The organism is Glaciihabitans arcticus (assembly GCF_004310685.1).
GTDB classification, from domain to species: Bacteria; Actinomycetota; Actinomycetes; order Actinomycetales; family Microbacteriaceae; genus Conyzicola; species Conyzicola arctica.
The window spans coordinates 398,369-455,409 of the sequence record NZ_SISG01000001.1 but is presented as its reverse complement, the minus strand read 5'-3'; the positions used below and the strand labels follow the sequence as shown (position 1 = coordinate 455,409).

The 57,041-nt window shown below is 67.0% G+C and carries 50 protein-coding genes, 1 other RNA gene and 1 pseudogene (2 of these 52 running past the window's edge); 28 read left to right on the top strand and 24 right to left on the bottom strand.

Translation table 11 applies throughout. The features are described 5' to 3' along the window. Nucleotides 1–1,391, bottom strand: partial view of an amidase gene (locus EYE40_RS02060; RefSeq protein ID WP_130980387.1) — the 5' portion only. It extends 25 nt beyond the left edge of the window; 1,391 of the gene's 1,416 nt are visible here — the first part of the coding sequence; its start codon is at nt 1,389–1,391; its stop codon lies off the left edge, out of view. A gap of 144 nt (nt 1,392–1,535) precedes the next feature. Here EYE40_RS02060 and EYE40_RS02055 point away from each other — a divergent pair, with 144 nt between their 5' ends. The 5 genes from EYE40_RS02055 (at nt 1,536) to EYE40_RS15585 (ending at nt 9,271) form a co-directional block, all read left to right on the top strand. Then, on the top strand, nt 1,536–6,332 hold the full coding sequence (locus tag EYE40_RS02055) for a carboxypeptidase regulatory-like domain-containing protein (protein ID WP_130980386.1): 4,797 nt from the start codon (nt 1,536–1,538) through the stop codon (nt 6,330–6,332). Between the two features lie 133 nt (nt 6,333–6,465). After that, on the top strand, nt 6,466–6,822 hold the full coding sequence (locus tag EYE40_RS02050) for a GntR family transcriptional regulator (protein WP_130980385.1): 357 nt from the start codon (nt 6,466–6,468) through the stop codon (nt 6,820–6,822). Next, on the top strand, nt 6,819–7,709 hold the full coding sequence (locus EYE40_RS02045; protein WP_130980384.1) for an ABC transporter ATP-binding protein: 891 nt from the start codon (nt 6,819–6,821) through the stop codon (nt 7,707–7,709). Before EYE40_RS02050 ends, EYE40_RS02045 begins: the two co-directional genes overlap by 4 nt. Beyond that, the gene (locus tag EYE40_RS02040) at nt 7,706–8,467 is read left to right on the top strand and encodes an ABC transporter permease (RefSeq protein WP_130980383.1); all 762 of its coding nucleotides are present in this window, start codon (nt 7,706–7,708) and stop codon (nt 8,465–8,467) included. Before EYE40_RS02045 ends, EYE40_RS02040 begins: the two co-directional genes overlap by 4 nt. Before the next feature lie 186 nt (nt 8,468–8,653). After that, the gene (locus EYE40_RS15585; RefSeq protein ID WP_240034676.1) at nt 8,654–9,271 is read left to right on the top strand and encodes a hypothetical protein; all 618 of its coding nucleotides are present in this window, start codon (nt 8,654–8,656) and stop codon (nt 9,269–9,271) included. Nucleotides 9,272–9,653: 382 nt separating this feature from the next. On the opposite strand, the pseudogene EYE40_RS15785 reads toward EYE40_RS15585, so the two are convergent. Further along, nucleotides 9,654–10,736: pseudogene (locus tag EYE40_RS15785) on the bottom strand (HNH endonuclease signature motif containing protein); the annotation flags it as partial. Nucleotides 10,737–11,079: 343 nt separating this feature from the next. Here EYE40_RS15785 and EYE40_RS02030 point away from each other — a divergent pair. Together EYE40_RS02030 and EYE40_RS15825 are read left to right on the top strand one after the other, a co-directional pair. Then, nucleotides 11,080–11,406: a DMT family transporter gene (locus EYE40_RS02030; protein ID WP_130980381.1), complete on the top strand. Its 327-nt coding sequence runs from the start codon at nt 11,080–11,082 to the stop codon at nt 11,404–11,406. Next, nucleotides 11,406–11,930: a TetR/AcrR family transcriptional regulator gene (locus EYE40_RS15825; protein ID WP_130980380.1), complete on the top strand. Its 525-nt coding sequence runs from the start codon at nt 11,406–11,408 to the stop codon at nt 11,928–11,930. The genes EYE40_RS02030 and EYE40_RS15825 overlap by 1 nt, the downstream gene beginning before the upstream one ends. On the opposite strand, the gene EYE40_RS02020 is transcribed toward EYE40_RS15825, so the two are convergent. Genes EYE40_RS02020 through EYE40_RS02005 form a run of 4 tightly spaced genes read right to left on the bottom strand, consistent with a single transcriptional unit; the run spans nt 11,923 to nt 14,379 of the window. Continuing rightward, nucleotides 11,923–12,501, bottom strand: coding sequence for a GNAT family N-acetyltransferase (locus tag EYE40_RS02020; protein ID WP_130980379.1), 579 nt, complete (start codon nt 12,499–12,501; stop codon nt 11,923–11,925). The two genes, EYE40_RS15825 and EYE40_RS02020, sit on opposite strands and share 8 nt — an antisense overlap. Before the next feature lie 12 nt (nt 12,502–12,513). After that, entirely contained in the window at nt 12,514–13,188 is a 675-nt protein-coding gene (locus EYE40_RS02015; protein WP_130980378.1) for a uracil-DNA glycosylase, read from the bottom strand. Continuing rightward, nucleotides 13,181–13,903 (bottom strand): Type 1 glutamine amidotransferase-like domain-containing protein, encoded by a 723-nt coding sequence (locus EYE40_RS02010; RefSeq protein ID WP_130980377.1) that lies wholly within the window; start codon nt 13,901–13,903, stop codon nt 13,181–13,183. Before EYE40_RS02010 ends, EYE40_RS02015 begins: the two co-directional genes overlap by 8 nt. Nucleotides 13,904–13,905: 2 nt before the next feature. Continuing rightward, a complete protein-coding gene (locus EYE40_RS02005) occupies nt 13,906–14,379 on the bottom strand; it encodes a phosphoribosyltransferase (protein WP_130980376.1) in 474 nt (157 codons plus the stop codon). Nucleotides 14,380–14,446: 67 nt separating this feature from the next. Here EYE40_RS02005 and EYE40_RS02000 point away from each other — a divergent pair, with 67 nt between their 5' ends. After that, entirely contained in the window at nt 14,447–15,931 is a 1,485-nt protein-coding gene (locus EYE40_RS02000; protein ID WP_130980375.1) for an MFS transporter, read from the top strand. A 40-nt stretch (nt 15,932–15,971) separates the two neighbouring features. Further along, nucleotides 15,972–16,433: a hypothetical protein gene (locus EYE40_RS01995; RefSeq protein WP_130980374.1), complete on the top strand. Its 462-nt coding sequence runs from the start codon at nt 15,972–15,974 to the stop codon at nt 16,431–16,433. An 8-nt stretch (nt 16,434–16,441) separates the two neighbouring features. On the opposite strand, the gene EYE40_RS01990 is transcribed toward EYE40_RS01995, so the two are convergent. Next, nucleotides 16,442–17,221 (bottom strand): SDR family NAD(P)-dependent oxidoreductase, encoded by a 780-nt coding sequence (locus EYE40_RS01990; protein ID WP_130980373.1) that lies wholly within the window; start codon nt 17,219–17,221, stop codon nt 16,442–16,444. 32 nt (nt 17,222–17,253) lie between these two features. On the opposite strand from EYE40_RS01990, the gene EYE40_RS01985 reads away from it, so the two are divergent. Then, on the top strand, nt 17,254–18,369 hold the full coding sequence (locus EYE40_RS01985; RefSeq protein WP_130980372.1) for an acyltransferase family protein: 1,116 nt from the start codon (nt 17,254–17,256) through the stop codon (nt 18,367–18,369). Here EYE40_RS01985 and EYE40_RS01980 read toward each other — a convergent pair. After that, nucleotides 18,366–18,773 (bottom strand): DoxX family protein, encoded by a 408-nt coding sequence (locus EYE40_RS01980; protein ID WP_130980371.1) that lies wholly within the window; start codon nt 18,771–18,773, stop codon nt 18,366–18,368. The genes EYE40_RS01985 and EYE40_RS01980 overlap by 4 nt on opposite strands. A 125-nt stretch (nt 18,774–18,898) precedes the next feature. Between EYE40_RS01980 and EYE40_RS01975 the strand changes: the two genes are divergently transcribed. From EYE40_RS01975 to EYE40_RS01945, 7 genes are all read left to right on the top strand, one after another. Beyond that, nucleotides 18,899–20,215 (top strand): bifunctional o-acetylhomoserine/o-acetylserine sulfhydrylase, encoded by a 1,317-nt coding sequence (locus tag EYE40_RS01975; protein ID WP_130980370.1) that lies wholly within the window; start codon nt 18,899–18,901, stop codon nt 20,213–20,215. 118 nt (nt 20,216–20,333) lie between these two features. Beyond that, on the top strand, nt 20,334–21,539 hold the full coding sequence (metX, locus tag EYE40_RS01970) for a homoserine O-acetyltransferase MetX (protein WP_130980369.1): 1,206 nt from the start codon (nt 20,334–20,336) through the stop codon (nt 21,537–21,539). Nucleotides 21,540–21,616: 77 nt separating this feature from the next. Then, nucleotides 21,617–22,291, top strand: coding sequence for a response regulator transcription factor (locus EYE40_RS01965; RefSeq protein WP_130980368.1), 675 nt, complete (start codon nt 21,617–21,619; stop codon nt 22,289–22,291). A gap of 30 nt (nt 22,292–22,321) precedes the next feature. After that, complete coding sequence (locus EYE40_RS01960) at nt 22,322–23,149, top strand: hypothetical protein (RefSeq protein WP_130980367.1); 828 nt, start codon at nt 22,322–22,324, stop codon at nt 23,147–23,149. Nucleotides 23,150–23,487: 338 nt separating this feature from the next. After that, nucleotides 23,488–24,648 (top strand): sensor histidine kinase, encoded by a 1,161-nt coding sequence (locus tag EYE40_RS01955; RefSeq protein WP_130980366.1) that lies wholly within the window; start codon nt 23,488–23,490, stop codon nt 24,646–24,648. Next, nucleotides 24,645–25,901 (top strand): hypothetical protein, encoded by a 1,257-nt coding sequence (locus EYE40_RS01950; protein WP_130980365.1) that lies wholly within the window; start codon nt 24,645–24,647, stop codon nt 25,899–25,901. The genes EYE40_RS01955 and EYE40_RS01950 overlap by 4 nt, the downstream gene beginning before the upstream one ends. A 13-nt stretch (nt 25,902–25,914) precedes the next feature. Beyond that, nucleotides 25,915–26,607, top strand: a complete 693-nt coding sequence (locus EYE40_RS01945; RefSeq protein WP_193554468.1) for a response regulator transcription factor — start codon at nt 25,915–25,917, stop codon at nt 26,605–26,607. Between the two features lie 2 nt (nt 26,608–26,609). Here EYE40_RS01945 and EYE40_RS01940 read toward each other — a convergent pair whose 3' ends face one another. From EYE40_RS01940 to EYE40_RS01930, 3 genes are read right to left on the bottom strand one after another with little or no spacing between them, the layout of a single operon-like run. Beyond that, nucleotides 26,610–27,854, bottom strand: coding sequence for an MFS transporter (locus tag EYE40_RS01940; protein WP_204742258.1), 1,245 nt, complete (start codon nt 27,852–27,854; stop codon nt 26,610–26,612). Between the two features lie 60 nt (nt 27,855–27,914). Continuing rightward, entirely contained in the window at nt 27,915–29,249 is a 1,335-nt protein-coding gene (locus tag EYE40_RS01935) for a glycosyltransferase 87 family protein (RefSeq protein WP_240034674.1), read from the bottom strand. Nucleotides 29,250–29,270: 21 nt separating this feature from the next. Next, nucleotides 29,271–30,077, bottom strand: coding sequence for an ADP-dependent NAD(P)H-hydrate dehydratase (locus tag EYE40_RS01930; RefSeq protein ID WP_130980363.1), 807 nt, complete (start codon nt 30,075–30,077; stop codon nt 29,271–29,273). Between the two features lie 52 nt (nt 30,078–30,129). On the opposite strand from EYE40_RS01930, the gene EYE40_RS01925 reads away from it, so the two are divergent. Then, nucleotides 30,130–31,221 carry an NADH:flavin oxidoreductase/NADH oxidase gene (locus tag EYE40_RS01925; RefSeq protein ID WP_130980362.1) on the top strand — a complete coding sequence of 364 codons (1,092 nt, stop codon included), beginning with the start codon at nt 30,130–30,132 and terminating at the stop codon, nt 31,219–31,221. 6 nt (nt 31,222–31,227) lie between these two features. On the opposite strand, the gene EYE40_RS01920 is transcribed toward EYE40_RS01925, so the two are convergent. The 3 genes from EYE40_RS01920 to guaB1 all read right to left on the bottom strand — a co-directional run bounded on the left by EYE40_RS01920 (nt 31,228) and on the right by guaB1 (nt 35,124). Then, nucleotides 31,228–32,268: a hemolysin family protein gene (locus EYE40_RS01920; protein ID WP_130980361.1), complete on the bottom strand. Its 1,041-nt coding sequence runs from the start codon at nt 32,266–32,268 to the stop codon at nt 31,228–31,230. Beyond that, a complete protein-coding gene (locus EYE40_RS01915; protein WP_130980360.1) occupies nt 32,268–33,590 on the bottom strand; it encodes a hemolysin family protein in 1,323 nt (440 codons plus the stop codon). The genes EYE40_RS01920 and EYE40_RS01915 overlap by 1 nt, the downstream gene beginning before the upstream one ends. Nucleotides 33,591–33,684: 94 nt before the next feature. Continuing rightward, nucleotides 33,685–35,124: a GMP reductase gene (guaB1, locus tag EYE40_RS01910; RefSeq protein WP_130980359.1), complete on the bottom strand. Its 1,440-nt coding sequence runs from the start codon at nt 35,122–35,124 to the stop codon at nt 33,685–33,687. A 133-nt stretch (nt 35,125–35,257) separates the two neighbouring features. Between guaB1 and EYE40_RS01905 the strand changes: the two genes are divergently transcribed. Next, nucleotides 35,258–39,076, top strand: coding sequence for a multifunctional oxoglutarate decarboxylase/oxoglutarate dehydrogenase thiamine pyrophosphate-binding subunit/dihydrolipoyllysine-residue succinyltransferase subunit (locus tag EYE40_RS01905; RefSeq protein ID WP_130980358.1), 3,819 nt, complete (start codon nt 35,258–35,260; stop codon nt 39,074–39,076). A 181-nt stretch (nt 39,077–39,257) separates the two neighbouring features. Here the strand turns inward: EYE40_RS01905 and EYE40_RS01900 are convergent, their stop codons facing one another. Together EYE40_RS01900 and EYE40_RS01895 are read right to left on the bottom strand one after the other, a co-directional pair. After that, on the bottom strand, nt 39,258–39,494 hold the full coding sequence (locus tag EYE40_RS01900; protein WP_130980357.1) for a zf-HC2 domain-containing protein: 237 nt from the start codon (nt 39,492–39,494) through the stop codon (nt 39,258–39,260). Next, on the bottom strand, nt 39,491–40,120 hold the full coding sequence (locus EYE40_RS01895; protein WP_193554467.1) for a sigma-70 family RNA polymerase sigma factor: 630 nt from the start codon (nt 40,118–40,120) through the stop codon (nt 39,491–39,493). The genes EYE40_RS01900 and EYE40_RS01895 overlap by 4 nt, the downstream gene beginning before the upstream one ends. 107 nt (nt 40,121–40,227) lie before the next feature. Here EYE40_RS01895 and aroA point away from each other — a divergent pair, with 107 nt between their 5' ends. Genes aroA through EYE40_RS01865 form a run of 6 tightly spaced genes read left to right on the top strand, consistent with a single transcriptional unit; the run spans nt 40,228 to nt 45,523 of the window. Beyond that, complete coding sequence (gene aroA, locus EYE40_RS01890; RefSeq protein ID WP_130980355.1) at nt 40,228–41,637, top strand: 3-phosphoshikimate 1-carboxyvinyltransferase; 1,410 nt, start codon at nt 40,228–40,230, stop codon at nt 41,635–41,637. Between the two features lies 1 nt (nt 41,638). Beyond that, nucleotides 41,639–42,679: a ribosome small subunit-dependent GTPase A gene (gene rsgA / locus EYE40_RS01885; RefSeq protein WP_130980354.1), complete on the top strand. Its 1,041-nt coding sequence runs from the start codon at nt 41,639–41,641 to the stop codon at nt 42,677–42,679. A gap of 16 nt (nt 42,680–42,695) precedes the next feature. Next, complete coding sequence (locus EYE40_RS01880) at nt 42,696–43,496, top strand: inositol monophosphatase family protein (RefSeq protein WP_130980353.1); 801 nt, start codon at nt 42,696–42,698, stop codon at nt 43,494–43,496. Continuing rightward, on the top strand, nt 43,493–43,987 hold the full coding sequence (locus EYE40_RS01875; RefSeq protein WP_130980352.1) for a septum formation family protein: 495 nt from the start codon (nt 43,493–43,495) through the stop codon (nt 43,985–43,987). Before EYE40_RS01880 ends, EYE40_RS01875 begins: the two co-directional genes overlap by 4 nt. 3 nt (nt 43,988–43,990) lie before the next feature. Further along, on the top strand, nt 43,991–44,887 hold the full coding sequence (locus tag EYE40_RS01870) for a DMT family transporter (RefSeq protein WP_130980351.1): 897 nt from the start codon (nt 43,991–43,993) through the stop codon (nt 44,885–44,887). 60 nt (nt 44,888–44,947) lie between these two features. After that, on the top strand, nt 44,948–45,523 hold the full coding sequence (locus EYE40_RS01865; protein ID WP_130980350.1) for a septum formation family protein: 576 nt from the start codon (nt 44,948–44,950) through the stop codon (nt 45,521–45,523). 28 nt (nt 45,524–45,551) lie between these two features. On the opposite strand, the gene ssrA is transcribed toward EYE40_RS01865, so the two are convergent. Then, nucleotides 45,552–45,926: a transfer-messenger RNA gene (gene ssrA, locus EYE40_RS01860) on the bottom strand. A 142-nt stretch (nt 45,927–46,068) separates the two neighbouring features. Here ssrA and EYE40_RS01855 point away from each other — a divergent pair. Then, nucleotides 46,069–46,743 carry an SIMPL domain-containing protein gene (locus tag EYE40_RS01855; RefSeq protein ID WP_161972333.1) on the top strand — a complete coding sequence of 225 codons (675 nt, stop codon included), beginning with the start codon at nt 46,069–46,071 and terminating at the stop codon, nt 46,741–46,743. Between the two features lie 5 nt (nt 46,744–46,748). Here the strand turns inward: EYE40_RS01855 and EYE40_RS01850 are convergent, their stop codons facing one another. The 5 genes from EYE40_RS01850 to ftsE form a co-directional block, all read right to left on the bottom strand. Continuing rightward, the gene (locus tag EYE40_RS01850; protein WP_240034673.1) at nt 46,749–47,399 is read right to left on the bottom strand and encodes an ABC transporter ATP-binding protein; all 651 of its coding nucleotides are present in this window, start codon (nt 47,397–47,399) and stop codon (nt 46,749–46,751) included. Beyond that, complete coding sequence (locus EYE40_RS01845; protein WP_130980347.1) at nt 47,396–50,248, bottom strand: ABC transporter permease family protein; 2,853 nt, start codon at nt 50,246–50,248, stop codon at nt 47,396–47,398. Before EYE40_RS01845 ends, EYE40_RS01850 begins: the two co-directional genes overlap by 4 nt. An 81-nt stretch (nt 50,249–50,329) precedes the next feature. Continuing rightward, entirely contained in the window at nt 50,330–50,806 is a 477-nt protein-coding gene (gene smpB / locus EYE40_RS01840; RefSeq protein ID WP_130980346.1) for an SsrA-binding protein SmpB, read from the bottom strand. 48 nt (nt 50,807–50,854) lie between these two features. After that, entirely contained in the window at nt 50,855–51,772 is a 918-nt protein-coding gene (gene ftsX, locus EYE40_RS01835) for a permease-like cell division protein FtsX (protein WP_130980345.1), read from the bottom strand. Continuing rightward, the gene (gene ftsE / locus EYE40_RS01830; RefSeq protein WP_130980344.1) at nt 51,769–52,521 is read right to left on the bottom strand and encodes a cell division ATP-binding protein FtsE; all 753 of its coding nucleotides are present in this window, start codon (nt 52,519–52,521) and stop codon (nt 51,769–51,771) included. The genes ftsX and ftsE overlap by 4 nt, the downstream gene beginning before the upstream one ends. 105 nt (nt 52,522–52,626) lie before the next feature. On the opposite strand from ftsE, the gene EYE40_RS01825 reads away from it, so the two are divergent. Both EYE40_RS01825 and EYE40_RS01820 read left to right on the top strand, forming a co-directional pair. Then, on the top strand, nt 52,627–53,517 hold the full coding sequence (locus EYE40_RS01825) for an ABC transporter ATP-binding protein (RefSeq protein ID WP_193554466.1): 891 nt from the start codon (nt 52,627–52,629) through the stop codon (nt 53,515–53,517). Further along, nucleotides 53,514–55,127 carry an ABC transporter permease gene (locus EYE40_RS01820; protein ID WP_130980343.1) on the top strand — a complete coding sequence of 538 codons (1,614 nt, stop codon included), beginning with the start codon at nt 53,514–53,516 and terminating at the stop codon, nt 55,125–55,127. Before EYE40_RS01825 ends, EYE40_RS01820 begins: the two co-directional genes overlap by 4 nt. A gap of 32 nt (nt 55,128–55,159) precedes the next feature. Here the strand turns inward: EYE40_RS01820 and prfB are convergent, their stop codons facing one another. Together prfB and ligA are read right to left on the bottom strand one after the other, a co-directional pair. Then, nucleotides 55,160–56,269, bottom strand: a complete 1,110-nt coding sequence (prfB, locus tag EYE40_RS01815; RefSeq protein WP_130980342.1) for a peptide chain release factor 2 — start codon at nt 56,267–56,269, stop codon at nt 55,160–55,162. Between the two features lie 12 nt (nt 56,270–56,281). Then, nucleotides 56,282–57,041: the 3' end of an NAD-dependent DNA ligase LigA gene (ligA, locus tag EYE40_RS01810; RefSeq protein WP_193554465.1), read on the bottom strand. 1,634 nt of this gene lie beyond the right edge of the window; the window shows 760 of its 2,394 coding nt (coding positions 1,635–2,394); the start codon falls outside the window, past its right edge — the gene reads right to left on this strand; its stop codon occupies nt 56,282–56,284.

The following is a 57,041-nucleotide window of genomic DNA, read 5'->3' as shown; positions in this document are numbered from 1 at the left end:
TGCCATCTCAGGCGGCGTTCGAGCTGCGCACCGATCGCGAGCAGCACGTGCTCACCGCCCGGACGTCCCACGAGCTGCACCCCCATCGGCAGCCCCTCGGGCGTCTCGTACACGGGCAGCGTGATCGCCGGCAGCCCCGCGACGTTTGCGAACGAGGTGAACGGCGTGTACTGCACCTGCTGCTCGAAGTTGCGTTCTACGTCCTCCGCGTCGTACCAGCCGACCGGCCGAGGCGTGAGGGCGAGTGACGGGGTCAGCACCGCATCAAACGATGCGAATTGCCGGATGACGCTGCGCTCGAACACGGTCAGCGCCTGCAGCGCCTCCCCGAGCTGCCGCGCGCTCAGCTCGCGTCCGCGCTCGACGAGCCAGCGCGTGAGCGGCTGCAGCAGCTCGAGCTGTTCGCCCTCGGCAGGAATCCCCGCCGCCCCCGCCTGCCAGATGGTGCGGAAGTTGGGCGCATAGCTCGGGTCGGGTTCGAGGGTGTATTCCTCGATGCCGTGGCCGAGGGCGTCGAGCTCGGTGATGGCGAGGTCCAGGGCCGCACGCGCCTCGGGCGAGACGGTGACCTCGTAGGCGTCATCCCACGGCGAGGTGGTCATCACCCCGAGCTGGAACCGCCCCTCGCCGCGGGTCGCCGCGTTGAGCAGCTCGCCGCCATCCCACCGGGGGGCGCGCAGCGTGTACGGGTAGGGGCCCGCGTCGATCATCGCATCGAGCAGCATCGCGGCGTCGGCAACGGTGCGGGCGATCGGGCCGGGCACGGGCAGGCCGGCGAGCGCCAGCAACCCCGATCCGGACGGCACCAGGCCGCGACTCGGCTTGAGTCCCACCAGTCCACACGCCGCTGCCGGGATGCGCACCGAGCCCCCGCCGTCCGAGCCGGGCGCGACGGGCAGGAGTCCGGCGGCCACGGCCACTGCCGCTCCCCCGCTGCTTCCGCCGGCACCCAGAGTGGTGTCGTAGGGCGTGACCGCGGGCCGCGCGACGGCCGACTCCGTGTAGCTGGGCAGCCCGAACTCGGGGGTGTTGGTCTTGCCGAGGCTCACCCCGCCCGCCGCGTCGAGAGCCTGCACGAGCTCGTCGGACTCCTCCGGCACGAAGTCGGCGAACAGCCGGGATCCGAAGGTGCTGCGAACCCCCTCGCGACGGGCGAGGTCCTTATCACCGAGCGGGAGGCCCCAGAGCGCGGCCGGCGTACGGCCGCTCTTCTCCAATTCCCTGGCTCGGTCGAGTGCCCGATCGGCAGTGACCGTCACAAACGCGCCCAGCTCGCCATCGAAACGCTCGATCCGCTCGAGGTAGTGGGTAGCGAGCTCGGTCGGGGTGATCTCGCCGCGCTGCAGCCAGTCCCATTGCTCCTGCGCGCTCAGGTGGTGGAGTTCGAACATCCTCCGAGCCTAGGCGGGTGGGCGTACACAAAGTGAGTAACCGTTGCTCAGGCCGACCGAGCCGGGTTCCACGATTCTGATCATGCGCCGAAAACCGTGCGCCTGCCGCGAGTCGCGGTACCCAGGATTCGACAAGGAACCCGCATGAAACTCCCCACCCCTCGCGCCGGCCTCCGTGCCCTCGCCGCGAGCCTTCTCGTTGCCGCCCTTGCCGCGGGCGCGCTGCTGAGCGCCCCGCTGAGCGCGAGCGCCGCACCCGTGACGCTGTCCGGAGTTGTCACAGGCCCTACCGGTGCGCCGCTGCCCGGCGTGAGCGTGGAGGCACTCGTTGTCGGCGCGGGTGGCGAGCTTGCGACATCCGGAAGCGTGACGAGCACGGCCGCCGGCCTGTTCGCGTTGCCTCCGCTGCCCGCCGCGACCTACACGCTGCGATTCGGCGCAACGGCAAGTACCTACGCGCAGTACCTGGGCAAAACGAGCGTCGCGTCCGAGTCGCAGAAGATCAACCTCGTCGACGCCGCGGGTGGTACTCCGTACATCTCGGCGAATCTCGCCGCGGGCGGAACCGTCCGGGGCACCGTCAAGACGACAGCGGGCAAACCGGTGCCGAAATACACGGTCACCGCCTACACAGCCCAGGGCGATGTCCTCGCCACAGCGAAGACCGCAACTTCCGGCGCCTACGCGTTCGCCTCGCTGGTTCCCGGCGCCTATCGCATCGGTGTCGCGGATGCCACGAGCGCAACCCCCGCATACGCTCCCATGTTCTCCGGCCCTGCCGCCAGCCTCGGGCAGGCGAGCGAGATCTCTGTCGCCCAGTCCGGTATCGCTACACAGAACTTCGCCCTCGGAGCCGCCGGTCGCATCTCCGGTGTTATCCGCGGCGATTGCCCCGACGCGACCTGCCTCGCCGGCGCCACCACTGAAGTACTCGCGGGCGTCACTGTCACGCCGTACCGCGTCTCGACGATCAACGGCAGCTTCGTCGCCGAGCGCGTGGCCACCCGCGCCCGGGTCAGCACGGCGAGCGGAGCCTACGCACTCACCGGGCTCGCCCCGGGACGCTACGTCCTGCGCCTCTCGCCCAGCGGCGCTGTCGCCGCGTCGGGCACCATCTACGGCGAGCGCTACCTCGGCGGCTCCGACACGGCCAGCTCTGCCTCCACCTTCACAATCGCGTCCGGCACGGCGCTCTCCGCGGTGAACGACACCCTCACGCCCACGTCGACGCTGTCGGCCACATTCACCGATCCGGCGAACACCGGAACCTCGGTGGAGAACATCCGGGTGAGCCTCATCCTGCTCTCGGATCTCGACCGTCGGGTCATTTCCTACGGGTTCACCGACGCCAGCGGCACCGTGTCGCTCACGGGCGCGGCGACCGGCGCCTACCTGCTCCGCTACGGAAGCCACTTCGACGAGAACCCGGCCGACACCGTCGCGGAGAACACCGCGTGGCAGGCCGGGGACAAGATCGTCTACAGCTACGCCGGCGACAGTGTCGACACGGGCACCGCCCCCATTGAGCTCAAGGACCCTCAGGGCCTGCACCCGAACGGCACGCTCTCCGTCAACACGAATGACCCGTCCGTCGGCGGTTTCGCGTCGATCGTCGGTGGACTCTACTCCTGGAGCTCCACGAACGTCACGGTCAGCGTCCAGTGGCTGCGCAACGGTGTGGTCGTTCCCGGAGCGGTCTCCCCGTACTACACCTTCCGAGCGGGGGATGCCGGAGCAGTCATCAGCGCACGCATCACCGGTCGCAACCTCGCCTACGGCAGCGGCACTGTTGTGACCGACGCCATCCCGTTCATCACCCTCGGCACGATGTCCCAGTCGCAGAGTGCGACCATCTCCGGGTCGTCCGCGGTGGGAGGCACCGTGACGGTGAAACCTGCTACATACTTCGTCGCCGGTGCCGTCTCTACCGTGGTCTGGAAGCGCAGCAGCCCGATCATGGCAGCGGAGGTGATTGCCGGAGAGACGGGGGTCAGCCATGTCATCACTGCAGCAGACCTCGGCTTCGACCCCAACGGAGATTCGCGGGTCTCCGCCCTCATCACCGTCACGCGACAGGGCTACCAGCCGGTAACTTACTCGGTGGCCAGCGACATTCTCGCCGAAGGCACGTTCACCCAGTCGAAGGCCGCAACCGTCACGGCGACGGTGAGCACCTTCACCGTCAAGGCACCCGTGGTGGCACCCCTCGCCTTGGCCACGGAGGTCACCTGGGTGGTCTACGACGCCGCTGGCGCACCCGCCACCACCACGAGCGGAACGACCCTCGCACGCGCCGGCAAGGCCGGCAAGAAGATCACCGTGACCGTGCGCACCCAGCGACCGGGGTACACGCCTCGCGTCGTCACGCTCGTGGTGCAGAATGCGCCCGCTCCCATCGTGACCGGCTCCCTCGCCATCACCGGCACCCCGATGGTGGACAGCCCGCTCACCGCTCCCGCCGTCGTCTTCACGCCGGCCTTGGACAAGGCGCCCCTCTACCAGTGGAGCTACTACTCATCGAAGAAGAAGTGGACGAACATCGCCGGTGCCACCCAGTCGACATTCACGCCCACGGCGGCCTACAAGGGCCTCCGCCTGCGCGTCGTGATCACCGGTGCAGGCACCGGCTACCTCACCAGGACCGTGATCAGCAACACAACGGCGGTCGTGGCGGCGGGCAGCGGACTCGGCGTCATCACCCAACCGGTAGTCTCCGCTGCTCCCGCATTCAACCAGACCATCTCTGTCACAACGGGATCATGGTCGCCCGCCCCGACCTCCTACTCCTACCAGTGGAAGGTCAGCGGCAGCGACGGGACCCCAACCGTTCCGATCGCCGGCGCGACCAAGGCGAGCTACCTCATCCCGAGCGCCTCACTGGGAAAGACCTACGCGGTCACTGTCACGGCGAATCGTGCCGGATACCCGAGCATCTCGACGACCGTTGTCGCCGGTGCTGTCTCGACCGGAACCATCAAGAACCTGACCCTGCCGAAGTTCGTCGAGTCGAGCCCCGGTCATTATGTGGTCACCTCCAACGGAACCTGGTCCAATCCCGCGCTCAGCTACTCGTACGAGTGGCGCGTCGCGATCCCCGAGACTGGAGCAATCTCCGGACCGATGGTCATCACCACCGCCGTGAACCAGGAGCCGTTCGACGCCACCACGTTGCCCAACGAGAAGGTCTACCTGGTCGTGCGCGCGAACGGACCCGCCGCTTCCCTCGGGTCGACGGCCCCCATTTTCGTCCGGAAGGGCGTCCTGGAGGGAAACGGTGTCGGCATCGCCGACGGCGGCGACGCGGTCGAGGTCAATGAGAAGGTTTCGGTCTCACCGGTCAACTGGATGACGTTCGGCGCGACCACGAAGTCCTATCAGTGGCAGCTGAGTTCATCCACCGACCCGGTCCCTCCCGCAGCGTCGTGGTCCAATCTCGCCGGGGGGACCACCGCGAGCTTCACAGCGACGGCGGCCCTGATGGACAAGCAGATCCGTGTCCGTGTTGTCGGACGGGCCCCCGGGTACACCGACACAATCGCCTACTCGCCGCCGAAGATCGTGTACCCCTCCTTCATCGCACAGCCGACCGGCGACGCGATCCTGGGCAGCGCGACCGTCGGAAGCACGCTCTCCTTCAAGCCGGCAGCCTTCGCCGCCGGCTGGAAGGTGAGCTACGAGTGGTGGACACTCACCGGCAGCGGATGGGCGAAAACAGCAACCGGCGGCACGTACACGCCGACGGCACCGATTGCTGTCAGGGTCCGTGTCACGGCAGTCCGGCCCGGATACCTGAGCCTCGACTACAACACCAGCCCCGTGGTCGTCGGCTCCGGGGTCATCCGTCCCCTTGTGCTGCCTGTCGTCACGAAGTCCGCGGCCGGCGCGTACACGGTCACCCCGGGCAGCTACACGCCCGCATCGACGCCGACGATCTACCACTGGACGGTCACGTCGGCGACCGGTGTCGAGAACACGCTGTATGCCGGCGGCCCGACCTGGACGCCGCCCGCGGCCCACGACGGCAAGCTCGTCACCGTCGCGATCACCGTGCACTCCGACAACCAGTGGTATCCGAACATCGTCATCACGAAGGTCGCGCGGCCGGCCACATCCGCGATCGAGTGGACGAGCGACCCCTACCTCGACGGCGGGAAGGACGTGGGTCAGACACTCGCCTTCACCGGCGGAACGTGGTCAATGCCCAACCCGACGCTCAGCTACGTCTGGAGACGCAACGGCGTGGCCATCGTGGGCCAGACGGCGGCGACCTACTCACCCGTCGCGGCGGACATCGGTAAGACGATCAGCCTCGCTGTGACCGCCAGCCGGGTTAACTTCGGTTCGGCGACACGGGTTGTGGCAGCGTCATCCGTCACTCTCTCTGATGTCGTCCTCCAGGCTACGACCAGTCCTGCGGTCACCGGTTCGGCTGTTGTGGGCGGTGCACTGACTGCCACACCCGGCATGTGGAGCGTGCCCGGGGTGGGAGTCGCCTACCAGTGGGTACGCAACGGATCACCGATCGCCGGCGCAACGACGACGAGCTACACGGTCGGTGCCGCTGACCTCGGCCAGGATGTCGCCGTGCGCGTTACGGCCGGGAAGGCGAACAATTACTTTCCGGTGCCGGTCACGAGCCCCTCGCTGCACATCGGCTACGGCACATTTGCCACGGTCGGCGGGGTCACGATCGGCAAGCCCGCTCCGAGTTACCTGGTCGGCAAGCCGGTCGGCGCCACCCTCAGTGGCTGGGCTAAAAACGCCACGCTGACCTATCAGTGGGAGCTCAGCCCCGACGGTACGAACTTCGAACCGATCCTCGGCGCGACCGGGCGGACCTACACGCCTGCCGTTCCCGGTTACACCCGACTGACGGTGACCGCCTCCGCGCCGGGCTTCACTACCCAGTCGACATCGACCGTCACAATCCGCATCTCCTAGCATCCGGGACATCGGGGCTCGCCACCTGGCGAGCCCCGATTTCTGCATTTAATCCGGCCAGCTCTTGACACGTGTCTCGTCACCTGATTGGTTAGTTGCATGAGTAACGAACCGACTAACACGCGGGTCCACCGTGGATGAGTCGCGACCGATCTTCGTGCAGATCGCCGAGCAGATCGAGAACGACATCATCGACGGCACCACCCCCGAGGAGAGCCAGGTTCCGTCCACCAACGAGTTCGCCGCGTTCTACCGCATCAACCCGGCGACCGCCGGCAAGGGCGTGAACCTGCTCGTCGACGAGGGAATCCTCTACAAGAAACGAGGTATCGGAATGTTCGTAGCAACCGGATCACGCGCCCGGCTGGTCGCCCAGCGCACCGACCGTTTCCAGACCGAGTTCGTGCGCCCCCTGCTCGCCGAGGCCGCCAAGCTCGGCATCGACTCGCAGCAGCTCGCAGACATGATCACGAAAGAGCCCACCGAATGAGTACAGTCATCGAGGCCCGCGGCCTCAGCAAGAACTTCGGCAGCTTCACGGCCGTCGACAATGTGAGCTTCACCATCGAGGAGAACCGCATCTACGGCCTGCTCGGACGCAACGGCGCCGGCAAGACAACGATCATGCAGCTCCTCACCGGCCAGGATTTCGCCTCGGGAGGCGACATCGCCGTGTACGGCCAGTCCCCCGTCGAGAATCCGACAGTGCTCAGCAACGTCAGCTTCATCAAGGAGAGCCAGAAGTATCCCGACAACTTCAAGGCCAAACACGTCTTCGCGGCGGCTCCCTCGTTCTTCGCCAACTGGAGCCAAGAGCTCGCCGACCAGCTCATCGTCGAGTTCCGGGTGCCCATGGGGCGCGATATCAAGAAAATGTCGCGCGGACAGGTCTCCGCTGTCGGTGTGATCCTGGGCCTCGCCTCGCGAGCGCCGATCACGTTCTTCGATGAGCCCTACCTGGGGCTCGACGCGGTCTCCCGTCAGCTCTTCTACGACCGTCTGCTCGAGGACTTTGCCGAACACCCGCGAACGGTCATCCTGTCGACCCACCTCATCGACGAGGTGAGCGACCTGCTCGAGCACGTGATCCTGATCGACGAGGGGCGCATCCTCCTCGACAGCAACGCAGAGGACCTGCGGGGCAGCGCCTCCACCGTCGTCGGCAGGTCGGTGGATGTCGCGGCCTTCGTCGACGGCCGCGACGTGATCCACCGCGATGGCATCGGCGGACTCTCGTCGGTCACCATCAACGGCCAACTGACACAGGCGGAGCGGGTAGCCGCCGTCGAGGCCGGCCTTGAACTCGTGCCGGTGTCCCTGCAGCAGCTCATCGTTCGCCTCAGCTCGCTCGAGACTTCGGAAGGAACAGCGAAATGACCACCACCTCGGCAACTCCCACCCTCACCCCACCGAGCGAGTTCTCCCGCATCGTCAATGTCATGCGGTTGCACCTCGTCAATCGGCAGGTCTACATCGGCATCCCGTGGTTGATTCTCGGCGGCGCGTTTGTGCTGTCGATCATCATCGCGCTGTTGATCAACTTCGCGACGGGCGATTCGAGCGGCAGCAAGCTCGGAATGCAGTACTCGTGGGCTGTCATCTCCCCGCTCTGGTACCTCGCGGCGGTTGCCATCCTCGCGATCTCGCAGAGCTTCCCGTTCGCGCTGGGTTTCGGCGTGACCCGGCGGGACTTCTACCTGGGCACCTCCCTCCTGTTCGTGTCGAGTTCGGTCGTCAACGCTTTGGCCCTGGCTACCCTCGCGTGGATCGAAGGATTCACCGACGGCTGGGGCATTGGGGCGAAGATGTTCACCTCCCTGTTCTTCGACGGCACCTGGATCGCCAACTTCTTCATCTACTCGGTGGTGCAGCTGGGCATCTTCTTCATCGGGGCGTGCATCGCCACCGTCTACATGCGCTGGCGCGTGATGGGGATGCTCGTGTTCTGGTTCGGATTCGCGCTGATTCTTATCGGCACGATCGCCGCGATCACACTCACTGAGAGCTGGGTTCCGGTGGGCTCGTGGCTTGTCGCGCAGGGCACGGTCGGGATCTTCGCCTGGCTGCTCATCCTCGTCGCCCTCGCGGCGGTGGTCGGATACTTCGTGCTGCGGCGCGCGACACCGAAGAACTGACACTCGCAGGCTGCCACTGCCGACGATCGGCCCGGATCCCACCGACCCGGATCCCCCGATCCGCCCAGCGCTGGCCCCCTGTGCGGATCGCGAGCTAACGGAACTGCAACGGATGCCCGGCCGCGACCCCATTCGCGGTCGGGCTCCTTGCGCAACTGTTAGATTCTCGATGAGGGAAGGAACTCCATGGCTACGCCTCGACACCTCGCCGTCCCGGCGCTCGCACTGACCGCACTGTTGTTGCTGACCGGTTGCGCTGGCTCGGAGCCGCAGGCGGGTCCGCCCGTCACCGAGGAGTCGCCTGCTGCGTCCGCGACGCCGGAGCCCACGGAGGATCCCGCGGTCTTCACCAAGCCGACCGAGTGCGACGCCATTCTCCCCCCGGAGCGCCTCGCCGACTTCGACGCACAGGGCCTCGCATTGCTGGGCGGCCCCGGAGGCAAGTACGGCACCGAGTACCTCGCCGACCCGACTCCCGAGGAGAACCTGGGCGGTATCACCTGCATCTGGGGCTTCGCGGACAGCGATTTCGCGAGCGTGACCATTTCGGTTGCTCCCGTGACTGCGGCCGACCGCAGTGGCATCGTTTCGAGCCTGACGGATCAGGGTCTGAACGAGGAGTCCGAAGGTGAAGCCACCACATTCGCCGTGCAGGGCGACGCGGATAGCCAGCCGGCCGTGGTGAACGTGCTCCGCTTCGACTCCTGGATCTCCGTGATCGAGACCGTGGGCGGAGAAGAGTTCTACGCCGAGGCGGTCCTCCTTGCGAGCGAAGTCGGCGAGACGGTCTACACGACCCCGTAACGCTCGGCGCGTGCGGGCTCGAGGCCTGACGTTCGAGGTCTGGCGCCCGAGGCCTGACGCCGATTCGACGAGGTTGCACCCACGCGCGACCAACCTGTTCCACCTCACCCGCGTGACCCCGGCGTGAGCCGCTCGACAGGCACGCGCTGCGGCTTTCCGGAACCCAGGCAGAGTTCTCCCTCGGTTTCTCACGCGAGCGTCCGTTGGGCTTCGGTCCAGGCGCGGCTTTTGCTGTGGAGTTGGATGGCAGTTTGGTGGGGTCGATGTCGGGTGGTGGGGTGAGCCAGTAGGTGGTTCCGTGGCGGACGATTTTCCATGTGTTGTTGTGCAGGGTGAGGTGGTCGAACGTGCAGAGCAGGATGCCGTCGTTGATGTCGGTGGCGCCGTGGTCGTCTTTCCAGTGGTCGATGTGGTGGGCTTCGGTCCAGGATGCGGGTCTGTCGCAGCCGGGCCACATGCAGCCGCCGTCGCGGGCGGCGAGGGCGACGCGTTGTTTGCGGGTGAAGCGGCGCTGCTCTCGTCCAACATCCAGCGGCCCGGTGTCTGTGATGGTGACTCGTGTGGTGGCGCCAGTGCAGGCCAGGCGTTCCAGAGTGTCCGAGCCGATCGGGTCGGGCTGTCCCTCAATGAAACCGTGACCGCCGGCACGAGTGAGGGCGTCCACTGTGGCCAACACCCGGATCACCGGACCGCCGGACCCCAGCAGTTCGCTGTCGTCGACGGTCGCCGCGGCCTCGACGAGGTGCAGGAAGGTATCGGAGGCCAGTTGTGCCGTAGTGCGGTCATCAGTGGCGATTCGGTCGGCGTAGTCCTTGTTCGCGCCGGACACGAATCTCGGACCTCCCCGCCGCGGCGACGTCGCACGGTCGAAGATCTCCAGCACTGTCGCGGCAGACTCCGGATCCAGCAGCCAGACCAGCTTCACCATGCCGTCGGACTGCCGGTGGACAGTGAGCGACCGCTGTGCGAACCGACGGGCCTCACGGTCGGCGATACCTGCCTCATCGATGTCGTCGCGCGCCTCTCGGGCGAGGCGATGCAGGCGATCGGCGTCGAGGTCGCCCGCGTCGGTAGCGAGCGTCGCGGCCACCGCCGCGAGCACGTCTTCGGGAACTCCCGGCGCCGGCACTCCCAGTCCGGCAGAGATCGCCTCCGCGCCCGAGACAGTGAGTGTGCCGTCGGCGACTGCGGCGCCGACCGGATCCAGCCAGGGCCGCTGCGGGTCAGTCGCCACCAATCGCCCCACACGCACGGAAGTGAAGGCTTCGCGCGCGGTCGACCCGGTGACCGCGCGCACCATCGCCTCGGGCGTTCGATGCCCCAGGCGTTGCGCAAGCCCGGACGAACCCAGCTCCGGTCGAGAGCGGAACGCAACCTCCCCTGCGACCGCAGCTGATCGGGCCTGTGCGATCCGCAGCAAATGCGATGACAGCCGGGTCACCTCAGCGAACTCGCCGTCGGACATGCCGCGCAGCTCAGCGGGAGCACTCTCGAGCACACCGATGGCCTCCACGAGGGAGTCCAGAAAGCGTGTCGATGTCATGCACCAATTCTCTCAAATCGAACATAGGTTCGAATGTCGAGAACGAGATTTGTGGAGAACTTCCCTGATGCGAAGGTCCGGGAGGAGTGGCCGGTGCTGACGGAGGCCCGCGCGACGGAGCGGGACCAAGGCGAATACAGCCGACGCCAAGAGCCTCTCCGCGAGCAGTCGCCGGCGGGGCCGAAGTGCCGCACCATCCCGAACCCATCTAAAAAGTGGTACATTTGTACCACTTCAACAACGAGAAACCAGAAACGGGAACACCATGGGCTACATCTACCTCAGCATCGCGATCGTCGGCGAGGTGATCGCGACGAGCTTCCTCAAGCTGACGAGCGGCGACAAGGCCGTCTGGTGGGCGTACCCCGTGGTCATCGTCGGCTACGTGATCGCCTTCGCCGCGCTATCCCTCGCGCTCGGCAAGGGCATCCCGCTCGGCATCGCCTACGCGATCTGGGCCGGCATCGGCGTTGTGCTCGTGGCACTCATCTCGTGGATCGTGTTTCACGAACCGCTCAGCCTCATCCAGGTCGGCGGCATCGTGCTCGTTGTGGCCGGCGTGACGATGCTCGAACTCGGCGGCAAGCACTGATGTCCCTCACCCCCAAGGGCGAAGCCCGCAAAGAGGCCCTGATCGCCGCGGTCCTGAGACTTTTTGAGCAGGATGGCGCTGCCGCCGTCACCCACCGCGCCGTCGCCCGCGAGGCAGGGCTCCCCCTCGCCGCTGCCACCTACTACTTCAAGAACATCGACGACCTGCTGCTGACGGCCCTCCGCACGGCTACCGAGCAGCAGGTGGACATGTTCCGCCCGCTCGAGGGCGGCGGCATCCGCGAGTTTGCCGAGGGGTTGGTCGACTGGGCGCACAACCACCGCTCAACGGCACTCGCGCAGTACGAACTGATGTTCCTGGCCATGCGCCGCCCCGCCCTTCGCGAGGATGCCGAGCTCTGGTACGCCTCGCTCGAGAACGCCCTGCGGAACACCGCCCTGACACCGCAGAAGAAGCGCAACGCCGCCCTGGCAATCGACGGCCTGTGCCTTCAGATGCTGTGGAAGCACACCCCGAGAACCGTCGACGAGACGGAAGCCGCCCTCAACGAGATTCTTACTTGAGGCTCTTCTGCATGAGCACGGTGCCGAGCCAGCGCCCGAACTTGAAGCCGACCTTGCCCATGTGGCCGCCATCCTTGAAGCCGAAATTGCGGTGCATCTGAATCGAGGCATCCGCGCCTTTGTCGGCGATCACGGCGATGATCTCCTTGATGCCGGCGGCTTTTGAACGATCAATGAGTTCGCCGAGCAAGGCCTTGCCGAGCCCCTTGCCGGTCGCGGCGGGCCCCAGGTAGATCGAGTTCTCGACCGTGAAGCGGTAGGCGGCCTTCTCTTTCCACGGATACACGTAGGCGTACCCGAGGATCTGCCCGCGCGGGCTGGCAGCGACGATGAACGGGTGCTTGTTCGCCTCGACCGCGCGAAACTTCCTGCGCAACTGCGCGAGGGTCATCGGCACCTCGTCGAAGGTGACCGTCGAGTTGAGCACGTAGTGGTTGTAGATCTCGCGCACCATCGGCAGGTCGGCCTCGACCGCCTGACGGATCTCGTACTCAAAGGGCAGCGCCTGCTCGATCACCGGCTTGACGATGACGGGCGGTTTGCGCCGCGGCTGGTACTCCTCCTCAAGCATGGGTCAATCCAATCACTCCACAGCCCAGTCCACCGGCGAAGCTCCCTGCGAGCTCAGAAAGTCGTTCGCCCGACTGAACGGCCGCGACCCGAAGAAGCCGCGCGATGCGGAGAGCGGGCTGGGGTGCGGAGACTCGATTACGGGGGTCTCGCCCAGCAGGGGGCGGAGGCCCGCGGCATCCCGGCCCCACAGAATCGCAACGAGCGGTCCCCCGCGATCGACCAGGCTCCGGATGGCGAGTTCGGTCACGGCCTCCCACCCCTTGCCGCGATGCGAGCCCGCGACGCCAGCCTGCACCGTGAGAACGCGGTTGAGCAGCAGCACACCCTGCGACGACCATGACGACAGGTCGCCGTGCGCGGCGGGCGGAATCCCAAGGTCATCGGAGAGCTCGCGGTAGATGTTCCCAAGGCTCCGCGGCACCGGACGCACGTGCCGCTCGACCGCGAATGACAGTCCGATGGGATGTCCCGGAGTCGGGTACGGGTCCTGCCCGACGATCAGCACCCTGACGTCCGCAAGCGGCGCGGTGAAGGCTCGCAGCACGTTCTCTCCCGCCGGCAGGTAGCCGCGGCCGGCCGCAACCTCGGAACGCAGGAAGTCGCCCATCGCGTGAATCTGCGGCTCTACCGGAGCGAGCGCCGCCGCCCACCCGGGATCGACAAGCTCGAGAAGACTCTTAGGCACCGAGCGAACTCACCAGCACACCGTCGTCGTGCGCGGTCACCTGCCACACGCTGCCTCGTCCGACGACGCGGAACTCGTCATCCCCGACGATGAGCGCAGTGAACTCATCGATCGCGACTCCCCCGTCGACGAGGCCCGCCTCGGTCGCGGCGATGAGCCGCGAGAGGGTGCCCCACTGGGCGGCGTGCACGTCGACGGCGAGATCGACGAGTCCGAGTCCCTCCACGATGGTCACGTCTTCGATTTCCTCACCGAAGTCCTCATCGCAGATCGGGATCCCGCTGATCTGCCAGCCGCCGATGATGGCCGTGTCAGCCGCGATCATCGCACCGGCCGAGAAGCCGAGGTACGGCAGCCCGTCACTCACGAGCAACCGCAGCTCCTCAGTGATCGGGGTGACCGCGTCGAAGTAGGCGGGGGTGAGGCCGCCGCCGATGAGCAGCCCGTCGATCCCGTCGAGCACGGCGGTGGTGAACAGCTCTCCCTCGTTGATGGAGGTGATGCGCGGCTCGCAGTCGCCCGCCCGGCGCAGCTGGCTGCGGTAGGCCTCGGCGTATTCGGCAGCGTCATCCCCGCCGCCCACGAGCAGAACTCCTATGAGCGGGGTCGTCCTGCCTGCTCCGGATGCACGTGCCTGCGCCTCGGCGATGAAGCTCACGTACACCTCGCCGTCGTAGTCGTCCGATCGTCCGCCGCCCACGAGGTGAATGCTCATGGCTATACGGTAACCGGAGGAAGCGCCGACCACGGAAAAGTGATCCAGAGTGGCGTGCGACGCCAGGTGTAGTCGGGCTCGTGCAGGGTGCCGGGCTTGGTGTACAGCACGATTGAGCGCACGTCGGCCCCGCTCGCCTTCAGCAGTTGCATCACCATCGCGAGGGTGCGGCCGGAGTCGGAGACGTCATCCACCAGCAGCACGCGCTTGCCGACGAGGGACTGCTCATCGAGCATCGGCGGCAGCACGATCGGGTCGGGCAGTCGCTCGCCCACACCGGTGTAGAACTCGACGTTGAGCGCGCCGCAGCTCTTCACCCCGAGCGCGTAGGAGATGCTGCCGGCCAACAGCAGGCCACCGCGCGCGATGGCGACGACGACCTCCGGTTCGAATCCGCTCGCGAGCACATCGTGTGCCAGATCGCGCGAGGCGTCCCCGAATTCCAACCAGCCGAGCACTTCGCGTTCGTCTTCCATGGGGACACGCTAGCGGCCCCAGATTGCGAGCGTGTTGCGGGATGTCCCGTGCCGGTAGCATCCGCTCATGACACTTCTTCGTGGTCGCGCCGGCGCCGTGACGGTCTCCCTCATCGGGTTCCTGTTCTTCGTCGAGGTGGTGAGCGGGATCCTGCAGGGGTTCTATGTGCCGCTCATCCCGGATCTCGTCGACTACCTCGGTATCAACGACTCGGACTTCAACATCTTCGAGGGCGCGCAGCTGTTGCTCTCGGCGCTCGTCGTGCCGGTGCTCGCGAAGCTCGGCGACATGTACGGCCACAAGAAGATCCTGCTGGTGACGACGGTGCTGACGGCGGGCGCAACCTGGTGGCTCGCGTTTGCGGGCGACTTCACGAGCTTCCTCATCGCCTGGACGCTGCAGGGCTTCTACGTCGTGTGGCTGCCGCTCGAGATCGCGCTGATCTTCGACAAGGGCCGCCGTTCGGGCCATGCGGCCTCCGCGACCCGCAAGGCCGCAGCGCTGCTCATCGTCGGCCTCGAGGCCGGTGCCATCGCCGGTGCTCTCGGCAGCTCGGTCGTCTTTGACGCCTTCGGAGGTGCGGCCGCGCTCGCCACCTCGATCCCGCCGACGCTTATGGCGCCCGCGATCGCCGTCACGATCGTGTTCTTTGTGATCCTGTTCGGGGTGCCCGAGTCGGAGCCGCTGCCTGGTCGCACACTCGACTGGATCGGGTTCTCGCTGCTCACGATCGCGCTCCTGTTCATCACGTCGGGCCTGACCTTCCTCAAGTTCAACGGTCCGGAAGCGATCTGGGTGTGGGGCATCATCCTCTTCGGCCTGCTGATCTTCCTGCCCTTCGTGTGGTGGGAGCTGCGGCACAAGGATCCCGCCATCGACCTGCGCGTGCTCGCGCAGCCGAACATGTGGCCCGTGCAGCTCACGGCGTTCCTCGTCGGAATCAGCCTGCTCGGCGCGCAGGCGCCGCTGGCGACCTTCGCCGGCACCGACCCCGACGAGGTCGGGTTCGGATTGGGGCTCAGCTCGGGGGCGCGCTCGATCCTCATCGGCGTCTATCTCATCTCGATGATCGTGGGAGCGCTGCTGTTCCCGCTCATCTCGCGCCTGTTCACGCCGCGGCGAGCGCTCATCATCGCCGCGTTCCTCGTCGCCATCGGCTACCTGCTGTTCCTGCCATTCCACGACACGACCCTGCAGGTTTTCACGAACATGTTCATCGCCGGGCTCGGATCCGGTGCCCTCGTCGGCGCCATGCCGTCCGCGGCGGCTGCGGCAGCCCCACGCGGGCAGACGGGCATCGCCTCCGCCCTCACCAACACGACCAAGACCATCGGCGGCTCGTTCGCGTCGTCGGTGTTCGCGATCGTGCTGACCATCGGAGTGGTGCAGGTGGCCGGATCGACCGCCTCCAGCCTGTTCGGCTACATGCTGGTCTGGATCATCTGCGGCGTCGGAGCCCTGCTCGCCGCGTTCCTGCTGTTCATGGTGCCGAAGTTCGCGTTCGCGGACGAGAGCGACGAGGAGACGATCGAGGCGACCGCGGCGATTTGACTACCGTCGCGTTACCAACCCAGCGCAGTACGGTGAGCACATGTCAGCGAATTCAGGTCTTCTTCGAACGGCTGGCGGGATGCTCGTCATCACAGTGCTCGTGGCATTGCTCAGCGGATGTGTGCATCAGTTCATCGGATTCACTCCACCCGGGACGTTCGACGAGGTGGATGCGATGGCGCGGGAGCTCGACATAGGCGAAGCCGAGCAGATGGTCTTCGAAGAACGCGACGGAGGGGACTACCCGGGCGTCCCTCCAACCCTCCTCCTGGTGTTCGAAGGCCAGAGGCCTTTGTCGCTCATGAACAAAAGCTTGGAGGAAGCCGGTTACACCTCGTCACCGGGGCCGGGCGCGGGTTTGACCTATTGGGAGCGAGAAGTCGAGGGTGAACGGTTCCAGCTCGTCACCGTTCAGGAACTTAGCGACGGCGACCAGTTTCTGACGAGCTACGGACTCAAGGACATGAGTTCCGAGGGCATCGCCGTTCACCTGACGTCCTGAGCCGCACGTCACACCTTCGGCGAGAGCTCCCCGCGAATAACCTTGTGCGGCGCCGCCTGCGCCACCGGCTTGATGGTCACGAGGTCCAGGTTCACGTAGAACGGCAGCTCGGCGGCGTGCACGATGGCCGCAGCCACGTCTTCCGCGTAGAGCGGGTTCGGAACGTTGTCGTAGACGGCATCGGCCTTCGACTGGTCTCCGGCGAAGCGCACGAGCGAGAACTCGTCGGTCTTGACCATGCCGGGCGCGATCTCGACGATGCGGATCGGCTCCCCCGCGAGTTCGAGGCGCAGCACCGCAGTGAGCGCGTGCGCGGCGAACTTCGCGGCGTTATAGCCTCCGCCACCCTCGTAGGCGATATGGCCCGCAATCGATGTGATGTTGAGGATGTCCGCACTCCCGCCGTCCGCAGCAACCGCTGATCGCAGCAGGGGCAGCAGCGCGCTCGTGACCCGCTTCACCGCGACGACGTTGATGTCGAACATGCGAACCCAGTCGTCGGCGTCACTCGCCTCAACTGACGCCATGCCAAAAGCACCGCCCGCGTTGTTGACCAGTGCGTGCACGGGCCCGAGCTCTGCGAGGTAGTCGCGGAGGGCATCCACATCGCTCTGCGAAGTGAGGTCGGCCACGAAGACGTCGGCACCGGTCTCGGCGGCGAGCGCCTCGAGGCGGTCGGCGCGACGGGCGACGCCCACCACGTCCCATCCGTGGTCACGGAACAGGCGCACGGTGGCCGCTCCGATACCCGAGCTGGCACCTGTCACTACAACGCGTCGAGAAGTCATGCTTCAAAAATACCCTCGGTACACTGGCTCCGATGACCGACGCGATTGCCACCCCGACCTCGCCCGCCCCCTCAGCCGGCCGCCGGGTACCGCTGTGGGACAACGCCCGCTTCCTCTGCGTGATGCTCGTGGTAATCGGTCACGGCATCCAGCGCCAGACGGCCGACTCGAACAACGCGCTCATCGTCTACCTGTTCATTTACGCGTTCCACATGCCCGCATTCGCGATCATCAGCGGCTACTTCTCCAAGTCGGGTTCGCCGAACGGCCGACAGATGAAGAAGGTCATCACCGACATCCTGATCCCGTACTTCATCATGGAGACGATCTGGACGGCCGTGCAGTTCTTCGTCGAGGGCAAGAAGTCGTTCAACCCGACGGAGCCGAGCTGGACCCTGTGGTTCCTCCTCGCCCTCGGCATCTTCCGGCTGATACTGCCGTACCTCGCGCTGCTGCGGTGGCCGCTGCTCTGGGCGGTGCTCTTCTCGGTGGGGGTCGGCTACTTCGACAACGTGGACTCGACTTTCTCCCTCTCCCGCGCCATCGGCATCCTTCCCTTCTTCGTGCTCGGCTGGAAGGCCCGCGAGTGGAAGCTCGTCGACCGCTGGCGCAACGCCGAGAAGACGACGTGGTGGGTGCGCGGTCTGGCCGCTGCGGTCTTCGCCGCCTGGCTCGCCGTGCTGATCGTCTTCATCCCGCAGTTCCGCGAGATGGACCTGCGCTTCTGGTTCTTCTACGACGACTCCTACCGCGGCCTTGGTGAGGACCAGTGGTGGGCTGGTCTCGTGCGGCTCGGTCTGATCGCACTGGCCACGCTGCTGAGCGCGGCGTTCCTCGTGCTCGTGCCCCGCAAGGAGACCTGGATCACCGGCTTCGGCCAGGCGACCATGTACATCTACCTGCTGCACAGCTTCATCCTCTACCCGATCCGCGAGACGGGCATCCTGCGTGACGAGCACTCCTCGGCCGTGTGGCTGCTCGGGATGATCTTCGCTTGTATCGCGATTTCGATCGTGCTCACCGCTCGCCCGATCCGCTGGCTATTCCGTCCGATCGTGGAACCGAAGCCGAACTGGCTGTTCCTGCGATCGTTGAACGAGCCGGACAAGCCCGGACGCACCGACCCGACCGGCTCCCGCCGCAGTTAGCGGCTACGAGTGGCGCGCCACTCGCGGAACGCCTTCCACGCACCCGTGCACCACAGCGCGAGAATCACGAGCAGCGGCTGGAACAGCAGGCGGATGCCGCGCGCCAGGTCCGTGTCGAGCCCGAGCGAGTCGGTTCCGGTGACGAACTGCGAGATGTTGCCGGGGAAGATCGCGATGAAGAACAGGGCGACGACGAGTCCGACCCACACCCGGTAGCGCTTCAGGAACAGCAGGCTGAGGCCGAGCACGATCTCGACGACGCCCGAAGCGACGACCACGAAGTCGGCGTCCATCGGCAGCCAGGTCGGAACCTGCGCCTGGAAGGCGTCGCGCGCGAAGGTCAGGTGGGAGATCCCGGCGAGGGTGAGGAAGAGCCCGAGCAGAATTCTCGCGATGGTGGCCATGCGCCGAGGGTATCCGGTTACGCCGTGTGTCGACCCCTGTTGTCGCACGCTCCGCACCTCCTTAGGCTCGCTGCAGGTCATCCCGACCCCCCATCTTTTTCGCGAGTCACATCAAAGGAGACGCCATGAGCGACTGGAAGTTCGAAACCAAGCAGGTTCACTCGGGCGCCGCTCCCGACCCCACGACCAACGCCCGCGCGACCCCGATCTACAAGACGACCTCCTACGTCTTCAACAATGCCGACCACGCGAAGAACCTCTTCGCCCTTGCCGAATTCGGCAACATCTACACGCGCATCCAGAACCCGACACAGGATGTCGTCGAGCAGCGGGTGGCCGCTCTCGAGGGCGGTACCGCGGCTCTTCTCCTCGCCTCCGGCCAGGCCGCGGAGACCTACGCCGTTCTCAACATCGCGCAGGCCGGCGACCACATCGTCTCCTCGTCCTCCATCTACGGCGGAACCTACAATCTGTTCAAGTACACCCTCGCGAAGCTCGGCATCGAGACGACCTTCGTCGAGGACCAGGACGACGCCGAGGAGTGGGCGGCCGCCGTGCGCCCCAACACGAAGCTGTTCTTCGGTGAGACCATCGGAAACCCGAAGATCAACATCCTCGACATCAAGCTCGTCTCCGAGGTCGCGCACGAGCACGGCGTGCCGCTCATCGTCGACAACACGATCGCGACGCCGTACCTGATCCGCCCGTTCGAGCACGGAGCCGACATCGTCGTGCACTCGGCCACCAAGTACCTCGGCGGACACGGCACGGTCATCGGCGGCGTCATCGTCGACGGCGGCAAGTTCGAGTGGTCGAAGAACGTCGAGAAGTTCCCGGGACTCACCGAGCCCGACCCGAGCTACCACGGCGCGAGCTACACCGGCGTGCTGGGCGACGGCATCGCGTACATCATCAAGGCACGCGTGCAGCTGCTGCGCGACCTCGGTGCATCGATCTCGCCCGACAGCGCTTTCCACCTCATCCAGGGCATCGAGACGCTCAGCCTGCGCATCGAGCGTCACGTCGCCAATGCCCAGGCCGTCGCCGAGTGGCTCGACAACCACGAGGACGTCGCCTCGGTCAACTACTCGGGACTCCCCACGAGCCCCTGGTACGCCGCGGCCGACAAGTACGCGCCCAAGGGTGTCGGCGGAGTGCTGTCGTTCGAGCTCAAGGGCGGTGTCGACGCCGGCCGTGCGCTCGTGAACAGCGTCGAGCTGTTCAGCCACGTCGCCAACATCGGCGACGTGCGCAGCCTGATCATCCACCCCGCCTCGACGACGCATTCGCAGCTCACCCCCGAGCAGCAGCTGACCTCGGGTGTCACGCCCGGCCTCGTGCGCCTCTCGGTCGGCATCGAGAACATCGACGACATCCTCGCCGACCTCACGGCCGGCTTCGCAGCTGCCCGCGCGGCGGCTGCGGCCAACGCGAGCGCGTAAACACTCTCGCCAACCCTCGAAAAGTGCTCCAACCGTTCGCGGTTGGAGCACTTTTTGCGGTTTGGCGGGGCGTAACAGAGCGAGTGCAGCCCGAGAAACGCGGGATACTTGGGGAGACATGGACTGGCAGACTCCCGAAGACACGGTGCCCTCGGCATTCATCACCGAGGCGAACGCGCGCTCGGTCGCCGGCAAGCCGCCCGCGACGGGCGCCTGGCGCGACGGGGACAATCCCGGCAATCGCCGTTTCCAGTCGATCGGGGGCCTCGACCTCGAGCGGGGCGGCCGGCTTCCCACGGTCCGCATCGCCTACGAGACCTGGGGCGAGCTCGCGCCCGACGCGAGCAACGCGGTACTCGTGCTGCACGCGCTGACGGGCGACTCGCACGTTGTGGGGTTGCCGGGCCCGGGACATCCCACAGCCGGCTGGTGGTCGGGCATCGTCGGCCCCGGCAAGGCGATAGACACGGACAAGTGGTTCGTCGTCGCGCCGAACATGCTGGGGGGATGCCAGGGCTCGACCGGCCCCGCATCGCACTCGCCGAGCGGGTCTGAGTGGGCCGCGTCATTCCCGTTCGTGACGATCCGCGACCAGGTTGCGGCGCAGGCGGAGTTCGCCACACGCCTGGGTATCGACCGCTGGGCGGCCGTGGTGGGCGGCTCGATGGGCGGGATGCAGGCGCTCGAGTGGGCTGTGGGCCACCCCGACCGGGTGGAGCGGGTAGGAATCCTCGCCGCACCGGCTATCTCGAGCGCCGACCAGCTGGCCCTCAACTCGGTGCAGATCGAGGCGATCCGCATCGACCCGCGCTTCGAGAACGGCGACTACTACGAGGCGGCGGAGGGCGAGGGGCCGTACCGCGGTCTCGCGCTCGCGCGGCGCATGGCGCTGCTCAACTACCGCTCCCCGAGCGAGCTGAATGACAGGTTCGAGCGCAGCTGGCAGAGCGGGCTGAACCCGCTGGGGGGCGGCGGTCGGTTCGCGGTCGAGAGCTACCTCGACTTCCACGGCAACAAGTTCACCCGTCGTTTCGACGCGAACAGCTACATCACGCTCGTCGAGGCGATGAATTCGCACGATATCGGCCGCGAACGTGGCGGGGTCGCTGCCGCCCTCGGACGGGCGACGGCGAAGGCGCTGGTGCTCGGAATCGACAGCGACAGGCTGTTCCCGCTGGAGAACCAGGTACAGATCGCGAAGCTGCTGCCGAACAACATCGACGGTGCGGAGCCTGTGGTGATCGAGTCGACGTTCGGCCACGACGGCTTCCTCATCGAAGACGCCGCGGTCGGCCCGCAGCTCGGCCGGCTGCTCGCCTCTTAGCACACCAGCCCTCGCCGGTCTTGCGGCACAGACCAGTCTGTGCAAGGCGGGTACAGTGGGAAGCCCTGGGGGTATCGATGGCCGACACTGCAACACGATCGCGAACGCGCGCTGCCGCGCTCCGCGTGGCAATCGTCGACGACCACCAGCTGGTGCTCGACGGGCTGACAGCCCGGCTCGCTCCCCGCTCGCTCGGCATCGAGGTGGTGGCCTCGGTCTCGCGCTGGTCCGACCTGCTCGTGCATCCCGGTTTCCCGGTGGACGTCGTTGTGCTCGACCTGAACCTCGACGACGGCATCGCGGTCGATACCAAGATACGCATGCTGCGCTCGGCGGGGGTCTCTGCCGTGGTGATGAGCCGGCACGCGGACAGCGCCTCCGTCCATTCGGCGATGCGCGCGGGCGCCCTCGGCTTCGTTCCAAAGACGGAGTCGTCCGAGGAACTCATCCTCGCAATCCGTTCGGCGGGTGCCGGCGAACGCCACCTCTCCCTGACCCTCGAGCGCGAGCTCGAGGATTTCGCCGCAACCCCCGACGCCGGCCTCGGCAAGCAGGAGCAGCGGGCGCTCGTCCTGTATGCGACGGGTCGCTCGATCCACGAGGTCGCCCTCGAGATGGACACGACCGACGAGACCATCAAGTCGTACATCAAGCGCGCGCGTCGCAAATACGTCGCGGTCGACATCGACCTGAGCAACCGCGTGCTGCTGCGCCAGCATGCGCTCCGCGTGGGCTGGATCGCGCCCGAGTAGTGACCGTCGGCCGCTGGCTAGCATGGGGTCATGCGTCGCGCGCTGGTCGTCATCCTGAGCCTTCTGGTTCTTGCCGGCTGCGCGCCCGCGTCCGCTGGCCTGCCCGACGGCGTAGAGGTGTCCGTGCTGCAGAACCGGTCGGACTACGCGTCGCGCACGCTCGAGATCTCGATTTTCAACGGTGAGGATGCCCCGCTCACCCTCACCCGTGCGACCTTCACCTCCCCGCGTTTCGCCGCCCCGGCCGAATGGTCCCGAGGCACCGAGCTGCGCGCGGGGGCGACAGTGAACCTGCGGGTCACCCTTCCCGCCTCGGTGTGTGCACCGCAGCATGACGCCGACCCTCGGGTCACCGTCGAGTTCGCGATCGGCTCTATGAGGGGCACGGCATCGGTCACGCCGGTCGATCCCCTCGACCGCCTCGCAACCATCGCGCGGGAGGACTGCCTGGGCCAGGCGGTCGACGACGTGGCCCCGATCGTGGCAGCGCCCACCCTCGAGTGGAGCCGCGGCGCCCACGAACCCGCGTCCCTCGACCTCGTGTCGAGCCCGACCGGCGCGGAGGGCGAGCTCGAGATCGTGGCGGTGGACCGCACCGTGCTGCTCTCGGTCGTCGACGACGCGGGCGAACCGATCGAATCGGTAGCCGTCGGCGTGCGTGTGACCAGCCCAACGACGGTGACGCTGCGGTTCGTGCCGAGTCGCTGCGACCCGCACGCGGTCGCGGAGGACAAACGCGGCACGTTTTTTCCGGTGCGGGTGAGGGTGGCGGAGATCGAGGGACTCGTTTATGTGCCGGTCAGCGACGAGGTGCGCGTTGCGATCTATAGGTGGATCGCCGACTACTGCGACTACTAGTTCGTTAACGAGAGGCGGGGACCGTGGACGATGTCCACGGTCCCCGGCAAACCCCCCGGTTTGACTGGTCCTGCACTATGGGAACCAGGTGAAGCACGGTGTCGGGCAAACACCGTTTGGTCGAGCCTCCTAGCGGAGAACCCGGCCGTTCTGTGTGGCAACTGCGAACAGTGCGCCCCTCTTGTAACGCAGCAAGCTGTGTACCTCATGACTGTACCCCGACGATTGTGCCCCAATCGATGGGTGTGTTACCCCCACTTATGGTGCCAACATGTGTCAGCATCTACGTAGGCGCACAACGCCTGCACCCGAGAACACGGCATTCACGAGCGGAACGCATGGATCAGATCCTCAAGGAGAGAGATCGACTGTTGCAACGAACAGCCCGACTTTTCGGTCTGAGCTTCACAGTCATCTCGATTCTGTGCCTCGCCGTGCCCGGATCCATTGATCCGGTGGCCTACGCGGTGGTGTTACCGCTCTACGGCCTGCTCGCCACGTTCCAGTACTTCATGGGCCGCAGCCGCTCCCCCGGCTGGCTTCTCGGCATTATCGCGACCGGCCTCGCCATCATCATGTCGATGACGCTGCTCGTCGAGACCCCGACGCAGGGCGCCCAGTCCGCGGTGACCCAACTCTCGGCGGCCTCGCTCGCCTGTGTCGCCATAGCGCTCTCAACGAGCCGCCTGCGCCTGTGGGTTCTCGTGGTCACGCTCGGTGTCGTCGCGACCGTCACAACCGTGTTGACGGCCATGTGGCAGCCGCCGCTGCGTACCCTCCTCCTGCTCCTCGCCGGCTGGATCTTCGCCACCATCGTCGGCGTCTGGGTGAGTGCTGGTGTACCCCAGGCCGCCCGCCGCATCGCGAGCATCGGCCGCGCCCACCGCGCCGAGCGACAGGCCAGCGAGCTCGAAGCACAGCGCCGCCAGTCGGCGCGACTGCTGCACGACACGGTGCTCGCGACGCTCACGCTTCTCGCCCACTCCGGCGTCGGCGTCGCTCCGGCTGCCCTGCAGCAGCAGGCGGCGGATGACGCCCGACTCCTCCGCCAGCTCCGTCTCGGCGCGACGCCGACTCCCCAGTCCTCGGGTGACTACAACCTCGAGCCGGTCGAAGAGACCGTGCTGGGCACGACCCTCGAGTCGGTCAAACAGCGTTTCGGTCGCATGGGTCTGGAGGTCAGCTGGCACGGCACCGGCCAGGTGCTGCTGCCCAGCGACGTGCTCGACGCCTTCCTGCTGGCCCTCGCCGAGTGCCTCGAGAACGTCCGGCGCCACTCGGGTGTCACCGAGGCGCACGTCACGATCATCGATGACGCCACGACCGTGCGCGCCATGATCACCGACGCGGGCGTGGGCTTCACCCTCGACGACGTCGACTCCGCTCGCCTCGGCTTCAAGGAATCCGTCGTCGGACGCCTCAAGGAGGTCGGCGGCCACGCGCGCCTGTTCTCCGCACCGGGTTCCGGCACGACCGTTGTACTCGAGGTGCCGCGATGACCTACTCACCCCCGGATGAATCGACCCTCGGCGTTCTCGTCGGCGTCCGCGAGAACCGCGCCCTGCGCACCAACCCGCTCGCCCGCGCCAAGCGCCAGGACGGCCAGCACCGCGCCAGCCTGGGCACAGCGTTCATCGGCATCGGAGCGGCACTGGTCTGCGCCGTGCGCGCCATCTACGGCTTCAGCTGGTTCGTGTCGCTGTGGTCGACCTACCCGAACGCGATCCCCGCTCTGGCCGCGTGGATCCTCCTCATCATCGTGCTCGTCACCGCATTCATCACGACCCGCATCATGGGTGACCACCTTCCTGACTGGATGTTCCTTGCCTTCGTCGGGGCGCTGACACTCGTCATCGCACTCGACCTCCTCGCCATCTGGCCCCTGCACGACATTGGCCGCTATGCGACCGCCTCGCTCACGGCCGCGATGTCGCTCCTGCTCGTCATCACGCTGCGCACAACCAGGGACGTGCTGCTCGTCACCGGCATCTTCGGCGCGGTGCTCGCCGCGGCCATGATCGTCAACACCCCGCTCACGGCGAATAACATCCCGCCGCTGATCACATCCCTCGGCTTCGCGATGCTGCCCGTGGTGATCGGCGTCTCGGTGGTCCGCGGCTTCAGGCGCATGGTGCAGGTGGAACTCGACCGGGTGCTCGTGCAGAGCACGGTGTCCGCTCCCCGCTTCGCGGTCGGCATGCTCGCTTCCGAAGAACTGGCCAGGCTCGACCTCGCGGCCGAGGAACTGCTCGACTCGGTGGCGACCGGACGCAATCCCCTGCCCCTCAAACCGAAGATCGCGTCGATCGCGGCATCCCTCGCAACCGAACTGCGCCTGCACCTCATCGAGGGACGCCGGGAGACCTGGTTGTACCACGCGATCTCCGAGTCGGAGATGCTCGGACGCTCGGTGACGCTCGTCGACCGGGGCAGCCTCGCCGGCCTGCTCGACGCCAACCAGCGCGACGGCCTGCTCGCCGCGATCTGGTTGCTCCTGAGCGACAATGTGCGTCCGAATACGAACCGCACCGTCAACGTGCAGGTCGGACCGATCGAGCAGGCGAGAGAACCGGGCATCGGCCAGAAGCTCGGTGTTCCGATCGTCGTGACCACCAGCAACGTCACGCGCAACCGCGTGGATCCATCGACCTGGGACGCCATTCGGCGCGTGGGACGATACAGTGACACCACCCAGAACGCCAGCCTGCGGGTGGATATCGAATGCTTTGTCGACAACCCGGCCGACGTGTAAGGAAGATAAGAACATGACCTTCGAGGAGATCACCCCCGTGTCCCAGAACGATGACCGTATCCGCTTGGCCATTGTTGACGATCACCGGATGATCCTCGGCGCACTCACCGAGTGGATCAAGAGCGCCCAGGACATCGAGATGGTCGCGGCGCTGCCGAGCTGGCCCGAGCTGCTGTCGCACCCCGCGTTCCCCGTCGATGTGGTGCTGCTCGACCTCGACCTCAAGGACAACATCCCGATCTCGCTGAAGATCTCGACCCTCAAGACCATGGCCGTGCGGGTCGTGCTCATGAGCACCTACTCCGAGCCGAACGTCGTGCGCGAGGCCCTCGCGGCCGGCGCACTCGGCTACCTCGTGAAAACGGAGGAGGCCGACATGATCGTCGAGGCCATCCGCTCCGCACACCGCGGCGAGGCCTTCATCTCCGCAGAGCTCGACCTCGCGCTGAACTCCGGCGAGATTGGTGGCGCCCCTAAATTGAGCGCCCAGGAGCGCCGCGTGATGGCCCTCTACGGCGGCGGCGAGCCGGTCAAGGCTGTCGCCTTCCAGCTCAGCATCTCCGAGGAGACCGCCAAGAGCTACCTCAAGCGCATCCGCGAGAAGTACCGCGTCGCGGGCTTCGACGTCGGAACGAAGGTCGCCCTGCGTAAGCGAGCGATTGAGGACGGCATCCTGATCGAGACTGACGGACCGCGCAACCTCTGACCTTATTCGGGCGTGATCAGTTCCGCGACTACATCTGACGGCCGACTGATCGGCCGACGACGCTCGAGCCCGAGGCTGAAGATCGCGAGCAGGATTCCGGGCACGCACAGCAGCAGGCCGACCCAGGTTGGCGAGAGGTAGCCGTAGCCCGCAGCGATGGTCACGCCACCGAGGTAGGCGCCGAGGCTGTTGCCGAGGTTCAGTGAGGCGTGATTGACAGCGGCGGCAAGGGTCTGGCTATCGCCCGCGACGTCCATCAGTCGGGTCTGGATGGCCGGTGACAGTGCAGAGGCCGCCCCGCCGACAAGGAACAGGCCGATGAGCAGGCCGACGACTGTCGATGAGAACATCGCAAACACCAGCATCGAGACCACAAAGAGCCCGAAGCACGCGAACACGGTGCCCATGATGTTGTGGTCGGCAGCACGGCCGCCGATGAGGTTGCCTATCGTCATCCCGATGCCGATGCAGACCAGCGCGATGGGAACGAACGATTCATCGAGCCGTGTGACCTCGGTGACGACCGGCGCGACGTAGCTGTAAACGGCGAAGAATCCGCCGAAGCCGACGGCACCGATGAGCAGCGCGAGCCAGACCTGCAGGCGCGAGAAGGCGGCGAGCTCGCGCTTCATGGTGGCCGTCGGGTCTCCGGGTTGCGCGGGCAGCACGGCCCACACCGCGAGGAAGGTGGCGGCGAAGATCGCTGCCACCACGAGGTAGGCGACGCGCCAGCTGGTCGTCTGTCCGAGCAGCGTGATGAGCGGCACGCCGATGACGTTCGCGATGGTGAGTCCCGAGAGCACGATCGCGACACCCTGCCCGCGCTTCTCCTTGCCGATGAGGGATGCGGCCACAAGCGCCGCAATGCCGAAGTACGCGCCGTGCGGAAGCCCGGCGATGAAACGTGCCGCGAGCACGAGCCCGAAGCTGGGGAGTACCGCCGAGGCGATGGTGCCGACCGTGAACGCGGCGAGCAGCCAGAGCAGCAGCGTCTTGCGCGGGAAGCGCGCGGAGAGCGCAGCGATCGTCGGGGCGCCCACGACGACGCCCAGTGCGTAGGCGGAGATCAGCCAGCCGGCCTGTCCGAGTGCCGCTTGCTCGTTCGCCCGGTACAGCTCAGGCAGCAGGTCTTCGGCGAGGTTCGGCAGCAGGCCCATCGCCACGAACTCGGTCGAACCGATGCCGAAGCCACCGAGCGCGAGCGCGAGAAGGCTCAGGTTGATTCGGGTCTTGGTGAGGCCGGTCATCATGCGGTCACAGCAGGCAAAAGGGCAGGCACGTAGGAGGCTCCAGCGTTGGGGGGATGCTTAAATCATCCCACGCTGGTTCGGTGCGAACGGCCACGCCGTCTCGGGCCACGGCTCGTCGGAGAGTGGGCCGCCCTCGCCGACTCGTGCCCGGGTGCCCACCTGCCACAGCTCGGCGATCGCCCAGGCGAGCAGCACGAAGTAGAGCGCGTTGCGCGCGGTGATCACGATCAGCAGCACCGTATTGAGGCCCAGCAGGTAGACGTACAGGTACGGGTAGAGCACCTGCGTGAGCGCGGCGATCACGAGCACGATGACCGCGGGTACCCGGAACGGCACGGATGACCCTGCCAGGCGCGCGCCGAGACCCAGGATGATCGGCACCGCGAGCCAGCTGATGAACTGCGGCGAACCCACCTTGTTGAAGGCGATGAGCGCCGTCACCAGGGCGAGGGAGAGCGGCGCGAGCACGTCCAGCGCGGCGGCACCACGCCGCACGGCGAGGATACCGAGGGCCGCGACGGCGAGGGCGACGACCGCGAGCAGCGGCGTCATGAGGTCGGCCGCGACATCCGCACCATCGCCGGTGACCTGGAAGGTGAGGATGCCCTGGTCGTAGTAGACGTAGGCGTTGTTGGCGCCTGCCGCCGCCTGCCAGAGCCAGGCCGTACTCACGGGAGCCTCAATCTGCAGCCCGCGACCGGCCTGCTGGGTGATGAAGCTGAACACGGCACCGCCGCCGCCGAGGGCGAACATGACCAGCACGATCGCCGCACTGGTGCCGAGCGCCACCACGACCGTCGCGAGGCGGTGCTTCGAGGAGACGACGATCGCCGCGAGCAGGGCCGCCGGCCAGATCTTCATCCAGGTCGCGATCACAAGGATGAACGCCGCGATGCGCGGCCTCGTCGCCAGCAGCACGACCCCGACGACAGCGAGCGGGATGGTGACCGAATCGATGCGGCCGAGGGCGATCGGCCCGAGCAGCAGCAGGAACGCGATCCACCACCAGGCGATAGCGAGACGCTCACGCGAGAACGTGGGCCGGGTCAGGAATGCGAAGGCGACTCCGTTGAGCACCATCACGAGGGTGAGCCAGGTACTGCCATACACCTCGGGGCCGAAGGCGAACGAGGCGAGCATCGGCAGGATCGCGAGAATCGGGTATACCCAGACCGAGTCGATGCCGACCCAGTAGTCGTGCGAGAAGGCCTGGTCGGTCCAGAATCGGTAGGTGATGGTGACATCGCCGAGCGGCAGGCCGGGACCGAGCAGGTTGACGAGGCCGAGCCAGACGTGAACGGCGACGAAGGCGATCCAGAGGGCGAGGCGGCTCGCCGACATCCCGACCAGGAGTTCCGCGACCCGCGATGCCGCGGCCCGAATACTGGTCATGGTTAGCCAGCGTACCCGCCGTCAGCGCAGCAACTGCGCGATCGTGGCCGGCACGGCGGCCGCAAGGTCGAGGATCGTGAACGGTCCCCCGCCGCTGGCCCGCTCGGCCGCCAGCCCATGGATCAGGGCCGCGGTCGCGGCGAGACGGGCGAGCTCCGCGGCATCAGAGTCGGCGTGGGTGGCGACGAGCGCCCCGAGGATTCCGCCGAGCGCGTCGCCCGCGCCGGCGGTCGCGGTCCAGGCCGGGGCGCCGGTGACGCTCAGCTCGATCCCGCCCCCGCACACGTAAGTTCTCGATCCCTTCAGCAGCACCGTGACGCCGAGAGCGTCGGATGCGCGCCGCGCCCACCCACCCGCGTCGCTTGCTATCTCTGCCGGGTCGACCCCGAGAACGCGTCCCAGTTCGCGGTAGTGCGGCGTGATGACCGTCGGTCCGCCGGTGTCGCGCACCCGCTCGATCGCTCCACCGTCGAGCACGGTGGGCAGGTTCTGGGCGAGCGCGGCATCCACCCAGCCCGCAGACCGCGGTTCGGGGTGGGCGGCATCGGTTCCCGACCCGATGAGCCAGGCCTGCACCCGGCCGTTGCCGAGCACCGCTTCGGGCCGACGCTGCAGCACGAGGTCTCCCGCGCGCTCGCCACCGAGGTAGCGCACCATGCCGACCCCGGTTCGCAGCGCGGCCTCGACTCCGAGTACCGCGGCCCCGGGGTACTGCTCGCTGCCGGTGATGATCCCGAGCACGCCGCGCGTGTACTTGTCGTCGTCGGGCTCGGGGATTCGGATGCGGCGCGCCGCGTCATCCTCGGTCCATGGCAGGAAGTCGCTCATGGTTGTCACGATACTGCGGAATGGCTACCCGGCCCCGGGAGTTGACTCCACCATGACTACGCCCCGGCTGTTCACGCCGCTCACCGTTCGCTCGACGACCTTTCGCAACCGCATCTGGGTTGCCCCGATGTGCCAGTACTCGGTAACTGAGAAGGACGGGGTGCCCCGCGACTGGCACCTTGTGCACCTCGGCTCGATGGCTTCCGGCGGCGCCGGCCTCGTCATCGCCGAGGCGACCGCCGTCTCGCCGGAGGGCCGCATCTCCGACCAGGACACCGGCATCTGGAACGACACCCAACGCAACGCCTGGGCGCGAGTCGTGAACTTCCTGCACGCGCAGGGTGCGACGGCGGGCATCCAGCTCGCCCACGCCGGTCGCAAGGCCTCGGTCTGGCCGGCGTGGGGCACCCTCGAGTCGGGGACCCAGCCGCTCGACCAGGGCGGTTGGGAGACGGTCTCGGCCTCCGACGTCGCATTCGGCGACTACGCCGCACCCGTGGCACTCGACGACCGCGGCATCGACGCCGTCGTCAACGACTTCGTGGCGGCCGCGTCGCGAGCGATCGAGGCGGGGTTCGACGTGCTCGAGCTGCACGCCGCGCACGGCTACCTCATGCACCAGTTCCTGTCGCCCCTGTCGAACACCCGCACCGACGAGTACGGCGGATCCCTCGAGAACCGCGCGCGCCTGCTGCTGCGCGTGATCACCGAGGTGCGCGCCGTCGTCGGCGACGACATCCCTCTCTTTGTGCGCTTCTCGGCCACCGACTACGCCCCCGGTGGCTGGAATGAGGAGCAGACGGCGATCGTCTCGGGCTGGGCTCGCGAGGCCGGCGCCGACCTGTTCGACATCTCCACGGGCGGCAACATCTCGGGCGTGCGCATCCCACTCGGCCCCGGCTACCAGGTGCCCTTCGCCGCCTTCGTGCGTGAGACGGCGGATGTCACGGTCTCAGCCGTGGGACTCATCACGACCCCGGCTCAGGCCGAGGCCGTGCTTGCCGACGGTTCGGCGGACGCCATCATGCTCGGCCGCGAGATGATGCGCGACCCGCACTTCGCCCTGCGCGCGGCCCACGAGCTCGGTCACGAGCTCGACTACTGGCCCGAGCAGTACCTCCGAGCGCGGTGGCCCGCGGCTTAACCCTCGCTAGTTGCGCCGCGTCGCGTCCTGAACCTCGCCGACGAGCTCCTCGATGATGTCCTCGAGGAACAGCACACCGCGCGTCGCACCGGTCTCGTCGAAGGCCCGCGCAACGTGAACGCCGGAGCGGCGCATCGTCGCCAGCGCATCCTCGAGGTCGGTTGACCGGAAGATTGAGATCAGCTGGCGGATCCGCTTGGGCGGCACCGGTTCGTTGAACTCCTCCTCGGGCAGATCGATGACGTCCTTGAGGTGGATATACCCGGTCGGCTCGTTCTCGTCGTTGACGAGGATGTAGCGCGAGAAACCGCGCTGGGCGACCGCCCGCTCCACGTCGGCGGGTGTCGCGTCCTCGGGCAGCGTGACGAGGTCGGCGAGACCGATCGCGATGTCCTGCACCTTCTTCTCGGTGAACTCGAATGCCGCGTTGAGCGCGCCCGTCGAATCAGTGAGCATGCCCTCCTTCGTCGACTGGGCGACGATGTTCGCGACCTCGCCGAGGTTGAACACACTGTTGGCCTCGTTCTTGGGCTCCACACCGAACAGGCGGATGATCGCGTTCGCGGTCCAGTTGAGCGAGGCGATGATCGGACGGAACACCCGGGCCACGAATACCAGTGGGGGCGCGAGAATGAGCGCCGCGCGATCCGGAACCGAGAATGACAGGTTCTTCGGCACCATCTCACCGATGACCACGTGCAGGAACGACACGATCAGCAGCGCCACGATGAACGCGATCGTGCCGATGGCCTCCTCGGGGAGCCCGGTCAGCGCGAGCGGGATCTCGAGCAGGTGGTGGATCGACGGCTCCGACACGTTGAGGATCAGCAGCGAGCACACGGTGATGCCGAGCTGGCTCGCCGCGAGCATCAGCGTCGCGTGCTCCATCGCCCAGAGCGTCGTCTTCGCCGCACGGGAACCCGCCTCGGCCTTCGGCTCGATCTGCGAGCGACGGGCGGAGATGATCGCGAACTCGGCGCCGACGAAGAACGCGTTGACGATGAGCAGCACGACCAGCCAGATGATGCCTGTCCAGTAGTTCTCCATCAGTTCGCCTCCCCCTCGGTAGTAACCGGTTCAGCGGTGGGGGTGTAGCGCACGCGGTCGATGCGGCGGCCATCCAGTCTCTCGATGCGGAACTGTCCGAGCTCGACGTCGACGGTGTCGCCGACAACGGGCAGGCGGCCGAGCTCGCTCATGAGCCAGCCTGCGACGGTCTCGAACGGTCCCTCTTCGGGAACCGTGACACCGGTGCGCTCCAGCAGTTCGTCGGGGCGCAGGATTCCGGGGAATGTGAACCAGTCGCGAGAGCGCACAACATCGGGCTTGGTGCGGTCGTGTTCGTCCGATACTTCACCGACGAGCTCCTCCACCAGGTCTTCGAGGGTGGTGACTCCGGCGGTTCCGCCATACTCATCCACAACAACGGCCATCTGGTAGCCGCGGCCGCGCAGTTCGGCGAGCAGCGAGTCGAGCTTCATGGTCTCGGGCACGCGCAACGCGTCGGACTGCAGGGCCGAGACCGGCACATCCGCCCGCTTCTCACGCGGCACGGCCACGGCCTGCTTGATGTGGACGAGGCCGACGACGTCGTCGATCGAATCGTCGATGACCGGGAAGCGCGAGAAACCGGTGCGGCGGGCGAGGTCGATGACGTCCTGCGCGGTATCGGTGCGGTCGACGCTCGCGACGCGAGGGCGCGGGGTCATCACGTCCTGCGCGGTGTGGTCGGAGAACACGAGCGTTCGGGCGAGCAGCGTCGCCGTGTCGCGGTCGAGGCTGCCCTCGCGCGCCGAGCGGCGCACGAGTGACGAGAGCTCCTCGGCGGTGCGAGCACCCGACAGTTCCTCTTTCGGCTCGATTCCGATCGAGCGCAGAATGCCGTTCGCCGTGTTGTTCAGCAGGGCGACGGCCGGGCGGAACACCGCGGTAAAGCCGATCTGAAACGGGATGACGATCTTCGCTGTCGCGAGCGGCAGCGCGAGCGCGAAGTTCTTCGGCACCAGCTCGCCGATGATCATCGACAACAGGGTCGCGATCGTGATGCCGAGCACCGTCGCGACGATCGAGACCGTGGCCTCGGGCAGTCCGAGTGCGCCGAGCGGACCGGAGAGCAGGGAGCTGAACGCGGGCTCCATCGTGTAGCCGGTCAGCAGCGTCGTCAGCGTGATGCCGAGCTGTGCGCTCGAGAGGTGGGTGGAGGTGCGCTTCAGCGCACTGATCGTCGGGCCCAGTCGCTTCTCGCCCTTGCCCTGACGCACCTCGAGATCAGATCGATCGAGGTTGACGAGCGCGAACTCCGAGGCGACGAAGAGTCCGGTGCCGATAGTCAGGAGGAGGCCGGCCCCCAGCATGAGCAATTCATACATCGGTGGCCACCGGGGATATTACGCAAGGTCTATGAGGGGGGTCATCCATTATTCGAGCAATCATACCGAGCGAAGCCGTGCCGCGCGCACAGTTTCACCAGCTGACAGGAAGCGCCTTACCCTCTTCATAGCCGGCAGCCGACTGGATGCCGACGAGCGCGCGCTCGTGGAACTCGGCGAGCGACGTGGCACCCGCGTAGGTGAGCGAGGAGCGCACACCGGAGGTGATCATGTCGAGCAGGTCCTCGACGGAGGGACGCAGCGGGTCGAGGTAGATCTTCGAGCTGGAGATGCCCTCGGCGAAGAGCTGCTTGCGGGCGAGCTCGTAGGGGTCGAGGCGGTCGAAGCGCTCCGACACGGCCTTGGCGGATGCCATGCCCCAGCTCTCCTTGTAGACCCGGCCCGAGGCATCGGTCTCGAGGGTTCCGGGCGCCTCGATCGTTCCGGCGAACCACGATCCGACCATGACGGATGCCGCACCCGCGGCGAGTGCGAGCGCCACGTCGCGCGGGTACCTCACTCCCCCGTCGGCCCAGACGTGGGCGCCCAGCTCGCGCGCCGCCGCGGCGGTCTCGAGCACAGCGGAGAACTGGGGACGCCCGACGGCCGTCATCATTCGGGTCGTGCACATGGCACCGGGTCCGACGCCGACCTTGACTATCGTGGCGCCTGCGCCGACGAGGTCGCCGACGGCCTCCGCCGTTACGACGTTGCCCGCCACGATGGGAACTCCGAGGCCGAGGGCCGCGACAGCGGCGATCGCGCGCAGCATGCCCTCCTGGTGGCCGTGGGCGGTGTCAATCACGAGCACGTCGACGCCGGCGGCGACGAGCGCCTTCGCCTTGGCAGCGACGTCGCCGTTGATTCCGACCGCGGCGGCAACGACGAGGCGTCCGTTGGTGTCGAGGGCCGGCGTGTACAGGGTGGAGCGCAACGCGCTCGTGCGGCTCAGGGTTCCGACGACCTCGCCGTGGTGCAGCACCGGCGCGAACTCGAGGCCCGCCGCAACGAGCAGGTCGAAGGCGGCACGGGCATCCGGAACATCATCGGCATCGAGGGCGGTCACCGCACCGTGCAGCAGGTCGCCGAGCCGCGCTTCAGGAAGGGCGTGAGCGAGTTCGTTCGCGGGAATGGCGCCGAGGTAGCCACCGTGCCCGTCGCGCACGATCACACCGTGGCCGGCGAGCGCCGGCACATTGCGCAGCGCGCTCGCGACCGTGTCGTCGGCGAGCAGTTCGATCGGGGTGTCCCACTGGATCGGCTGGGACTTGACCCAGCGGATGGCGGCGTCGAGATCCTGCAGGTGCATGTCCTGCGGCAGCACGCCGAGCGCACCGCGGCGAGCGAGCGTCGCGGCCAGTCGCGGACCGGTCACCGAGTTCATGTTGGCGGAGACGAGGGGCACCGTCGCGGCGGTTCCATCTCCCGGTGCGAGCGAGACGTCGAGGCGACTCGAGACCCCGGATCGACTCGGAACCAGGAACACGTCCGAGTAGGTGAGGTCGTGCTGGGGGTTGGTCTCGTAAAACTCCATAAATTAACGCTAGACCCTCACCTGACGGACTGCGTCACCCAGCCAATGCGATTACGCTTGACTCTTGGTGCGGCCAGCGGCGGCCGCACCGCGGAAATCGAATTTCAAGCGAACTGAGAGTGGGCGGTCGGCTGTGCCTAGCCAGGAAACCGGACTGACAGCAGAGGACAATTCCTCGAACGAATTCGGGGCCAACGAGTGGCTCGTCGACGAGATGTACGAGCGCTACATCATCGACAAGAACCAGGTCGACCAGTCCTGGTGGCCCATCCTCGAGAACTACAAGCAGGGCACAACAGACCCGACCCCGACCCGCGCGATTCCCGTGCAGGCTCCGGCGGCAGCAGAAGCCCCCGCCACTCCGGCAGCCCCCGCCGCGGCAGCCGACCAGGCGTCCGGTGGCGAAGCACAGATCCCCGAAGAGGTCATGGCGCCCGCGGCTCCCCCCGCCCCCGCCGAACCCAGCACCAACACCGGCAGCCAGCCCGTCGCGCGCACCACCTCGGTCGAGGCGAAGCCCGCGCCGATCCCGGCCGACGCCCCGACCACACCGGTCGCCGCCGCGAAGCCGGCCGAAGACGAGAACAAGGTCGCCGCGCTCAAGGGTGCCGCCAAGGCCCTCGCCACCAACATGGATGCCTCGCTCACGGTCCCCACCGCGACCAGCGTGCGCACCATCCCGGCGAAGCTCATGATCGACAACCGCATCGTGATCAACAACCACCTGAAGCGTGCTCGCGGCGGCAAGGTCTCGTTCACGCACATGATCGCCTGGGCGATCGTCGAGACGCTCAAGGAGTTCCCGAGCCAGAACGTCTTCTACGACGAGGTCGACGGCAAGCCCTCCGTAGTGACCCCCGCACACATCAACCTCGGCATCGCGATCGACATCCCGAAGCCGGATGGAACCCGTTCGCTCGTGGTACCCGGCATCAAGCGCTGCGACACGATGAACTTCGGCGAGTTCCTGTCGTCCTATGAAGACGTCGTCTTCCGCGGCCGCAACAACAAGCTGACGGGCGCTGACTACGCGGGCAACACGATCTCGCTCACCAACCCGGGCGGCATCGGCACCGAACACTCGGTCCCACGCCTTATGCGCGGCGCGGGCACGATCGTCGGCGCGGGCGCCCTCGAGTACCCGGCCGAGTTCCAGGGCGCGAGCCCGAAGACGCTCGTCGAGCTGGGCATCGGCAAGACCATCACCCTGACCAGCACCTACGACCACCGCGTTATCCAGGGTGCCGGCTCGGGCGAGTTCCTCAAGAAGATCCACGAGCGCCTCATCGGGCAGCACAACTTCTACGAGAGCATCTTCGGCGCGCTGCGCATCCCCTACGACCCGATCCACTGGGCCTCCGACATCAACGTCGACCTGGCTGACAACGTCAGCAAGACGGCTCGCGTTCAGGAACTGATCAACTCCTTCCGGGTGCGCGGACATTTGATGGCGGATGTCGACCCTCTCGAATACCGCCAGCGCTCGCACCCCGACCTCGACATCTCGAGCCACGGCCTCACCTTCTGGGACCTGGACCGCGAGTTCGTCACCGGCGGATTCGGCGGAAAGCGCGCGGCACTGCTGCGCGAGATCCTCGGCATCCTGCGCGACTCGTACTGCCGCACGGTCGGCATCGAGTACATGCACATTCAGGATCCGGAGCAGCGCCGCTGGATCCAGGACCACGTCGAGAAGCCGTACACCAAGCCCGGCCACGACGAGCAGATGCGCATCCTCGGCAAGCTCAACGAGGCCGAGGCCTTCGAGACCTTCCTGCAGACCAAGTACGTCGGCCAGAAGCGCTTCAGCCTCGAGGGCGGCGAGTCGACCATCGCGGTGCTCGATGCACTGCTGCAGGGCGCGGCCGAAGCCAAGCTCGACGAGGTAGCGATCGGCATGGCCCACCGCGGTCGCCTGAACGTGCTCACGAACATCGCCGGCAAGACCTATGGCCAGATCTTCCGCGAGTTCGAGGGAACCCAGGACCCGCGCACCGTGCAGGGCTCCGGCGACGTGAAGTACCACCTCGGCACCGAGGGCAACTTCACCGCAGCCGACGGCACAACGATCCCCGTCTACCTCGCCGCCAACCCCTCGCACCTCGAGGCCGTCGACGGTGTGCTCGAGGGCATCGTGCGCGCCAAGCAGGACCGCAAGCCGATCGGCTCCTTCAGCGTGCTGCCCGTTATGGTGCACGGTGATGCGGCCATGGCCGGCCAGGGAATCGTCGTCGAGATCCTGCAGATGTCACAGCTGCGCGGCTACCGCACGGGTGGCACGATCCACCTCGTTGTCAACAACCAGGTCGGATTCACTACCCCTCCCGGTGAGGGTCGCAGCTCGGTCTACTCGACGGATGTCGCCAAGACCGTGCAGGCGCCGATCTTCCACGTGAACGGTGATGACCCCGAGGCAGTTGCGCGCGTGTCATCCCTCGCCTTCGCGTACCGCCAGGAATTCAAGCGCGACGTCGTCATCGACCTCGTCTGCTACCGCCGACGCGGACACAACGAGGGCGACGACCCCTCGATGACCCAGCCGCTCATGTACAGCCTCATCGAGGCCAAGCGCTCGGTGCGCACGCTCTACACCGAGGCGCTCGTCGGACGTGGCGACATCACCGCCGAGGAGTACGAGGCCGCTCACCGCGACTTCCAGGACCGCCTCGAGCGCGCGTTCGCCGAGACGCACGCCGCACAGACCGGTTCAATCTCCGTCATCACCGACGACAAGAACCCGGTCAAGGACCTCGAGCGGCCCGAATCCCAGCAGGATGACCGTGTCGGAGAACCCGTGACAACGGGTGTCTCCGAAGCCGTCGTCCAGCTCATCGGAGACGCTCACGACAACCCGCCCGCGGGTTTCACCGTGCACAACAAGCTGCAGGTCATGCTCAAGAAGCGCGTCGACATGAGCCGTCAGGGCAGTGTGGACTGGGGCTTCGGCGAGCTGCTCGCACTCGGTTCGCTTCTCCTCGAGGGCACACCGGTGCGCATGGCCGGCCAGGACACCCGTCGTGGCACCTTCGTTCAGCGCCACGCCGTGCTGCACGACCGCGTCAACGGCCAGGAGTGGCTGCCGCTCGCTAACCTCGCCCAGGGCCAGGCGCGTTTCTGGATCTACGACTCGCTGCTCAGCGAGTACGCCGCCCTCGGCTTCGAGTACGGCTACTCGGTGGAGCGCCCCGACGCGCTCGTGCTGTGGGAGGCGCAGTTCGGTGACTTCGCCAACGGTGCCCAGACGGTCATCGACGAGTTCATCTCCTCGGCCGAGCAGAAGTGGGGCCAGCGCTCGAGCGTTGTGCTGCTGCTGCCGCACGGCTACGAAGGACAGGGACCGGACCACTCCTCGGCGCGCATCGAGCGCTACCTCCAGCTGTGTGCGGAGAACAACATGACCGTCGCGCGTCCTTCGACGCCGGCGTCGTACTTCCACCTGCTGCGCCGCCAGGCCTACTCCCGCCCCCGCCGTCCGCTGGTGGTCTTCACCCCGAAGGCGATGCTGCGACTGCGCGGTGCGACGAGCGAGATCGCCGACTTCACCTCGGGCAAGTTCCTGCCGGTGATCGACGACACCCTCGCCACCGACAAGGCCTCGGTCAAGCGCGTGGTCATCACCGCGGGCAAGATCTACTACGACATCAAGGCCGAGCTCGAGAAGCGCGAGATCTCGAACATCGCCGTCGTGCGCATGGAGCAGTACTACCCGCTGCCCATCAACGAGATGAACGCGATCCTCGCCCAGTACCCGAACGCCGACCTCGTCTGGACGCAGGACGAGCCCGAGAACCAGGGCGCCTGGCCGTTCATCTGCCTCGAACTGGCCAAGCACCTGCAGGGTCGCACCATCTCGGTCGCCTCCCGCGCGTCTTCGGCGTCGCCCGCAACCGGTTCGAGCAAGCGGAGTGCGGCCGAGCAGGCGGACCTCATCAACCGCGCGCTGTCGATCTAGGTTTCACACGCGAAAGGCCCCACCCGGTGATCGGGTGGGGCCTTTTGCGCGTGGGGCGGGCGCTGTGGCATCCCGAACCAGCCTCGAATTGCGGCAATCGGGCGATTTCAGGCGCTGGATGCCCCCATCGCCGCAATTTCGCCGCCTCGCCCGGCCGCACTGGCCGGAGGCGAAGCGAAACCTACGCGCTGACCTCGGACAGCTTCGAGAGGATCGCGCTGCGCAGGTCTTCGGGCGCCTTCTCGTTGCAGGCCTGCTTGACCTTGAGGGTCAGCGTCAGGCCCACGAGGTGCTCGCCCGAGCAGTCCTCGCAGGTCGCCATGTGCTCAGCGATGTCGGCAGCTTCGCCGACGGTGAGCTCATTGTGGATGTATTCCTCGAGCTCGGCCTTGGCCTTGTCGCATCCGCAGTCGGTCATTTTTTGCCTCCGGTGGCAGTGACGGGCACAGCGATTCCGCGATCGCGTGCGTAGTCGGCTAACAGGTCCCGCAGCATCCGGCGGCCGCGGTGGAGGCGGCTCATGACGGTACCTACGGGAGTCTTCATGATGTCGGCGATCTCCTGGTAGGAGAAGCCCTCGACGTCTGCAAAATACACAGCGAGTCGGAAATCTTCGGGGATGGCCTGCAGGGCGTCCTTGACGGCGCTGTCCGGCAGGTGGTCGATGGCCTCCGCCTCGGCCGAACGCGTCGACAGCGACTGGGTGACCGACTCGGCGCCGCCGAGCTGCCAGTCCTCGAGGTCGTCGATGGTGCCCTTGTAGGGATCGCGCTGCTTCTTGCGGTAGTTGTTGATGAACGTGTTGGTCTGGATGCGGTAGAGCCAGGCCTTGAGGTTCGTGCCCTGCTGGAACTGGCCGAAGGCGGTGTACGCCTTGACGTAGGTCTCCTGCACGAGGTCGGCAGCATCGGCCGGGTTCTTGGTCATGCGCATGGCAGCCGCGTACAGCTGGTCCATGTACTGCATTGCCTGCTCCTCGAAGAGCCCCCGAACGTCCGTGGGCTCTTCGGCGGGTGTTGCAGAGGTGTTCTCGTCCGTAGTCATCAGGGACAATTGTAGGTCGCTGAGGGTCACACTCTCGTGGACTGCTTCCAGCACTGCCATGCCGACCTCTCCGCTCCACCGGCGAACTGCCGATACTGTGGTAACCGATGCAGGTATTCAGGTATTCCGGCCCCGAGTTCAGTCCGTACGCGGAAGACGACCTCGCGCCCGAGTCGATCCAGGGCCCGTGGCCCGCGCCCACCGCGACGGGTCCCCTCAAGGCGACCCTGCAGCTGCCCGGTTCGAAGAGCCTGACCAACCGGGAACTCGTGCTCGCGGCCCTCGCCAACGGTCCATCCCTACTCCGCCAGCCCCTGCACAGCCGGGACACCGACCTCATGGTGGAGGCCCTGCGTTCGCTCGGCGTCTCCATCGAAGAGGTCGTGGGTGCCGGAACGTTCGGCAGCGACTGGCTGGTCACCCCCGGTGAGCTGGAGGGCGGGACATCCATCGACTGCGGCCTCGCCGGCACGGTGATGCGCTTTCTTCCTCCGCTCGCAGCCCTCGCGCTCGGCCCCGTTGCTTTTGATGGGGATGTCGCTGCCCGCAAGCGCCCCATGCGCACAACCATCGACGCTCTCCGCGGTCTCGGCATCGACGTGAGCGATGACGGCCGCGGTGCCCTTCCGTTCAGCCTCTACGGCACGGGGAGTATCGCTGGTGGCGAGCTCAGCATCGACGCCTCCGCGTCGAGCCAGTTCGTCTCGGGCCTGCTGCTCGCGGCCCCCCGCTTCGATAACGGCCTGACCCTGCGCCACACCGGCGAGCACCTGCCGAGCCTGCCGCACATCGAGATGACGATCGTGGCCCTCGCGGCGCGCGGCGTCATCGTCGAGAGCCCCGAGCCGGGCGTCTGGGTGGTGCCGCACACCGAGATCCAGGCGCTCGACGTCGACATCGAGCCCGACCTCTCCAACGCCGGCCCGTTCCTCGCCGCTGCCCTGGTGGCCGGCGGCACTGTCACGATCGAGCACTGGCCGACGCAGACCACCCAGGTCGGTGCGAACCTGGTCGAGTTCCTGCCGCGTTTCGGTGCGACAGTGCTTCGGGATGGCACGTCCCTCACGGTCGACGGCGGTGCGGGCATCCTCGGCGGAAGTCCCCTCACCGGCATCGACACCTCCGACGAACTCGAGGTGGGCGAGCTCGCCCCCGTGCTCGTGGCACTCGCGGCCCTCGCGGGATCCCCGAGCAACGTCGCCGGAATCGGCCACCTGCGCGGCCACGAGACCGACCGCCTCGCCGCCCTCACTACCGAGATAAACGCCCTGGGTGGCAACGTCACCGAGCAGCCCACGGCGCTCGAGCTGGAGCCCTCTGAGCTGCACGCGGGTGCCTGGCACTCCTACGAGGATCACCGCATGGCGCACGCCGGTGCGATCCTGGGTCTCGCGGTGGACGGCATCCTCATCGACGACATCGCGACGACGGCGAAAACGCTGCCGCAGTTTCCCGACCTGTGGCTCGCCATGCTCGGGCACACACCCTCCTCCCCCGTGGATCCGGCGGGCTTCTAGCGTGTCCTGGCTGAACGACAACGACGACGAGGGCGAGTACTCGGAGTACGACGAATCCGCCGTGCGCGTGCGTCCGAACCCCAAGGCGAATAAGCCGCGCACCAAGATCCGGCCCGAGTACGCGAACGCCAAGATCGGGCGCGTGTTCAGCGTCGACCGCGGGCGCTACGGCGTGTGGGTCGACGAGAACACGGCGCAGGAGCGCCAGATCGTCGCGACCAAGTCGCGCGACCTCGGCAAGTACTCGGTGGTCACGGGCGATCGGGTGGACCTCGTCGGCGACCTGACCGGTGACGACGGCTCGTTATCCCGAATCATTCGCGTGCAGCCGCGCGAGACCCTGCTGCGACGCAGCGCCGACGACACCGACGCCGTCGAGCGCATCATCGTGGCCAACGCCGACCAGATGCTCATCGTGGTCGCGGCCGCCAACCCGGAGCCGCGCACGCGCCTCGTCGACCGCTACCTCGTGGCGGCGTTCGATGCGGGCATCACCCCGATCCTCTGCATCACCAAGACCGACCTGCAGGACCCGACCGAGTTCCTCGCCAACTTCGCCGGACTCGGCATTCTCACCTACCAGAGCCGCAGCGACCAGTTCGACATTGAGGCGATCACCGAACAGCTGCAGGGGCATACGACGGTCGCCGTCGGCCATTCGGGTGTCGGCAAGTCCACCCTCGTCAATGCTCTGGTTCCGGATGCCCACCGCGCCGTCGGCCGCGTCAACGACGTCACCGGGCGCGGGCGACACACCTCGTCGTCCACGGTGTCATACCGCATCGGCTCGGGCTGGATCGTCGACACCCCCGGTGTGCGCTCGTTCGGTCTCGGGCACGTGGACACCTCGAACATACTCAAGTCGTTCACCGACCTGGCCGCGATTGCCGTGGACTGCCCGCGCGGCTGCACGCACCTGCCGGATGCCCCGGACTGCGCCATCAACGAGGCGGTAGCCGCCGGCGAACTGGGCGAGATCGGCGTGCTGCGCCTCGACAGCCTGCATCGCCTGCTCTCGACCCTGATGCCCGAGGGCCGCTGACCGCTACGCTTGCCCCGTGGCCGAATACTCACTTTCTGACGACCTGAGCCTCGCCCTCGCCCTCGCCGGCGACGCCGACCTCGTGTCCTTCGATCGCTTCACCGCCCTCGACCTGAAGATCGAGACGAAACCCGACAGAACGCCGGTCACCGACGCCGACCAGGCGGTCGAGCGCGGCATCCGGGCGGGCATCGAAAGGGCGCGCCCGGGCGACTCGATCCTCGGCGAGGAGTACGGCACCGAGGGCGACTCCCGCCGCCAGTGGATCATCGATCCGATCGACGGCACGGCCAACTTCCTGCGCGGTGTGCCCATCTGGGGCACCCTCATCGCGCTCGCGATCGACGGGGTTCCCGTCGTCGGCGTCGTCAGCTCCCCCGCCCTCGGTAAGCGCTGGTGGGCGGCAAAGGGCCACGGCGCCTGGGGAGCGACCCGCGGCGAGGAGCCGGTGAAGCTCGCGGTGAGCGGCGTGCGTTCCATCGAGGACGCCGTGCTCAGCTACAACAACATCGTCGGCTGGGACCAGGAGGGCTACCTCGATGAGATCCTCGGCCTCACCCGCGAGGTCTGGCGCGCCCGCGCCATCGGCGACATGTGGGCTTATATGCTGCTCGCCGAGGGCTCCATCGACATCGTCGGCGAATGGGACCTCAAACCGTACGACATGGCAGCGCTCATCCCGATCGTGGAGGAAGCCGGCGGCACGTTCACTTCGGTGACGGGCGAACCCGGCCCTTGGCACGGCAGCGCGCTCGCCACCAACACCCACCTGCACCCATCGACCCTCGCGAGATTCGCGGGAAAGGCACACGCATGAAGCTCGGCACCTCCCTCCTCGCTGCATCCAGCGCTGCTCTCCTCGTGATCGGCCTCGCCGGCTGCAGCTTCCTCGGCGAAACGGTCGGCCAGGTGGTCGACGTCGACGGCGACACCAGCGTGCTCGAGATCACCGCGGGCGACTGCATCAACGACGCCGAGAGCACCGCGGCAGGCGACGTGTCCGACGTGACCAAGGTTAAGTGCACCGAGCCGCACGACTACGAGGCCTTCCACAGCCTGACCCTGCCCGACGGCGACTACCCCGGCCAGGAGGCCGTGGAGACCCAGGCCGAAGACGTCTGCTACACCGAGTTCGAGACCTTCGTCGGTATCTCCTACGACGAGTCGGTGCTCGGCTTCACCTACTTCACTCCGACCACCGACGGCTGGGAGAGCGGCGATCACGAGATCGTCTGCCTGCTGGCCGACCTCGACGCCGAGGGCGCAACCGTGCAGTCCAGCGTCTCGCTCGAGGGTTCCAAGCGGTAGCCCATGACACTGTTCGTGGGGCTCAGCATCCTCGCGAGCCTGTTCTACGGAACCTCTGACTTCTTCGGCGGCCTGGCCGCGCGCAGGCTGAACCTGCTGCACGCCACCGCGTTCACGCACCTGCTCGCGACGTTCGCCGCGCTCGTCGGCCTGCTGCTCGTCGGAGGCGAGTGGTCTCTGGATGACGCGGCGCTCGGTGCCGCCGCAGGCGTGCTCGCGCTGGTCGGCTTTGTCGCCTTCTACGCCGCCATGGCCATCGGACCGATGAGTCTCCTCTCCCCCGCCATCGCCCTGGTCGGCGGCGTGGTGCCGGTGGGTGTCGCCGCCGCGACGGGATCCCCGCTTCCGCCCCTCGCCTGGTTCGCGATCGCCCTCGCGATCGTGGCAACGGTGTTGATCTCAGTGCCCTCGACTCGGGCGCGCGAGCGCGTATCCGTGCGCGGTGCTGTGCTGGCCCTGGTTGCTGGGCTCGGACTGGGCGGCTCGGTCATCGTGCTGGATGCGACGTCGGAGGCCTCGGGCCTCACCCCGGCCGTAGTGGAGCTTGCGGTGGGTCTCGTCATCCTGCTGCTGATTCTGGGTGTGATTCGCCTGACGCACGTGCGCTTCGGATTCCTCGCCGTGTTCGAACCGCCGCCCGCCTCGGCGCGGCAGGGGCTGTCGCCACGTCGGGCCTACGCGATGAGCGGGCTGGCCGGCGTGCTGCTCGGCATCGCGAACTCGCTGTTCGTGGTCGCGCTGCACACGGGCGACCTCGCGATCGTCGCGGTGCTCGTGAGCCTGTACCCGCTCGCGACGGTGATCCTCGCGGCGGCGGTGCTGCGCGAGCGCATCTCTGCCGTGCAGGTCGGCGGCATCGTGCTCGCGATCGTCGCGTGCGGGATGCTCGCGGCGGCCTAGACAACTGATGCCCCGAGTGGGGACGTGCGCCAGCAACCCGACGCCGGGATACTGGGAGCCATGCCTGAACTCGCGCCGCGTCATCCTCGCCGTTTGGTCGCGGCGCTCTTCGTCGGAGTGCTTCTGACGGTTTCGCTGACTGGCTGCACCGCCCTCGGCGAGCTTGTGCTCGACCGGGTGGAGCAGTTCACGGGTGGCGGCGATGATACCGGGGAGTATGATCCGGAATCCGCTTACGACGAGGGCAACACCGACCTCAACGACATCGAGGTCGGCGAGTGTGTCGACGACGAGGCCATCTTCGGCGACGCCGATGTCGCGAGTCTTGATGTTGTGGACTGCGACGAGCCGCACATCGCGGAGCTCTACGCGCTCTGGAACCTGCCCGACGAGGCGTATCCGGGCTATTACGCGGTCAACGAGCTGATCGAGGAGGGCTGCGAGGAGCGGTTCGAGAACTTCGTGGGTGCACCCTCGGTCGACACCGACCTCGCTTACTACTACTTCTACCCAACGGAGGACTACTGGGAGTACGACAGGGGCGCCATGTGTTTCGCCATCGACTACGACCAGAAATCGATCGTCGGGTCGGTGCGCGATCGTGGCGCGAGCACGCCGGAGCCCTCAGAAGGCTGAGGCTTCAACGGAGCGCGACAACGACCAATGGTGGAGATGCGGGGAATTGAACCCCGGTCCACTGCTGTAATTCTGCGCCTTCTACGGGCGTAGCTTGTGAAGGCGTTCTACTTGGCTCTGACCTTTGCCACAAGCATCCAGGTCAACAAGCCCAGCCCTGGTTCACGTCCCACGCAGCCCTCAGGCGTAACTACGCAGCAATCTCTCTAAATTACGCCAGGGTCCGAGTAGAGAGCATCCTCGGTCTGACGGACTTCTTTAGTGCGCTCGCTTAGGCAGCGAGGGCGAAGTCAGTGCGGTTTTTATCGGCACTTATTGTTTGCAGCCATCGTTTACGAGATAAGACTGCATCCTCGACCCGCTTCTCGCAGTTTTGCAGGCAATGTCGAAACCGATCATCCCCATGTTCGTCTGGTCCCATGTGCGCAGAGCACTGTGAACACTGACGGGTCGTTGTCGCGCTCTGTTGAATTACCAAGCCGCACCCTTGGGATGCAGCCCTCTAGTCTAGAACGAAAGCTTGAGCGATGCGAGAGGGAGTTGCCATGACCGACACGATCATCACCGTGAGGGGCGAGTTCAGCGCCTGGTACCCTGCCGAGCGGGCAACGGTCTGGGCGGCAATCTCGTTCGACGGGCCGTCGCGAGAGGATGTCTTCGCTCGCGCCACCGAAGCCGCCGAGACCCTCCGCTCCTCGATCACCGCGCTGCACGACGCCGAGAAGGGGCCGGTGACCTGGTGGTCGTCGGAGTCCGTCCGCGTCTTCTCGGATCGCCCGTGGAGCCAGGACGGCGCGCAGCTGCCCCTCGTCTTCCATGCCGCGATCGGCTTCCGCGTGAAGTTCAGCGGCTTCGAAGCCCTCGCCGGCTGGGTGGAGCAGTCGTCGGTTCTCGACGGCGTCTCGATCACGAGCGTCGATTGGGCGCTCACCGACGCGACCCGCAACGCCGTCACCACGGAGGTGCGCTCGCGCTCCGTCAAGGACGCCGTCACCAAGGCCACAGTCTTCGCGCAGAGCATCGGGCTGGGCAGCGTCTCCGCGATCGCCCTCGCCGACCCGGGCATGCTCGGCGAGCAGGGTCCTTCGTCGGGCGGCAGCCCGGAGCAATTCCGCATGATGAAGAGCATGAGCGCCGCCGACGCATCCGGCTCGCTCGAGCTCAAGCCCGAGGAGATCGAGGTCGCCTCGGTCGTCGACGCCCGGTTCGTCGCGAGATAAGCGCGTCAGGCCAGCAGCGTCCGGGTGTCCGCCGCGTCGATGAGCTTCTGGTCGTGCGCGGCGACGAGCACCGATATTCCGGACGACGTCAGGGCCTTCAAAATCTCGATCACGCTGTCGGCGCTCGCCCGGTCGAGACTGGCTGTCGGTTCGTCCGCCATGACGACTCGAGGTCGCAGCACGAGCGCCCGCGCGAGGGCGACGCGCTGACGCTCTCCCCCGCTGAGCTTCTCCGGGTAGTGGCCGGCACGTCCGCCGACCCCGAGACGATCGAGCAGGCTGATCGCGAGGGCGGTGACCTTCTTCGTCTCGCGCGTAGGCACGGCGGGCAGCAGCACGTTCTCCAGGGCGGTCAGCCCGGGCACGAGCACCCCACCCTGGTCGAGGTAGCCGATGTATCCGCGGCGCTTGAGCGTCACGGCGTCATCCTTCAGCCCTCTCAGGCTCTCGCCGCCCCACAGCACCTCGCCTGCAGTCGGCGGCACAAGGCCCGCCGCGACCCGCAGGATGCTGGTCTTGCCGGAGCCGCTGCGCCCCGCGAGGCAGTGCATGCCGCCGGCGGGGAGGTCGAGATTGTAGTCCTCGACGATGCTCAGCGGCTCTGCGCCGGCGCGGTCGTATCGGATGCTGAGCCCGGCGAGTTGAAGTGCGCTCACGATGGTGTGGCCTTTCGTCTAACGAGGGTGACGGCGATCGCGGAGAGAAGTGCGCTGCCCGTGGCGACCGCGGTGAGCGGGATGACGTCTGCCGGATACAGGAACCACGCGGCGGCGGCAGTCGCGGCACCCGCGAGAAGCACCGCGGGCACTGCGGCCGCTGTGGTCTCGACGCGCTGGGCGTGCCGCAGCTCGGTGGTGGTCCAGCCGATGGCGCGCATGATCTCCCACTGCGGTCCACGGCGGGCGAGGGCGATGCGACGCGCGATCACGGCGAGGATAACGCCGGCCGCGAGGGCGGTGCCCCCGAGCGCGAACAGCGAGATCATCGCCTGGTCGGAGAGGAAGCGGGCGATGACGCTCTCGCCGGCACCCCGCCTGCCGTCGAGGATCACGAGGGTGAGCGCCGCCGAGGAGACGCCGATCACGAGCAGGGCGATTGCCTGGGTTCCGGTGGTCACGCCGTGGATCACGGACTGGCGCGCGCCGAACGATCCGACCGTGCGACCGCGTACCCTGCTGGCGGGGCGACGGGCCAGAAGCCGCGTCGAGACCTTGCTCGTGGCGGTGCGCGAGCCCGCGACCACCGCGACGGCGGAGGTGACGAGCAGCGCCGCGACTCCTCCACCCGCAATCGTCAGGGCGATGTTCGAGAAGCCGGAGAGCACGGCGGCGGCGATGCCCGCGAGCAGCACGACGAGCGCGCCGGGGACCTCCTCGGCGGCCATCCAGCGTCGGATGCCGCCACCCGTCCAGCCGAGCTCGCGCAGCACCGCAGACTGCGCGCGCCGCCTCGGCACCGACGCGAACTGCACGGCCCCCAGGAGGAGCGCCGTGGACCCGAGGGCGATCCCGAGCACCAGGAAGCTGGAGGTGGAGATCGAGGTGTTCGCCCGGGACGCGGCACCGAGTTCGGACCACTGCTGCACGACGGTGCCGAGCGGCCCGACCTTCTGCTCGGCGGCCGGGTCGGTGACGCCGAATGCGTAGTCCTCCACGTTCACCGCCACATCGGTCGGCGAGGAACCCGCGACGATCGTGGCCGAATACCCCAGCGTCTGGATGCCCTCCGCCACCGTCACAACGCGCTGTTGGGCCGCGGCGGAGAAGTCGCCCAAGCCGCTCACTCGCACCCGCACCGCGTTGATCGGCGAGTCCTGCCCCCACGCGCCGGCGCTGTTGATCGAGGCGATCGCGACGGTTCGGGGTCCGACGAGACCGAGGCCGGTCGTGGTCGGGCCGACCTCGCTGCCGTCCTCGAGGGTCGAGCCGATCGCCTCGTAGGCGCCGAGCGGAACCGTGCTCAGCTCGGACTGCAGCGCGAGCACCTCGGACGTGTCGAAGGTGCCGACCGGCACCGCCGCTATCGGGTTCTCCCACGGGGTGAACAGCTTCACCGTCGAGTAGGCGCTCTCGCTTCCCGCCTTCGTGCCGACCGGGTCGAGCAGGAACTGGTCGCTGAAGTTCGACGGGATCGCCGAGCGGAAGCCGAGGGGATCGAGCGAGGCCTCATGGTTCTTGCCGAGCGTCTGATTGATGGGCGTGATCTCGCCCAGGTAATTGAAGTACAGGCTGCGGGAGGCAGCGCGGCCGGTGGACTCCTGCTGCGCGGTACCGGGCCAGGGAACGGTCTGCGGCGCATCGACGAAGGGATTGAGCAGGCCGGAAGCATCGACCGTCAAGAATTTTTCTTCATCGCCCACCTTGCCCGCACGCAGAGCCGCGGGCACCTCATACGGGAACCCGGCCTCATTGTTCGTGTAGCGCGCCGGGCCGTACGACTCGACCGTCACGTCGAGTTCGAGCGGTGCCGTCCCTCCCGAGGAGATGAGCAGCGGTGTGTAGGCGAATTCGAACTTCTCCAGCTCGTCGTCGAAATCCCGACCTGCGTCTGCGTACATGCGGCGGGCCTCCTCGAGTTCAGCTCCGCTGCTGAACCCACCCTGGCTGACCTCCTCGGCCTGCTTGAACTCAAGGAAGTCCTTGGCATATGGGGTACTCGAATCCGCGGCCCAGGCGTTCATCTCCTCATCGCCGGTGTCCGCGCGCGGCGCCACGTCGATGAGCGCGTCGAGGAAAGCACCCGAGTCGCCGAGCAGCGCGCGCTCGGCTTCAGGGTCGACCAGCGTCACTCGCGTCACAGGGAACATCGAACCGCCGAAGGTGAACCCGACCACCCCGTCGACGATGTCGCTGTCCGTCGAATACGACCACCCGCCGTTGTTGAGGTCGGCGTTGACGAGCCCGCTCGAGGCATGGATGGTGCAGCGGTCGTAGAGCAGCGGATACTTCTCGGGATCCACTTCGAGGTCGTTGTAGATGCAGCTCGCTCCGGGCGTGGCAGGCTCGGGCGCGCGGGTCACGGGGTCCACGACGATCCTGGTCTGCTGCGTTGCCGCGAGACGCCGACCGAGACCGTCGTCGGTCCAGTAGGTCTCAGTCAGGCGGTACGCCTGCGGACCGGCGGCGGTATCGATGGCATCGAGCGGAAGTGTGTACTTCGGAGCGCTGGTCGCGAGCCCGGGTACGGCCACCTCGCCGATGGGAGCAGCAACCTCGACGTCATCCACTGCCCGGATCTTCTCGAGGTCGTCGAGGGACAGCGTCTCGCCGTTCGCGAGTTGGTTCGGCGCGAGCATGCCCGGTGTGCCTGCGTCCGAGGGAGCCGTGACGAGGATGTCGTAGGCGCCGCGCCAGTTGTCGTTGAGGGTGTCGCGCAGCACGACGGCGGCGGCGCTCTGCACCCCCGAAGCAGCAAGAGCCACGAGCGCGAGAAGCAGCACGGCGATCAGCCGCGAGCGCTCCCGCACGAGCCGGGTGGCGGCGTTCGGCACGCGGGCGCTGGACACGAACTTCCCCCTGGAGATTCTCACTCACCGAACGACGTCGACGAGCGCAATCATGGCACGGGTGTCGAGAAAAACCCAGAGCTATTCGTTGAGGTTGCGCTGCGTCCCCATGGCGCGGTCCGCTTCCTTCTTGTCCTGTCGCTCGCGCAGGGTCTGGCGCTTGTCGTACTCGCGCTTACCCTTGGCGACGGCCAGCTCGACCTTGGCGTTTCCGTTGAGGAAGTAGATCGAGAGGGGCACCAGCGTGTACCCGCCCTCCTTGACCTTGTTGTGGATTTTGAGGATCTGCGCCTTGTGCAGCAGCATTTTGCGCTTGCGTCGGGGCGGGTGGTTGTTCCACGAGCCCTGGTTGAACTCCGGGATGTGCACGGCGTCGAGCCACGCCTCTCCCCCGTCGATGAATCCGTAGCCGTCGACAAGGCTCGCGCGACCGGCTCGCAGCGACTTGACCTCTGTACCCGTCAAAACCAGTCCGGCTTCGTAGGTGTCTTCGATCGTGTAGTCGTGGCGGGCTTTGCGGTTGCTGGCGACAACCTTCTGGCCTTGCTCGCGGGGCATGCTGTATCTCTCGTTCGGGTGCGCACTCTGCGTGCGCAGCCGTTCAGTCTATACCTTGAGGTACCGGCTGATCGCGACGCCCGCAGACCCAGCCGCGAGCACCCCACCGATCGCGACGAGGATCGGGACCACGATGAGCGCGTCATCCACACCGACAAGTCCTGTCGAGTTGCCGACCGAGTTCACCAGGTAACCGCGAACGAAGAAGTGCACGATCGCGACCACGGCACCACCGGCGAGCAGTGAGCCGATGAGCGACGCGAAGACGCCCTCGAGAATAAAGGGGGTCTGGATGAACCGGTTCGATGCCCCCACGAGCCTCATGATGCCGATCTCGCGTCGCCTCGAGAACGCGCTGAGACGGATCGTCGTGGCGATGAGCAGCGCGGCCGCGATCAACATGAGCGCCGCCAGGCCGATGGCCGCGTAGCTGGCCACGTTGAGCATGTTGAGAATCGGATCGAGGTAGGCCCGTTCATCCTTGACACTCTGCACGCCCGCGATGCCCGAGAGGCTCTCGATCAGCACGGCGGCCTGCGTCGGATCCTTGAGTTTCACCCGGAAGCTCTCGGGCAGGAACTCGGGGCTAGCGAGATCGACGATCGGGCTGCCCTTGAAGCTCTGCTGGAAGTTCTTGAACGCCTGCTCGCGGTCCTCGAACTCATAGCGCTCAATGTAGGGCGCGAGGGTCGTGGATTCCAGCTGCGCCTCGACCTGGCCCTTCTGGGCGTCGGTCGCCTCCTCCTGCGCACAGGTTCCGGTGCTGTCGGTGGCGGTACAGAGCGAGACGGTGACCTGGGCGCGGTCGTACCAGTAGCCCTTCATCTGACCGATCTGCTGCTGCAGCAGGATCGCTGTGCCCACGAACGTGAGCGAGATGAAGGTCACGAGAACGACCGAGATCACCATGGAGATGTTGCGGCGCAGGCCGCTGGCGGCTTCTCCGAGCACGAGTCCGAGTCTCACGCGGAGACCCCCTCGGTGCCGGCTGCCTGCGTGCCGGCCAGGCCGAATCCCTGGATCGGAACGGCCTGGGTCTGGTAGCCGCCCTGACGTTCGTCGCGCACGATACGGCCATCCGTCAATTCAATGACTCGACGCTTCATCTGGTCGACGATGCCCACGTCGTGGGTCGCCATGATCACGGTCGTGCCGCCGAGGTTGATGCGCTCGAGCAGGGTCATGATGCCGGCGGATGTCGCGGGGTCGAGGTTTCCCGTCGGCTCGTCGGCCAACAGGATCGCGGGCTTGTTCACGATGGCGCGGGCGATGGCGACGCGCTGCTGCTCACCACCGGAGAGTTCGTGCGGGAACCGGTTCGACTTTCCGGCGAGGCCCACCATCTTGAGCACGTCGGGCACGGCCTCCTGAATGAAGCCGCGGCTTTTGCCGATGACCTGCAGGCTGAACGCGACGTTGTCGAAGACGGTCTTCTGCGGCAGCAGCCGGAAGTCCTGGAAGACGACACCGAGGTTGCGGCGGAAGTACGGCACCTTGCGGCTCGACAGAGTACCGAGCTGTTGGCCCAGCACGTGGATCTGTCCCTTAGAGGGTTTCTCCTCCTTGAGCACAAGACGAAGGAAGCTGGACTTACCGGAACCGGACGCGCCGACCAGAAAGACGAATTCGCCCTTCAGGATCTCCATGCTCACGGCATTGAGGGCGGGCCGCGGGTTGCGCGGGTAAGACTTGGTGACTGTATCGAACCGAATCATGACTGTTGCACTCTAGATTCGTGCGGCGCATCCACGCCGACGACAGGCCGACACTCATGTTTTGACCAGACTCACAACGTGGGCGTTCAGGCGTAGTGTCGCGACATGGACTCAGTGATCGAGACATCCGCACTTCTGAAGACTTACGGCCGCACCCGCGCACTCGACGGGCTCGACCTCTCCGTGTCGGCCGGCGAGGTGCACGGTTTTCTCGGGCCGAACGGGGCGGGCAAGTCCACGACGATCAGGATCCTGCTCGGGCTAGCGCGTGCCTCCGGTGGATCGGCGACGGTCTTCGGCAAGGACCCGTGGAGTGACGCCGTCGCCCTGCACAAGCGCATCGCCTACGTGCCGGGTGACGTCTCGCTCTGGCCGAACCTCTCCGGTGGCGAGGCCATCGACCTGCTGGCGAAACTGCGCGGGGAGACGCCCGGCTACCGCGAGCAGCGCGCGAGACTCATCGACGTGTTCGAATTCGACCCGGCCAAGAAGGGTCGCGCCTACTCGAAGGGCAACCGGCAGAAGGTGGCCTTGATCGCGGCGTTCGCGACGCCCGCCGACCTGTACATCCTCGACGAGCCGACGAGTGGGCTCGACCCGCTCATGGAGGGGGTGTTCGAGAGGGAGATCCGCCGGGTTCGCGCGGAGGGCGCGACCGTGCTGCTGTCGAGCCACATCCTCTCCGAGGTCGAGCTATTGTGCGACCGGGTGAGCATTGTGCGGGCGGGGCGCATCGTGGAGACGGGCACCCTCGCGGACATGCGGCACCTGACCCGCACCGAAATCTCCTTCTCACGCGGCACCCTGACCGACGCGCAGCTCACTCCCCTGGGGCCCGACGTCTCGACCGTCGACGACCGCGTGCGCTTCACCGCAGACAGCGCGGCCCTGGGTCCGGTACTCCACGCGCTCGGCGCGCTCTCCGTGCAGGGACTCACCGTGGCTCCCGCCTCGCTCGAGGAACTCTTCCTTCGCCACTACGGCGATGCGCCGTGAGCGCCCTGCTCGTGCTACTCGGCCAGCGCATCCGCCGCGACCGCTGGACGGTGCCTCTCTGGGTCGCGTCTACCGCGCTGCTCGCGCTGTTCGCCGCCGCCGCGATCGGTGACGAATACGGAGATGACGAGGCGCGCAGCGGCATCCTGCGTCTCGCCGTCGCCAACCCCGCCATTCTTATGGTGCGCGGCCTGCCGAACGGCGCCGAGATCGGTCAGTTCACCTTCTTCCAGATCTTCACCTGGCTGGGGCTGATGGCGGGACTGATGAGCACCTTCCTTGCAATACGGCACACACGCGCCGAGGAGGAGTCGGGCCGCGCCGAACTCGTGTCGTCCACGGCGGCGGGGCGGTACATCCCGTATCTGGCCACGGTTGTTCACGGGCTGCTCGCGAATCTCGTTCTCGGCGTGGGAGTCGCGGCGGGGTTCGCCGTCACGGGGCTGGCCGTCGACGGCTCGCTGCTGACCGGGGTTGCTGCAGCAGCGGTCGGGATGGCGTTCCTCGGGCTCGGGCTGCTCGCCGCACAGCTGTTCCGCAGCGCGCGGTCCTCGAACTCGGTGGCGGTGATCCTCGTGGTGGGCTCGCTCATCCTGCGTGGACTGGGTGACGCGCTCGGTACCCCGTCGTCCGACGGACTCTCGATCGCTAGTGCGTGGCCGACCTGGCTCTCCCCCGTGGGCTGGGCCGAGCAGGTCGGGGCCTTCAACGAGAACGACTACGCGCCGCTGGTACTCAATCTTGCGTTGTTCGTCGCCTGCGCCGGCGTGGTGCTGGTGATCGTGGCCCGCCGCGACCTGGGGGCGAGCCTGTTCGCCGGGCGGCGCGGTCGGGCCACGGGGTCACTCTCCGGCACTCTTGCTCTCGCCTGGCGGCTGCAGTACCCGACGATCATCGCGTGGTCCCTCGGTGGCGCGGCGTTCGGGTTCTTCGCGGGATCCCTCGGCTCCCTGCTCGAGACTGCGGCCGGCCAGAATCCCGCGATCGCGGACACGATCGACACGGTCGCGCACGGAGGTGGAACACTCGAGGAGACCCTCATCACGCTGATGTTCAACCTGGTCGGCATCCTCGCCGCGGCGTGCGCGGTGCAGGCCGTCATCCGCGCCCGGCAGGAGGAGGCCGGTGGAACAGCCGAGCTGCTGCTCGCAACTCCGACCTCACGCGTGCGCTGGTTCGTCGACTACCTCGTGGTCGGCGGCATCGCGATCGGGCTGGTGCTGCTCTCCGGCGCGCTCGTCGGCGCATTGGGGGTACTCGGCACGGGGAGCGACACCGGCCAGATCGGCAAGGTGTTCGCGGCGGCCGCCGCACAACTGCCGGCCGCGCTGGTCTTCCTCGCAGCGCTGGCCCTGATCTTCACGCTGCTCCCGGCGGCGACCTCAGCGCTCGGCTGGAGCCTGCTCGGCGTGCTGTCGTTCCTCGGCTTCTTCGGCGGCCTGGTCGGGGCGCCCGATTGGCTCACCGAACTGTCCCCTTTCAGTCACAGCCCCGTGCCGTTCGGAGACGACGTGGACTGGAGTGGGGGCGTGTGGATGCTCGCGGCGGCCGCGGCAGGGCTGGTAGTTGCGGCGCTCGTGATGCGCCGCCGGTCTCTGCGGCTGAACTAGCGCCACGATTGCAGTCCCGCCGAACTGTGCGGCTAGTCCTCGATGGAACGCTTACGCCACTTGATGCCGGCGTTGATGAAGCCGTCGAGGTCGCCATCGAAGACCTTGGAGGGGTTGCCCTCTTCGTACTCCGTACGCAAGTCCTTGACCATCTGGTACGGCGCGAGCACGTAGCTGCGCATCTGGTCGCCCCAGCTCGCGGTGATGACACCGGCGAACTCCTTCTTGGTGGCCGCCTCCTGCTCCTTCTGGATGATGAGCAGGCGCGACAGCAGCACGCGCATGGCGGCGGCCCGGTTCTGGATCTGGCTCTTCTCGTTCTGCATGCTCACCACGGTGCCGGTCGGGATGTGAGTGAGGCGCACGGCCGAGTCGGTGGTGTTGACGGACTGGCCGCCGGGGCCGCTCGAGCGGAACACGTCGACGCGCAGGTCGTTCTCGGGGATTTCGATCGCCTCCGCCTCTTCCATGAGCGGGATGACCTCGACCGCGGCGAAGCTGGTCTGGCGCTTGCCCGCTGCGCCGAACGGCGACATGCGCACGAGGCGGTGGGTTCCGGCCTCGACGCTCAGCGTGCCGAAGGCGTAGGGCGCGTCGATCTCGAAGGTGGCTGACTTGATGCCCGCTTCTTCTGCGTAGCTGGTGTCCATGACGGTGACGGCGAACTTGTGCTTCTCGGCCCAGCGCAGGTACATGCGGAACAGCATGTCGGCGAAGTCGGCGGCATCCACTCCGCCGGCGCCAGCACGGATGGTGATGACGGCGGGGCGGTCGTCGTACTCTCCGTCGAGGAGCGTCTGCACCTCGAGGTCGCCGAGTACCTTCTCGATCGCCTTCAACTCTGCGCGCGCCTCGTCGGCGGCCGCGACATCCGCTTCATCATTCGCCATTTCGACCATGACCTCGAGGTCGTCGAGGCGGCTCTCGATGGAGACGATCTTCGCGAGCTCGGCCTGGCGGTGGCTCAGGTCGCTGGTGACCTTCTGGGCCTTGTCGGTGTCGTCCCAGAGGTCGGGCGCACCGGCCTGCTCGCTGAGTTCGGCGATCTGGGCCTCGAGTCGATCGACGCCCACCACGGAGCGGATGTCATCGAAGGTCGACCGTAGGGCAGCGATCTCTGCAGAAAAATCAAGCTCGTCCATGTCTCGGCAAGCTTACCCGGGGTCGGGCGCGGTCTCTTCTTCGGGCAGCGCTACTGCGGCGGGGCCGCCCTCGAGCAGCAGGGCGAACTCCGCTGCATCCAGAATCCGGATGCCGAGCTCCTCTGCCTTGCCCAGCTTCGAGCCGGCGCCCGGGCCGGCCGCCACAAAGTCCGTCTTCTTCGAGACACTCGACGCGGCCTTGCCCCCGGCGGCCATGATCGCCTCGAGCGCACCCTCGCGCGAGAATCCCTCCAGCGATCCGGTCGCCACAACGGTGATGCCGGCGAGCGGCCCACCGGCGGCGGCCGCGGCTCCCGGTCCGGGATGGTTCGGCGTCGCGAACTGCACGCCCGCGGCGGCCCAGCGGTCGAGGATCTCGACGTGCCAATCCACGGCGAACCACTCGCTGAGCGCGTCGGCGATGATTCCGCCCACGCCGTCGACGGCAGCGAGCTCCTCGCGGCTGGCGGCACGGATCGCGTCGAGCGAACCGAAGTAGTCCGCGAGGGCGCGGGCCGCGACCGGGCCGACGTGCCGCACGCTGAGCGAGACGAGGATGCGCCAGAGCGGCGAGGTCTTCGCCTTCTCGAGGTTGGCGACGAGGTCGATCGCGGTCTTGGACGGTACGTAGTCGGCGTCTCCGGCGAACTCCTCTGCAGCCGGATCGTACGCGGGGTCAGCGTCCTTGCCGGTCTTCTTCCGCTTGCGGCCGAAGGGACGCAGCTTGCGCGGGTTGCCATTGTCGTCGAGCTTCTGCTCCCCGGTCTCGTTA

Coding starts and splice junctions, on each gene's coding strand:
- EYE40_RS02055 (WP_130980386.1), top strand. CDS start 1,536: ATGAAACTCCCCACCCCTCGCGCCGGCCTCCGTGCCCTCGCCGCGAGC.
- EYE40_RS02045 (WP_130980384.1), top strand. CDS start 6,819: ATGAGTACAGTCATCGAGGCCCGCGGCCTCAGCAAGAACTTCGGCAGC.
- EYE40_RS02040 (WP_130980383.1), top strand. CDS start 7,706: ATGACCACCACCTCGGCAACTCCCACCCTCACCCCACCGAGCGAGTTC.
- EYE40_RS15585 (WP_240034676.1), top strand. CDS start 8,654: ATGGCTACGCCTCGACACCTCGCCGTCCCGGCGCTCGCACTGACCGCA.
- EYE40_RS02030 (WP_130980381.1), top strand. CDS start 11,080: ATGGGCTACATCTACCTCAGCATCGCGATCGTCGGCGAGGTGATCGCG.
- EYE40_RS15825 (WP_130980380.1), top strand. CDS start 11,406: ATGTCCCTCACCCCCAAGGGCGAAGCCCGCAAAGAGGCCCTGATCGCC.
- EYE40_RS02020 (WP_130980379.1), bottom strand. CDS start 12,501: ATGCTTGAGGAGGAGTACCAGCCGCGGCGCAAACCGCCCGTCATCGTC.
- EYE40_RS02010 (WP_130980377.1), bottom strand. CDS start 13,903: ATGAGCATTCACCTCGTGGGCGGCGGACGATCGGACGACTACGACGGC.
- EYE40_RS02005 (WP_130980376.1), bottom strand. CDS start 14,379: ATGGAAGACGAACGCGAAGTGCTCGGCTGGTTGGAATTCGGGGACGCC.
- EYE40_RS02000 (WP_130980375.1), top strand. CDS start 14,447: ATGACACTTCTTCGTGGTCGCGCCGGCGCCGTGACGGTCTCCCTCATC.
- EYE40_RS01995 (WP_130980374.1), top strand. CDS start 15,972: ATGTCAGCGAATTCAGGTCTTCTTCGAACGGCTGGCGGGATGCTCGTC.
- EYE40_RS01990 (WP_130980373.1), bottom strand. CDS start 17,221: ATGACTTCTCGACGCGTTGTAGTGACAGGTGCCAGCTCGGGTATCGGA.
- EYE40_RS01985 (WP_130980372.1), top strand. CDS start 17,254: ATGACCGACGCGATTGCCACCCCGACCTCGCCCGCCCCCTCAGCCGGC.
- EYE40_RS01980 (WP_130980371.1), bottom strand. CDS start 18,773: ATGGCCACCATCGCGAGAATTCTGCTCGGGCTCTTCCTCACCCTCGCC.
- EYE40_RS01975 (WP_130980370.1), top strand. CDS start 18,899: ATGAGCGACTGGAAGTTCGAAACCAAGCAGGTTCACTCGGGCGCCGCT.
- metX (WP_130980369.1), top strand. CDS start 20,334: ATGGACTGGCAGACTCCCGAAGACACGGTGCCCTCGGCATTCATCACC.
- EYE40_RS01965 (WP_130980368.1), top strand. CDS start 21,617: ATGGCCGACACTGCAACACGATCGCGAACGCGCGCTGCCGCGCTCCGC.
- EYE40_RS01960 (WP_130980367.1), top strand. CDS start 22,322: ATGCGTCGCGCGCTGGTCGTCATCCTGAGCCTTCTGGTTCTTGCCGGC.
- EYE40_RS01955 (WP_130980366.1), top strand. CDS start 23,488: ATGGATCAGATCCTCAAGGAGAGAGATCGACTGTTGCAACGAACAGCC.
- EYE40_RS01950 (WP_130980365.1), top strand. CDS start 24,645: ATGACCTACTCACCCCCGGATGAATCGACCCTCGGCGTTCTCGTCGGC.
- EYE40_RS01945 (WP_193554468.1), top strand. CDS start 25,915: ATGACCTTCGAGGAGATCACCCCCGTGTCCCAGAACGATGACCGTATC.
- EYE40_RS01940 (WP_204742258.1), bottom strand. CDS start 27,854: ATGACCGGCCTCACCAAGACCCGAATCAACCTGAGCCTTCTCGCGCTC.
- EYE40_RS01935 (WP_240034674.1), bottom strand. CDS start 29,249: ATGACCAGTATTCGGGCCGCGGCATCGCGGGTCGCGGAACTCCTGGTC.
- EYE40_RS01930 (WP_130980363.1), bottom strand. CDS start 30,077: ATGAGCGACTTCCTGCCATGGACCGAGGATGACGCGGCGCGCCGCATC.
- EYE40_RS01925 (WP_130980362.1), top strand. CDS start 30,130: ATGACTACGCCCCGGCTGTTCACGCCGCTCACCGTTCGCTCGACGACC.
- EYE40_RS01920 (WP_130980361.1), bottom strand. CDS start 32,268: ATGGAGAACTACTGGACAGGCATCATCTGGCTGGTCGTGCTGCTCATC.
- EYE40_RS01915 (WP_130980360.1), bottom strand. CDS start 33,590: ATGTATGAATTGCTCATGCTGGGGGCCGGCCTCCTCCTGACTATCGGC.
- guaB1 (WP_130980359.1), bottom strand. CDS start 35,124: ATGGAGTTTTACGAGACCAACCCCCAGCACGACCTCACCTACTCGGAC.
- EYE40_RS01900 (WP_130980357.1), bottom strand. CDS start 39,494: ATGACCGACTGCGGATGCGACAAGGCCAAGGCCGAGCTCGAGGAATAC.
- EYE40_RS01895 (WP_193554467.1), bottom strand. CDS start 40,120: ATGACTACGGACGAGAACACCTCTGCAACACCCGCCGAAGAGCCCACG.
- aroA (WP_130980355.1), top strand. CDS start 40,228: ATGCAGGTATTCAGGTATTCCGGCCCCGAGTTCAGTCCGTACGCGGAA.
- EYE40_RS01875 (WP_130980352.1), top strand. CDS start 43,493: ATGAAGCTCGGCACCTCCCTCCTCGCTGCATCCAGCGCTGCTCTCCTC.
- EYE40_RS01870 (WP_130980351.1), top strand. CDS start 43,991: ATGACACTGTTCGTGGGGCTCAGCATCCTCGCGAGCCTGTTCTACGGA.
- EYE40_RS01865 (WP_130980350.1), top strand. CDS start 44,948: ATGCCTGAACTCGCGCCGCGTCATCCTCGCCGTTTGGTCGCGGCGCTC.
- EYE40_RS01855 (WP_161972333.1), top strand. CDS start 46,069: ATGACCGACACGATCATCACCGTGAGGGGCGAGTTCAGCGCCTGGTAC.
- smpB (WP_130980346.1), bottom strand. CDS start 50,806: ATGCCCCGCGAGCAAGGCCAGAAGGTTGTCGCCAGCAACCGCAAAGCC.
- ftsE (WP_130980344.1), bottom strand. CDS start 52,521: ATGATTCGGTTCGATACAGTCACCAAGTCTTACCCGCGCAACCCGCGG.
- EYE40_RS01825 (WP_193554466.1), top strand. CDS start 52,627: ATGGACTCAGTGATCGAGACATCCGCACTTCTGAAGACTTACGGCCGC.
- prfB (WP_130980342.1), bottom strand. CDS start 56,269: ATGGACGAGCTTGATTTTTCTGCAGAGATCGCTGCCCTACGGTCGACC.